A 57,671-nucleotide genomic window follows, 5' to 3' on the forward strand; every position below is an offset into this window, starting at 1 on the left:
AACAGACCTACCAATTGAGCGCTTACAGGATGATTATCCAAATATCTTCTTTAAAAAAAGCCCGAATTCCGTTGTCATTCGAGTACCCTCACGCACCAGGTTCCAATCTCTTGTGACGATCTCTCCGGTATCCAGTACCGTCCAGCGACGACGGCGGATATGTGGCGTAACTTTCTGACCTCGAATGGGAAAGTCTGAAATTTCAGTGGAAGGCATAAACCCCTTTGACTCCAATTTGCTGTTCTCATAACTTGTCGGAGCAATATTAAGCTCATCTAAATAAATATGGAGTTGATTGTCAACTTGATCGACTTCTAAAATCTGAAAATATTCCAAAAGCCCTTCGGGCATCAATAAGGATAGTAATTTACGTTCGGCTTCTTGCAAGGGATATCTGTATTAAGGATACTAAACTAAGAAATTTTTAACACTCCCCCCATGAATTCAGATTGATCCGTTTTTTCATTTTAATATACCTTGTTCATAAAATTATTTCTTTCTAAAGTAAACTCACTTTAGGTGTACGGTTAATCTCTCAACTTAATTTGATATAATCTAAAGTTGTATATCTACTATTATACCTTGCAGATGTCACAACTATATTTCTTTAAAAAAGCTATTTATTTTAATATGTCATTATATAGTTATGTTACGTAAAAATGAAAGTGTTATAGTATTTATTAATTAGTTTTGCAGAAACAACAACTATTTTAAGGGTGACGCATCAACAGAAAACAAATATTATCAAGAAGGAGATTATAGCTTCTTATAAAAGTTTAAGAGCTAAATACCCTGTTTTAAAATATCAGAACTTTATTGGTTTTAGTATATTTATGTCTTGTCTTTTGATTAGTGCTGGACTTGGCTATATGTGGTATGTCGATATCATACCTGCTTGGGTACTGATATTGGGTAATGCGTTTTTATTTGGTGTACTACATGAATTAGAGCATGATCTAATCCATTTTATCTATTTCAAAAATAATAAGCTAGTACATAATTTGATGTTGTTGGTGATATGGTTGGTACGTCCATTAACTTTGAATCCATGGTTTAGACGTGTTTTGCATTATCATCATCACAAATTTTCAGGAACTTTACATGATGTAGAGGAACGGGGGGTGACCAATGGTGAGAAATGGAGTTTGAAGCGCCTTTTGTTTACACCAGATTTAGTTATTGGTAATGCTTTGCGTGTTATCGGTTTATTTAGTGACATGAAGCGTGAAGTGGATAATGGAAATCTGAAATTGCATACTGCAAAAAAATTGAAATTAAGTGGTGTGTTTGGTTTGATTCCTTTTACTATTCTTTCACACGTAATTCTTTATGTGTTTTTTACGGATATTTTATTGGATTTTTTACACAATAAGTATCAATTTACTTGGGTATTGCCAGAAGTAATTAAGGATGTGTTAGCTTGGAGTAAACCAATAATTTATATCGTTTTATTACCAAACTTATTACGTCAATTTTGTTTGCATTTCATCACATCAAATCTTCATTATTTTGGAGATGTGGAGCAAGGTAACGTTATTGAGCAAACACAGGTGTTGACGGTATGGTGGACATATCCGTTTCAATTGTTCTGTTTTTTCTTTGGTTGGACACATGCTATTCATCATTTTGTAGTGAACGAAACATTCTATATTCGTCATATTGCTCGTAAGAAAGCACACGAAGTGATGCGCAAAAATGGTGTTCGCTTTAATGATTTGGGAACTTTCCGTCGTGCTAATAGATATCACGAGGTTTGAAAAAAATTATAAGATACTTTTGAAAACAAAAATGCTTCCCTAATGGAAGCATTTTTTGTTAAATATATTATTCGACTCCTTCTATTAGAAGTTTGGTTTCAACAAATACTTGTCGTAGAATCTAAAGATGTGTTCTACCGCTTCTTCAGCAGTGTCCACAATACGATACAGTTTCAAATCTTCTGGTGAAATGTAGGCATTGGTCAACATTGTTTTTTCTACCCATTCTAACAATCCTCCCCAATAATCAGATCCTACTAATACGATAGGGAAACGTTCAATCTTACCCGTTTGGATCAAAGTGATCGCTTCAAATAATTCATCCATTGTGCCAAAGCCACCAGGCATCACGATATACCCCTGTGAATATTTCATGAACATAACTTTACGTACGAAGAAGTAATTAAACTCTAGTAATTTGTCACGGTCAATATACTTATTGTGAAATTGCTCAAAAGGAAGTTCTATATTTAAACCTACTGATTTACCGCCCACACCGTGTGCGCCTCGATTGGCTGCTTCCATAATACCAGGGCCACCGCCAGAGATAACACCATAGCCCTTTTCGGCAAGTAATCCTGCGATTTTAACGGTCATTTGGTAGCATTTATGGTCTTCTGGAGTTCTTGCAGAGCCGAATATAGATACACATGGGCCTATTTTAGCCAATTTTTCAAATCCATCAACAAACTCAGCCATGATCTTGAAAATCTGCCACGAGTCTTTTACTTTTATTTCTTGCCAAGTCTTATTGGCAAATGAATTTATAATTCTATTTTCTCCCGTCATATTATTTATCTATGTATATGGATAATTGCAATATAATAAATTTAGCTATTTCGAACTAGTGAATTTTTTTTCTTTTATGTGGTGAAACTTTAGTTTAGGATTTACGATCTGAATGGCCTAATTTTTTTTCTGGACAAATGGTATCTCTTACTAATTGTTTGATGACTTTTATGTCTTGGAATCCATCTTCACGTTTGCGGTCAAATATCACTTTTTCTTCAGTGCTAATCTGAAAACGTCCTGCTACTTCAGAGGGAACCAGCATGACACCAAATAGCTCTTCTTGAAATGTGGTTAACAACTCTTGTGCGATGTAGGCTGCTCGCAGAAGCCACCCACATTTGGGGCAATACTCTATTATGATACGTGGTTTCATCGCTATAATGATACAAATTTTGTTCCATATTCTGTTTCGCTTGTTATATATCTTGATGTTTTTCTGACATAAAAATACTTACATTTGTCCTATGAATTTTTCATCTAAATTATTAGAAAATGCTGTAGAGGAGTTTGGTCGTTTGCCTGGAGTAGGGAAGAAGACGGCATTGCGTTTAGTGTTGCATTTATTGAAGCAACAGGATGCAGAAGTAGCTCGTTTTACGCAGTCATTAAATCTATTAAAAGAGAAAATTCAATATTGTAAAGAATGTTATAATATCTCTGACGAGGATATTTGTGAAATATGTTTATCGGTGAAGCGCGATAAATCAACGATTTGTGTCGTGGAAGATACACGCGATGTAATGGCAATAGAGAATACAAATCAATATCAAGGAGTGTATCATGTACTTGGAGGGTTGATTTCTCCAATGGACGGAGTAGGCCCATCTGATTTGAAAATTGATGGTTTGTTACAGCGTGTACGAACTGGAGAAGTCAAGGAAATTATTTTAGCATTATCCGCCACCATGGAAGGGGATACCACAATTTTTTATTTATACCGTAAATTGAAGGAATTCAATTTGCAGGTAAGTACTATTGCTAGAGGTATTGCGTTTGGTGGTGAGCTTGAGTATGTAGATGAGATTACTTTAGGTCGTTCTATTTTGACACGTGTTCCCTATGAACGTAATGTAGGTTAATTAAACCTTCATTTTTGTTGTTATCCAATAAAATCCTATAGCAGCTATGAAGAGAGTTGTTCCTGCAATCGTCCATAGTACATTGTAACCATAATGCTCTGCAATATACGTTCCCAAATAAGGAGAGAAAATATTTGCAGCAGCAAAGGCTAGCGAGTTGAATCCCATGTAAGCACCTTGGTTGCTCAATCCAGCTCTCTTTATCGATATGGTTGCCATAAATGGGAGGGACAGCATTTCTCCAGTTGAGAGTATAAACATAGCCATATATAGCCAAACAATTCCAAAATCCAGATTCAGCATGTAATAAGACATACCTGTAATTGCCGTGCCCCAAAACATAATTTGACGAATGGATAAGCGATGTTCAACGAAATGGACTAAAACCATTTCGAATATCACAATCACAAATCCACTAAAACCTAATAATAGACCTATTTGTCCAGAATCTAAGCTGTACACATCTTTGTAAAATAGGGGTAGGGTACTTAATAATTGTAAGAAGCCCATAGAAAATAGACAGCATAGAATATTAAACACGATAAACATGCCATCGGAGTATGCATTACGTTCTTTTGTTTTTGTGCTTGTGTTTTCTTCTTTTTTTGGAGCTTCATTTTGTGCTCTATTTTTGAAAAAGTATATAAATACAATCACTGCAATAGCAGCAGCAATGGCATTACCATAGAATATCCAATTGTAAGAGATAGTCGCTAAAAAACCACCTAATGCAGGCCCGATAGAAAATCCTAAATTGACAGCCATCCTATTTAAGGAGTAAGCTCTTGTGATATTCTCTGGCTTCGCATACCGTGCTACAGATACTGAATTAGCAGGTCTAAAAATATCGGCCACCATGGTCAATACGAAGATCATAAGCGCCAAAGTCTCAAAAGTCTGAAAGTATGGAAGGATCAGGAATAAAGGGATTACAGCAATTTGGCTAACTGTTTGTACTTTGAAGCTTCCAAATCGATCAGTTAACCATCCACCAAGCCACGAGCCACATACAGAGCCTAGCCCAAAACAACCTAATACAAGTCCAATTTGTGTTTTTGAGAAGCCTAATTCAGAAGACATGTACATCCCCAAAAAGGGAATTACCATAGAGCCAGTCCTATTGATCAGCATTACCAAAGCTAACAACCAGGCTGCGGGAGATAATCCTCTGTAGGAATTTATATATATCTGAAAAAGAGACTTCAATGTTTTTTTTATATTTAAATTAATAAATTATACTAAATCTGAATTAAGCACATAATTGTTGTATGTGATTGTTTTCACTTTTGTAGCGGGATTATAGATGAAGTCTATACGGCCTAAAACAGCTCCACCGCTAGCAGCTTGATTGACCAAAGTGATTTTTCCAGCAGCGTTTTTGACCTCAGTAGGTTTTTCTAGAAAAGTATGCGTATGTCCTCCTATGATCAGATCGATACCTTGTGTGGCAGCCGCTAATCGCAAGTCAGATACTTTATCTTCTTCATACGAATAGCCTAGATGAGAAAGACAGATAACAATATCACATTTGTATTTGTCCTTTAACGTAGGTACAATTCTTTTTGCTACTGCAATAGGGTCTTCATATTGCATTCCTGCATATTGTTTTTTATCTACTAAGCCATCTAAATTTACCCCCAGTCCAAAAACACCTATTTTGACACCATCTTTCTTAAATATTTGATAATGTTTAGTTTTTCCAGCTAAAGCTGTCTGTGAGAAATCATAGTTTGACGTTAAAAATGGAAAACTAGCTTTGTCAAAATGTTTTAAAAGCCCTTCTATACCATTGTCGAATTCATGATTTCCAAAAGTTCCTGCATCATACTTAAGTTTGGACATCAATGTCAATTCAACCTCACCATCAAATAGATTAAAGTAAGGAGTGCCTTGAAAGATATCACCGGCATCAAAAAGTAACACATTCTTCTCTTCCTTGCGAATCTGATTGATTAGAGTACTTCGTCTAGCTACGCCACCTAATCCCTGAAGTCTAGATCCATCCATAGGGAATGGTTCTACGCGACTATGGACATCGTTGGTATGTAAGATGGTTATTTTTATATCTTTGATGGATTGTGCCTGAGCTAATTGTGGAAGTTGACTATAGGCTAAAGCTGTTCCAAGAATACTGAGATTTCTTAGGAAACTTCTTCTATTTAATGTTTTTAACTCTTCCATCTAATTCTGTATTAATAGTTTTTCCAGCCTTTGTTAATTTTTCAATGTAATCGATTAAACCGAAACGTACCAATATCCCGGTATCGTTTCTATGTAATGGATTACTCAATCCTACGACATAATCACCGCCATTTGCTAGATAGTCATATGTGATTATTTTGTATGTTTTTGTGCTATCTATGGATTCTTTATTTATTTTGATGTTCATTGCCTGCCCATCTTTTATTTCCAGCGTTATTCCTGCAATAGGTTGGCCGTTAGTTTTTGCTATATATTGAATCAGAGTAAGGAGATCATTACCTGAGATCTCTAGAATTGTAAAGTAATTTTCAAAAGGCATTAATTCGAAAATATTGCCAACAGTGATGTTGCCTTTTTGAAGATCTGCGCGAATACCGAATTTATTAGCGAAAGCAATTTGAGTATTTGGATCTATTGATTTACCAATTTCCAGCATGGCGTCAACAAAGAAATTACCGGCTAAGCTCTCAGCATCGATACGTGTACGTGTGAGATGGTTATCAGAATAGCCTATTACTCTATTCATTTCACTTTCAAGTTTTTGTTTGAAAGGGATGTAGTAATTTACAATTGAAGTGTCAGCTGTGATACTGTTGTCTATTTTATAATTGTGTGTTTCCTTTTGCCACACTCTCTTAGGTGTATTACAATTTGCGAAAAGCAATATTGTAAGCAATGCTGCAAATATATTTGTATAAGAACGCATAGAATAGAATATTTACTGCGAAGCTAAGAAGAATGTATGGATGTACAAATTAACTTTGTGTAAAATTTTAAAGTTTAGTATAAATCTAAAGTGTAAAAAATACGCTCTAATTTTTTGATACAAACTATAAGTCGTATTTTGGCAGCTCCATTATGGAATGAAGAGAATTCTTTTAAAAAAGCCACCTAAACAATAGGAGATAAATAATATGCCTGTAAAGATACCAGATAATTTGCCAGCGATAGAACTGTTGAAACGTGAGAATATTTTCGTAATGAGTAGTTTGCGTGCTAATGAGCAAGATATTAGACCGTTACGTGTTTTGGTGTTGAATTTAATGCCATTGAAAATTTCAACAGAAACAGATTTTATTAGGTTGTTGTCAAATAATCCTTTGCAGGTAGAAATGGAGTTTTTAAGATTAGAGACACATGTTTCTAAAAATACTCCCCAAGAGCATTTGGAACTTTTCTATAAAAATTTCGATGAGTTATCAGATCAGTTTTACGATGGTTTTATCGTGACAGGCGCTCCGGTAGAAATGCTTTCTTTTGAAGAGGTAACATATTGGGATGAATTAGTTAAGATTTTTGATTGGGCACGCGTACATGTCACATCATCTTTATATATATGTTGGGCATCTCAAGCTGCTCTGTATCATTTCTATGGTGTAGAAAAGGTGCCTTTAGATAGCAAGTTATTTGGAGTATTTAAACATTCCGCATCAGACAAGAAAAATCCGATATTTAGAGGGTTTGATGATGAGTTTTACATTCCACATAGCCGTCACACAACTATAGAACGCGAAGATGTCCTTAAAAAGGAGGGGGTGTGCATATTGTCAGAATCTCCCGATGCAGGAATCGCAATATTAAACTCAAGGGGAGGTAGAGAGTTTTATTTGACAGGTCATTCAGAATATAACCCGTATACATTACATGAAGAATATGTGCGTGATGTAGAAAAAGGTGCAGGTATTAACTTACCTAAAAATTACTATAGAAATGATGACCCCACACAAGAACCTCTTGTGCGATGGACCAGTCATGCAAACTTATTATTCAATAATTGGTTGAATTATTTTGTGTATCAAGAGACTCCATTTGATTTACGTGATTTGCCAAAAATGGGAGATATACAATCTCAAGGAGATTAATAAAAAAACGCATTGAGATATCTCAATGCGTTTTTAGTTCCTATGTCTAGGATTGAAATTAAATAGCTGCTATCTCTTGTTGCATATACTCTTTGACTCTGTGCCAAACATCTTTGAACCAATAGGTAAACTGCTCAGGGTTTGAAGCCATCCAATTTTCTAAATCAGGAGCAGCAATCCATCGGTAATTTTGGACTTCTTCTGGATTCGGAATAGGGATGTCATTATTAATACCGAATAATACACTGTCTAACTCATGTTCAATCAAATTGTTTTCTACATGAGCATGATATATAAATGAAAATATTTCTTCCAATTCAGCTGATAAGTTCATTTCGTAGATTAATCTATCTCGGGCTGCATCAAGCGTAGATTCACCTAACTGTTGATGTGAGCAACATGTGTTTGTCCAAAGATTTGCTCCATGATATTTGTGACTAGCACGTTGTTGTAATAATAATTCACCATTGTCATTGAATATGAAAATGGAAAATGCACGATGCAATGATCCTTGCTTATGTGCTTCATATTTTTCCATTGTCCCCAACTCTCTATTCTCCGTATCGACTAAGACAACTTGGTTTCTATCTCTGTTCATAAGTATTGGGATTTGTGTCTACGTTTTTTGAAAATTTTTTAAAAAAATACAGATTCCATAGAATCATTATGTATCCGTACACAGCATCTTCTATGGGAATAGTGCCGATTCGAAAGTTCATAAATTCTTCACTGTTATAGTTCACGATAGGAGACTCAAGTCCTGTTCCTGTTAGTACCCCATTGACAGGAAGAAAGCCTAACATTAGAATCGTGTAAACAAATGATACTTCACCAATCCATTCTTGTTTGTCAATGAAATGAAAGTATACTATCGATAGAATAGTTACCAATGCGGTGACAAAAGTGTATAGTCTATCCTGAAAAAGTAATGCAATTACAGCGCAGACAATTACAGTCACAAAAACTATAATATTATTGAAACCATTTGCCCAATCTAAATTGAAAAACTTTGTTAAGCAATAGTAGGTAAATACACAGCTAAAAGGTATGCAAATGAAAAATAAGCACTCTTCTAATGGAAGGTTAAATATAGAAATACCCAAAGTGTATGTTGAGTTAAACCACCATACGCCCTGTGATGTAAACCAAATGTCCCAAATAATAAATGGTATAGCTACAAGTATACTAGCCATAATAAAAGGCTGGAAATAGCGGTAAAATTTTATTCGTTTATCGAATGAAAAGATAAAACAGATAATAATGGTTAAGAAATTGATGAGTATATAGGTGAATGCTATCATGAATTCTTAAAATATAATTTGAAATACTTTATTGGAACAAATAGGAAACCAAAACATTCTCCTTCTTCTTTTTGGACATGTTTGTGGTGTTGTTTATGGGCTCTTCGAATAGCAAGTAAATAAGGGGATTGGGTTGCTCTGAATATTTTGATTCGTTGATGTATAAATATATCATGAACAAAGAAATAGGCTATTCCATATAAGGTAATTCCTAATCCTAAATAGAATCTATAGTCTAAACCATTTAAGCTGCCGAAGTAAAATAGTAAGATCGCAGGAATGGAAAATATGAAGAAAAAATAGTCGTTTTTTTCCAATTTACCTTCGTGGCTGTGGTCATGGTGATCCTTATGTAATGACCATAATAATCCATGCATCACATATTTATGAATAAACCATGTTACAGGTTCCATAAATACAAATGTTACCAGTACGATTAGGAAATTCATATTCGTGTTGCTTTTAGTTTAATTAATTTTATAATATCGCTTTGCAAGCTAGGAGCGCAGTAACTTAACTGTTTTTGTAATAATTCTTTGTCTTCGCTAAGATTGTGATTATACCCCAAAAATGAAGGGATAGAACTTTGTATAGCATAGCGTACATATCTCAATTCAACGTCTGTAGGTGACGCTTTAATAGCGTTTTCAAGAATCTTTTTACCTTTATTGAAAGAGCTAAGCTTGTTGATTGGATTCAGTTGATGGTTCGCTTTAATCATTGTATATGCTCCTAAAAATCCAAGTAGCTTTTTGTCCTTACCATGCGCCTCAAGATCTGTAATCATATCGTAGCATAATTTTTTGTTCGTGGGTGCTAATGCTAAATTCTTTCTATACAGATCTGAATCTACAGCAATTGCAATTAAGGAAGATAATACTAGGCATATTAATGTTATCCACCTCATATTCTATCTAGTTTTAGATTTAAGTAAGATTCCATCATCAAGTACATTTTCTCTGTATTTGGCACACTAGTTCTCTTGGTCAGGATATCCCGACTTGACTTTAGTTTTATCTTCTTGAATAGAGACCAGTAATATCTATATGCCAAATAAACGCCAAATTTAGAAGAATTTGGTAGCATTTTGATACCTAATAATGCTTTTTTAAATTCATTTTCTATTTCTTTCTCAATAATACTCTTGGTGTCATCATTAAATCCGACGAAGTCCAAGTTTGGAAAATAGAATCGGCCTAATGTATAATAATCCTCTTTTAAGTCACGCAAAAAGTTAATCTTTTGAAAGGCACTACCCAATTTCATAGCATAGGGCTTTAACTCCGCATATTTATTTAAGTCACCTTCCACAAATACATGTAAACACATGAGTCCAACCACTTCGGCAGAACCTAATATATATTCATCGTAATTTTCTTTAGTATAGACCACTTTGTTCAGGTCCATCGACATACTATGCAAGAACTGGTCTATTAATTCAGGATTGATTTTATATTTATGAACAGTTTCTTGGAAAGATTGTAAAATCGGATTGATTGAAATTTTTCGCTCTAGGGATTCATTCGTCTCTTTGATCAATTGCTCTAATAATACACTTTGGTCGTAGCCATGAAAACTATCAACTATTTCATCAGCTAAACGAACAAATCCGTAGATAGCATAGATTGCAGGACGTAATTTGGGGTCTAAAGCTTTAATACCTAAAGAAAATGAAGTACTGTAAGTTTGCGTAGTGCATTTGCTAATTTTGTACGCTAAATTATCATAAAGTGTTTTCATAACTTGATTAAATTTCGTTTGCAACAATTTTACCCGATATTATAGAAGGAGGAACACCTGGTCCAGGGACCGTAAGTTGTCCTGTGTAGTGTAAATTTTTTAATTTCTTATTCCGTATTGCAGGTTTTAGTATGGCGGTTTGTTTGAGCGTATTGGCCAATCCATAAGCATTTCCTCCATATGCATGATAGTCTTCCTTAAAATCTTCGACACAATAACTACGCTTATAAACTATTCTTTCTAATAGGTTATTTTCTCCAATGTGCTTTTCGAGTCTTGTGAGCATTTTGTTGAAATACACTTCCCTAATTTGCTCATTATCCTCAATGTTATTTGCAATTGGCAATAACAAGAATAAATTTTCGTGATTTTCTGGAGCAACAGTCGGGTCTGTTTTCGATGGACAGCAGACGTAAAATAATGGATTTTCAGGCCACTCTTTATTTACGTAGATATCAGCTATGTGTTCATCTAGTTCATGTTCGAAAAATAGGGTATGATGCTTTAAGTTGGGTATCTCTCCTTTTATACCTATATAAAAAATCAAACATGATGGTGCAAATGTTCTTGTTTCCCAGTATTTATCACTGTAATTTCTTTTGTTTTCAGGCAAAAGTTTTTCTGTATGATGGTAATCAATTGAGCTAATTACTTCATCAAAATTATAATGTTGTTCATCAATCCGAATAGATTTAGCAAATTCGCTTTCGGTTATGATTTCATCCACTTCAGAATTAAAATGAAAGTTTACACCCAGTTCTTCGGCTAATTTTTGCATGGATTTAATAACTTCATAAAAACCTCCCATTGGATACCAAGTCCCCAATGCATAACCTCCATAGTTCATCAAGCTATATAGGGCAGGGATGTTTGAGGGAGCCGCTCCTAAGAAAATGACTGGAAATTCCATAATCATCTTTAAACGAGTATCTGTAAAGAATTTATTTACATAGGTATCGAAGTTGCTTAATAAATCTAGTTTAGTAGCATTTTTTAATATATTAATGGATATGAATTCCGTCCAGGTATGACAGGGTTTGTGAATGAACTGCTTCATCCCAATTTCGTATTTGTGTTGGGCTGAAGTCATGAAAGAATCTAATTTTTTAGCAGCACCAGATTCTATACTTTCAAAAAGGTTTCTTAACTCTTCGTATTTTTCAGGAACGCTAATTTTGGAATCTTTAAAAATAATCTCAAATTGAGGGTTTAAAGATTTTAGCTCATAAAAATCTTTCGTTTGATGACCAAAATCACTAAAGAAGTCATCGAAAACATCTGGCATCCAATACCAACTTGGGCCCATATCAAATGTAAATCCATTTGCTTTGAATTGGCGAGCCCGTCCACCTGCAGTTTCGTGTTTCTCGTAAACATGTACTTCGTGTCCCTTCTTTGCAGCGTAACATGCGGCAGATAATCCAGAAAATCCAGCTCCTAAAATCGCAACTTTTTTATTGTGTTTTTTGGTATTATGCATACTGTATTTTAATATACTAATATTTTTTATAAAAGTATATAATTATACAATTATAAACAAGCTGTTATTTTATAATAACCAGTTTTTGGACAAAAAGTTTTTAGATCTGTGCAATAATATTGTTGAATTTATTGATTTGGATTGTTGGCTATGGTATAGCTGTCGAATGCTTCTTTGAGAAGTTGCTCTGTAGAGAGATTTTTATCATAGATTTTTTGATGAAATTTATCCATTTTACTAAGGATACGAACTAAATCTATTTTTTCTTTGTCTGATAGGTCTGCTGTTACAATTTTTGAGGCTTTGCGTATATCATCCATTTTGTAGGTTAAGTAGTTTTTGCCTACTTCAGTAAGTGCTAATATTTTACTACGTTTATCCTTTTTCGAATCTACTTGTTCAATCCATCCTGATTTGATTAATCTATTTATAATTTGGATTCCAGCAGGTTTGTCCATCTTATTGCGTTTGATCAATTCAGTCTTTCGCATTGAACCAAAAGAATTCAATGTAATGAGGTAAATAAATTCTTCTTGAGTAGAAAATTCAGACTCATGAATGGCAGATTTAGAATAACTTTTTGCATACTTACTCATATGTACAAGTAATGTGCTTATCACGCTTTCGATAGACCTACCTTTTACTTTTCCTTCCCAATCTAAATCAGAGGTATTTGTTTGGGATTTCGTATCAATGATCCATTGAGAAAATCCTTCAACATTTGCGCTGTATTGTTGACTTGAATTTGAGTTTTCGAAAGACTCTAATAAGGAAAGTATGTCTTTAACCAAATTATAATTCATGGAATATTTTGAAATCACAAAGATATATCAATTTAAATTGTTTTTACAATTTATAAAGTTTGAGCTCAAATACTTAAAAATAATTCATGTGTAATAATCAATTATGATAACCATAGATGGTTTTAAAATTGGCCCTATAGAGCATATATTCAGCTCTTCACTGTAAATAAGGGTGTTGATTTATAGAATGTTTAATACAGATATCTTCAATCGAAGCCTATACTATAAATCAGAATTAAACTTATTCTGATAGAGCATTAAGAATGTATAATGCAGTGTATATAGTTTTTTGACATAGGCATTTGCTATGACTAAGTATATAAATCATACTACTTGCAATACCTGGACAGCATTTGAATATTATAATATTTTATTAAATATGGTATAGTTTACTTGGATACAGTATTATTACTTTAATAGATGAGGTATTACTGCTGAAAGACATCGTTTATATATTTACCTTCCTGAATGGTTCCATTTGCAAATTCCATTCTACCATCTCCAGACCGTTTTCCATTTTCAAAATGTCCGATAAATTTATCTCCATCATTCCATGTATAGGTGCCTTTTCCATGAAAATTATCATTCAACCAAGAGCCTTCGTATTTATTTCCAGAACTCCAAGTTTTTGTGCCTTGACCACTTTGTGAATTATTTGACCATTCGCCTTTATAGACGTTTCCATTTGACCAATAGAACGTTCCAAAGCCATTTCTATCGTTATTAGTGAAACTTCCAACGTACTTGTCTCCTGATGAAAACACAAATGTACCTTGACCATGTTGCTCTCCATTTAACCAATAGCCATCATATGTATCTCCATTGGGCCAAGAGTAAATGCCTAATCCTGTTTGTTCTCCATTTATGTATACCCCAGAGTATTTTTCTCCATTTGTCCATTTGTGTGTTCCCTGACCATGCTGAACACCATCTTTCCATTCTCCTTTGTAACTATTTCCATTAGGCCAAGTGAATTCACCTTCACCATTTCTTTTGCTAAATTCAAATTTGCCAATATATTTACTTCCGTTTTTCCATTTAAATGATCCGTAACCATGAAAATCGTTGTCTATCCATTCACCTTCATATTCGCCGTCATATTCAGTTCCTAGATAGAATATAGCTTTTCCTTGTCCATGAGCTTTTCCATTTTTAATACTTCCCTCGTATTCAGCTGTTATTTTTGGATTGGATTTTAATTGAAACTTTATATTGTCGCTAGATTGTACAGCGACAAATGATATGGTTAATATCAATAAAATAATATACTTCATAGGTGGCTGATTATTGAGTTAATCACATTGATTTTTACATGAAATTTATTTAACTATATGAAAAACAAATTCCTTCGTAAAAGTATTAAAATAAATTCTAATTGTAGATAAAATGCTACATTTTTTTTATAAAAATTTACATAAATACATGTTGGTATTGATATTTCGTTGAATTTTCAAGGGTATTTATTCGTTATTGACAATATCTTATGAATAGCCTAAGGGGTGGTTTTTGGTTTTTGGAGGTAATATTTATCCTAATATTATATTTTATTAGTTGCGGTTGCTCGAAAAAAGTACTATTTCGAAGTAATTGAAAGGCTTGATATATGGTTAATGGAATGTGTAGATTATTACCCTGTGACTTATTTTATGGGATTAATAAGTCATTTCTAAAAAGGGAATAAATATTCCATTATTCACAGCATTAGAATAATGGAATATATGTCGGGCTTAATTTCTGTATTGTTGATGAGCAATAATTTCGTATTTGTTTTCATCAATACTACTTTTTATTAGTGCAATAGTATAGTGAATACCTGGCGCTAAGTTAATATCCTTCTCAATAAGAGTTTGATTGGACTCATCTTTAATAATAATCTTATTAAACCCTGATTGTTGAGGTACAAATTTGAAGTGATTCAGATCAGCAGTAGTACCGTCAAAATTTCTATTACTAATTATTGCAGTATTACTTAGAAAAACGTTTATGTTGTGTGTGCCTTCTGCCAAATTTAAGAATCGTAACGCAGAATTAGTCGCTAAATTATTTACTAGTGAATCTACAATTAAGTGTTGGCCTGCTTTATTTCCTAGTGTTCTAAATATGATTGATGTATATAGCGATTCATCTTTTATAGTAAAAGTACTATCTATAATTATGTTGTTTTGTTTGTCAATTGTTTGTATTTTTCGGTTTCCTGGATAAAGGTAGACGAAGTTTATTGCTTTGAATAGCAGTGGATTATTCATAGTCTGTATGAAATTGTTATCTGCCTTATGGATAACAAAATCACTTCCTTCGTAAGCATTTATCATCGTAAAGAATGCTTGAGGAGGGAGGTCGTTGAGTAATTCATCCGAATCCTTCATGCAACCATTTAAAAAAAATAGACCTAAAGTTGCAAAGAGGAATAGCTTTATTGATTTCTTATTCATAGTAATTATTTAAATGCTGTTTGTTTATATAACGATGCATATTTTAAATAGCTACAATGAAATTAATAAGGGGCATATCATATTAATGATATGCCCCTTATTAATGCGCTAAAAGGCGCTTTGTGTGCTATTTGTAAACAGACTCTTTTTTGAATTTTTTGGTCAATAGAGCATATACCAATGCTCTATATTTATTTCTGTTAGATTTACCAATTTTTTCAATAACTTCTTCAATAGCTTTGTCTAATTTTGAATCATCAGCTAATCCTAATTTTCCTATTAAAAAGTTTTTCTTTAATCGATCAAGTTCAGCACTATCCGATGCGGCGATTGTTTCAGCGTCAGCATTGTAAATTGATGGACCTAATCCCTTGGCTACGCTTGCAATTAAACTTTCGTCTAAATCTAAATTTAACTTTTTTGCTTCAGCAACGTAAGTTGCAATTTTTTCTTCTAATTTGCTCATAGTAAACGTTTATATGATTTATTCCAAACAGTGTAATATTTTTAAAATAATTACTATTTAAATATACAGAATAGAAGGAAAAATTACAGCTTCATCTAGAAAATAAATATTGATTGTAGTAGTAATTCTATATAAATAGTTAACTAATTATTTTTCTTACTTAAAGATAGTAAATAGAAGTAACCGAATAGTCCAGCTAAACAAGATGCAACTAAAATGGTAAGTTTTGCTTCTTCAATATGTTGAGCGTCCGAAAAAGAAAGCATAGCTACAAAAATGGACATGGTAAATCCGATACCACCTAACAATCCAACTCCAAACATATGTTTCCATCCAGCTCCTTCAGGTAATGAAGATATTCCAGACTTGACACATAGCCAGCAAGTGAAGAGAATACCGGCTGATTTTCCTATTATTAATCCTGTGATAATGCCTAGTCCCATTGAAGATGTTAATCCACCAATCATATCAGTATTTAATACGATAGCTGTATTGACAAAAGCAAAAATTGGTATAATAATGAAATTTACTGGTTTAGCAAGTATATGCTCTAATTTTTCTAATGGAGATTGTTTATCATCTGTTGTAGTTGGTAGTGACATTGCTGTCAATACACCCGCTATAGTTGCATGTATGCCCGAGTGGTGAATGAAGTACCACATGAAAACACCAGGAATTACGTAAGCAAGTATGTTTTTAACTCCTAGTTTGTTCAGTACTATTTGAAAGGCAAAGATACCTCCTGCATATAATAAATAGGTGTAATGTAATTCGGATGAGTAGAAAATAGCGATTACGATGATGGCTAATAGATCATCTACGATCGCTAAAGCTGCTAGAAACACTTTTAAACTCGCTGGAACTCTTTTATCCAACAATGAAATGACCGCTAATGCGAAAGCAATGTCAGTAGCCATCGGGATCCCCCAGCCGTGATGTGTTTCTGTGTTGTAGTTAAAGATAGCATATATTGCAGCAGGTAACAATGCACCACCAAATGCAGCAAAAATTGGTAGCGCAGCTTTTTTTGGTGAAGCTAATTCTCCTTCGACTAATTCTCTTTTTATCTCAAGTCCAACTAGCAGAAAGAAAATGGCCATTAAGCCGTCGTCAATCCATTGTTTAATTGTGTAGTTCAGATGTATGGATTGATTTTCAAAACCAATTTTAGTTGCTAAAAATGCTAATAAACTATCGCCAGCGGGTGAATTAGCTATGATTAGCGCTAATATCACACATACAAATAATAATATTCCCCCTCCAGTGCTTGATTCGAAAAACTCTTTGAACGTACGTAGATTAATAAGTTTTGACATGATAATTTTAGATGTTTATGATGACAAATGTAATTAACTTTTATATTTAAACCATTTGATTAATTCTTTGTAACTAGCCTTCTTGCCATGCATTAATATTCCAACACGATAAATTCTGGCTGCAAACCAGGTTGTTAGAACAAAGCCTAGTATTAGTAATATAGCTGATACAATAATTTGCCAAGTTGGCACTCCAAATGGTATGCGGACTAACATAGCGATGGGGGATGTAAAGGGAATAAAGCTAAGCCAAGTCGCGACAGTTCCATGTGGATTATTGATTAATACACCGAATGATAGTGCATAAGTCAATAGTAATGGCATAGTAATCGGTAAGGTGAATTGCGAAGCTTCAGTTTCACTATCCACAGCAGACCCTACTGCAGCAAATAGAGCGCTATATATTAGGTATCCACCTAAAAAGAAAATAAAAAAACAGCCTATTATTAAAGGTAAGTTTACAGTTTGAATTAATTGAATTATCTCACTTATTGTTTCTTCAGTTATAACTGTTTCATCTTGGCTTAAGACTTCTGTGTTTTTTGATGAATTTACTTGCTGTGTATTGTTTTTAAGGAGTTGATTCGTGAAATCTTCTTTAGAAACTAGGGTGTTGGATACAATTAAAACTAATGAAATAGAAACGAAAATCCATAATGCAAATTGTGTCAATCCTACTAATCCAATTCCTATGATTTTCCCCATCATTAGTTGAAATGGTTTGACCGAGGAAATTATTACTTCTATGATTCTATTGCTTTTTTCTTCAATTATCCCTCTCATCACCTGTGAGCCATACAAGAATAATGAAATGTATATCAATACAGAAAGGACTAATGCGATGGCCATAGAGATCTCTGTATTAGATTCTATTGTGTTCCCGTTTTCTGAGATTTCTTTGGATTTTATTTTTACATCGGATTTAATCGATCGCCTTATTTCACTTGTAATACCATAAGACTCGTACTTTTTATCTTTTATAATACGATTTAGACTATCACTTATTTCAGATTCTATGGACAGATTAGGTTTGTCATTTGAGAGAAACTCTACTGTTTCGCTTTCATAAAAATCTGTTGGAATGTGTAATATGCTAGTTCTGCCATCTTCTTTATTCAACTTGCCAATTTGATGTTGCAAATCATTGCCTTCTTTAAGATAAGTTACATTTTTAGAAGAATTCAACTTATGAATGACATCTGCAGAATCATCTACTACATAAACATAGGAATGGCTCTCGTCAAAGCTTTTCTTGGTCAAAAATATTACACCAACATACATCCCAATAAAGAATAATGGTACTAAAAATGTCGTAAGTAAAAAAGATTTTTTGCGTACACGTGTTAGATATTCACGTTGAATAATGAGTCTAATTTTGTTCATGAATCGTTGCGTGTGTTTGTGTTACTTTTTCAATGAAAATATCGTGAATTGTTGGTACGATTTCTTTGACTTGATGAATTTCCACTTGTGGTATTAAAAAGTTCAGTACATCATTTAATTGAAATTTAGGATTAATCTTTATGTCGATCTGAACTTGTTCTTCTTGCGCATTCAATTTGATTAAATCATAATATGGATTATCATGATTTAATATTGAACCCTTGCTTACAAAGTCAATGCAATAAGATTGATTTTTATATAGCTTTTTTATGTCTTTGACAGATCCATCTAATATTTTTTTTGATTTATTTATTAGCGCTATATTGTCACAAAGTTCCTCTACTGTCTCCATTCTATGTGTAGAATAGATGATTGTTGCACCATTTTTATTTAATTCTAATATTTCGTCTTGAATTATTTGTGCATTAACTGGGTCAAATCCAGAGAAAGGTTCATCTAGTATAATCAGTTTAGGATCATGTAGTATAGTCGCTATGAACTGAACTTTTTGTTGCATACCTTTACTCAGATCTTCAACCTTCTTATCCCACCAAGAGGTGATGTCGAGCTTTTCAAACCAGTGATTTAGTCGCTGTTTGGCTTCTGATTTATTCAGGCCTTTTAATTGTGCTAAATAAATCATCTGCTCACCAACTTTCATTTTTTTATACAGACCTCTTTCTTCTGGAAGATATCCAATCTGTTCAATATGTTTGGGAGACAACAACTCGTTGTTAAAATATATTTCTCCAGCATCGGGTGCTGTTATTTGATTGATGATGCGTATTAAGGATGTTTTACCCGCACCATTTGGTCCTAAGAGTCCAAATATTTTTCCTTCAGGAATGTCAATAGATACATCATCTAAAGCCCTGTGATTGGCATATTGTTTTACAATGTTTCTTAATGAGAGCATATTCAAAATAAGTAACCACTAAAATAGGAATAATTAACCGATGTTTAATGGCGAAGTCAGGCAGCGTTTATATTTCTTAAAATTAATTCTACCTTTGCTTTATGTTAGTAAAATCCGCAGAATTCGTTTGTAGCAATACACAAGTCGAAAAGTTGCCAGCACAAGATTTGCCAGAATATGCTTTTATCGGTAGGTCTAACGTGGGTAAATCCTCATTAATCAATGCGTTGACAGGTAAAAAGAATTTAGCTAAAACATCTCAGAGACCAGGTAAAACACAATTAATAAACCATTTTATTATTAATGATAATTGGTATTTAGTGGATTTACCAGGGTATGGCTATGCACAAACTTCAAAAAAAAATAGAGAAGAATGGGGGAAGTTTATAAGGTATTATCTAACACGCAGAGAAAATCTACAATGTATTTTTGTGCTCATTGATTCAAGATTAGAGCCTCAAAAAATCGATTTGGATTTTTGTTGTTGGTTGGGGGAAAAAGGTCTTCCATTTATGCTTATTTTCACCAAGGGTGATAAGCAATCGACTGTGAAGTCAGATCAAAATATGGCTAAATTCAAACGTGCTTTATTGAAGTATTTTGAAGAAGTTCCCCAACGTTTTTTGACATCTTCAGAAGAAAAAGTAGGGTTGGATCCTATTTTGCAGACTATTGATGAAATAAATTCTGGATTTGAGCCGCCAATTATTGAAGAAGAAATATGAAAAAATATATGTCTTTAGTGCTTTTTGCACATAGCATATTCGCTCTACCTTTTGCATTCATTGGTTTTTTTTTAGCCATTAGTACAACTGATTTTGAATTTAAATGGTCTTTATTAGGCTTAATGTTATTGTGCATGGTGACAGCACGAAATGCAGCAATGGCTTTTAATAGATATTTGGATCGTGATATAGATGCTCTGAATACGCGGACTGCGGTACGCGATATTCCTGCTGGTCGAATTAGTCCAAGACAAGCTTTAATGTTTACCATAATAAATTGTGTTGTGTTTATTATTGCAACATATTTTATCAATCCTATGTGCTTGGCTTTGTCACCGATAGCACTATTTGTGGTGTTGTTTTATTCCTATATGAAACGGATTTCACCACTTTGTCATCTGGTTTTAGGATTAGGGTTGGGGTTGGCTCCAGTTGGAGCATATATGGTCGTAACTGGACAATTCGGTTTAGTACCTGTACTTTATGGCTTAGCCGTTTTGACTTGGGTCAGTGGTTTTGATATAATATACGCATTGCAAGATGAAGGATTTGATAGAGCAAATGGATTAAATTCTATTCCTGCAAATTTTGGAAGTGTTAAGGCACTGAGGATATCAGAAGTTCTTCATGTTCTATCTTTTATATTAGTTGTACTACCTGTTTTTTTTATTGAAGTAGGAATATTGTATTATATTGGTGTTGTGTGCTATGCTGCCTTATTAATATATCAGCATCGGATAGTGAGCCCAAATGATTTGTCTCGTGTAGATAGAGCATTCATGACTACAAATGGGATAGCATCTGTGGTATTTGCTGTGTTTTATTTATTAGATGTGGTTAGTGGGCATTGGATTTTTTAACATAATTATTTGGTTAATTGACAAAAAATATTGTCATTCCATTTTGAAATAATAATATTTGCAGAAATCTTAAGATATTAAATGGCTAAAAATTTATTAATTGTAGAGTCGCCTGCAAAGGCAAAAACGATAGAGGGTTATCTTGGAAGTGACTTCTTGGTGAAGTCAAGTTATGGGCATATTCGTGATTTGGTGAAAACTGATGATGCAATTGATACCGATAATAAGTTTGAACAAAAATATGAGGTTCCGGCTGATAAGAAGGCTGTAGTCAGTGAATTAAAGAAATTAGCAAAAGCTGCAGAGATGGTTTGGTTAGCGTCCGATGAGGACCGTGAAGGGGAAGCTATTTCTTGGCATTTATATGATACTTTAGGATTGAAAGAAAACAATACTAAACGTATTGTTTTTCACGAAATCACAAAACCAGCGATTCTTAAAGCCATAGAGTCGCCTCGTAAGATTGATTATAATTTGGTATATGCGCAACAAGCGCGTCGCGTGTTAGATAGATTGGTAGGTTTTGAATTATCACCCGTGTTGTGGCGTAAAGTGAAACCTTCTTTGTCGGCAGGACGTGTACAATCCGTAGCTGTTCGTCTTATCGTAGAGCGTGAACGCGATATCAATAAATTTAATGCAGAAGCTTCATTTAAGATTGTTGCGATTTTTAATACGGGCAAAGGGAAGGAATCATTCAAGGCGGAATTGCCACATCGTTTTGCGCAAAAAGAAGAAGCCGACAAGTTCTTGAATGATTGTATCAATGCGGCTTATTCTGTAACGAGCTTAGAAAAGAAGCCTGCAAAACGCAATCCTTCAGCACCGTTTACGACTTCTACTTTGCAACAAGAAGCAAGTAGAAAATTAGGTTTTTCAGTAGCTCGTACTATGCAAGTTGCACAACGATTGTACGAAGCTGGACATATCACCTATATGCGTACCGACTCGGTAAACTTATCAGATACCGCGATCAGAGGTGCACAAGATGAGATATTAAAAGCTTATGGTGAAAAATACCATAAACAAAGACAATATAAAACGAAGTCTAGTGGTGCTCAAGAAGCGCACGAGGCTATTCGTCCTACCTATTTTGCGAATCATTCTATTTCCGCAGAGCCTTCAGAAGTTCGTCTTTATGAACTAATTTGGAAACGTGCTATTGCGTCGCAAATGAGTGAAGCTGAGTTTGAGAAGACTGTTGCAAAAATATCAGTGTCAACGCGTAATGAAGAGCTTACTGCTACTGGCGAAGTCATGAAATTTGATGGTTTCTTGAAAGTATATATGGAGTCTGTTGACGAAGAAAATGATAACTCATTGGATGAAGATTCAGATAATGCGTTGTTGCCAGCTTTAGAGGTGGGTCAGGTATTAAACCTGAATGAAATGACTGCTACTGAGCGTTTTTCAAGACCTCCAGCACGTTTTACAGAAGCTTCTTTAGTGAAGAAGTTGGAAGAACTAGGTATTGGCCGTCCTTCGACATATGCACCTACTATTTCTACTATTCAAAACCGTGGATATGTGGTGAAAGAAGATAGAGATGGAAAGCCAAGAGACTACAAAGTTTTAACATTATCGTCTGGAATAGTTACTGAAGTTAAAAAGACTGAAATAACTGGTGTAGAGCGTAGTAAGATGTTTCCTACTGACATCGGCGTCTTGGTTAATGATTTTCTAGTAGAGCATTTTAAAGGTATTGTTGACTTCAATTTTACTGCGAAAGTCGAACGTGAGTTTGATGAAATCGCACAGGGGAATAAGGAGTGGACAGATATGTTAGAAAGCTTTTATAGACCATTTCACGAAGAGGTTGAAGATACATTAGAAAACGCAGATCGTGCTACACATGAGCGTGAATTGGGAGTGGATCCTGTTTCAGGTAAGCCTGTTACAGTACGTGTAGGTCGTTTTGGCCCTTTAGTACAAATTGGAGCACAGGATGATGAGGAAAAACCTCAATTTGCTTCTTTGCGAAAAGGTCAAATGATTGAAACAATAACTTTTGAGGAAGCAATGGAATTATTCAAACTTCCTAAAAAAGTAGGTGAATTTGAAGAGAAAGAGATGACTGTTGCAATTGGTCGTTTCGGACCATACATTCGTCACAATTCGGCATTTTATTCTTTACCAAAAGGTTTAGACCCTTTGGATGTTACAGTTGATCAAGCGGTAGAGATAATCAAGGAAAAGCGCCAGAAAGATATAGAAAAAGTAATTCGTGTATTCGAGGAAAATCCTGAAGCTCAGATTGAGAAAGGACGTTGGGGACCTTTTGTACGCTTTGGTAAGCAGAATCTGAAAATCCCTAAGGGAATTGAAGTAGACGTAATTACATATGAAGATGTGCTTAAATGGGCTGCTGAAGATCCTAAAGCACCTAAAGTCAAAGCAACAAAAACTTCAGCGAAAGCTAAAACAGCTACAAAAAAGACAGCAGCTAAGAAAGCAACAACAAAAGCAGTGGCGAAAAAGAAATAGGGATGAAGAAGGATTTGCCGATTAATATAGTTGAAGATATATCCATAGCGGTTGTTTTGGAGAATTCTACTCCTGATTCAAAAAGCTGGACGGTATATTTAATTAATGAAAAGAATGTCGATTTAACCAATGTAATAGTGTCTTCACGTGGATATGGTGAAAAAGATGGGCGGGAAGTGAAAACTTCGACTTTACGTCACTTTTTAGGCGATATTTCAGCTAAGAGTTCAGTACAAATTGAAATTATTGATACGCAAGTTTTCGGATTGACTAATGAATATTGGTTGAGCTATTATGTTGATAATACAATATTTGATAAAAAATATATTTTCTTTCCAGAAAGTATTGTTGATGAGAATTTATCCAAAGTTCCATTAGTTAATAAGCCAGGTGTAATCATAGGAGGAAATAATTAGAACATGGTGAGGGAGAATTTTATAATTGCAATTGACGGCTTTTCCTCTTGTGGTAAAAGCACAGTAGCAAAATCGATAGCGAAAAAACTAAACTTTGTTTTTGTGGACAGTGGTGCGATGTATAGAGCCGTAACACTATATTTCTTGCGTAATAAAATTAGCTTTACAGATTCTGAAGCAATTAATTCAGCTTTGGAAAATATTCATATTGATTTTATTCCAAATACAGAGAAAACACAAATCTTGTTGAATGGCGAAGATATTTCAGATGAAATTCGTCAGATGGAGGTTTCGGAAAAGGTGAGTGAAGTGAGTGCAATTAAGGAGGTGCGTAGAGCAATGGTGGCACAGCAACAACAGTTGGGGGCACGACGTGATATTGTCATGGACGGACGTGATATTGGGACTACGGTTTTTCCAGATGCAGATTTGAAATTGTTTATGACAGCCGATCCAATGGTTCGTGCAAATCGTCGTTATACTGAGTTGATGGCGAAGGGTGAGCGAGTGACGTTGGAAGAAATTATTGAAAACTTAGCTCATCGAGATAATATTGATAGTACACGAGAAGAAAGTCCTTTGCGTCAAGCTGAAGATGCTATTGTGCTTGATAATTCGAATCTAACACAACAACAACAGCTAGATTTTGTATTGAATCTGTACAATCAACGCAAATAGCGTTATTGAATCAAAAATATTACTTATTTTAAAAGACTTTTGTTTATTGAGGCAAAAGTCTTTTTTTATTTTAGCTAATTATAAATTTATATCATGAACCGCAAAGATTTTATCCGACGAACATCTACATTATTAGCTTCGACTTTGGTGGTGCCGGCTTTAGCATCTACTTCTAAAGATCGATTTGTGTCTTCACCTACAATCAAACTTAAGAAGGGAATTAGCTATTATATGATTAAGGATGATTTGTCTGTGCTTGATAAATTCAAATTGGTAAAAGATCTGGGTTTTCATGGAATAGAAATAAATTCCCCGGCCGTATTAAATACCAAAGAATTATTGGGTGCGCGGGATGCAACAGGAATAGAAATCTTAGGAACGGTAAATAAGGATCACTGGTCCCAACCTCTTTCTAGTCCAGATGAGCAAATCCGTAAAGGAATTATTGATTCTGTAGCTAAATCATTAGAAGAGACGAAACGATTAGGCGGAGGGACAGTGTTGGTTGTGCCTGCCGTTGTCAATGCTTCTGTTTCTTACGAATCGGCTTACATGAGAGCGCTTGAAAGCATCCGTCAACTTATTCCGTATGCAGAGAAATATCAAGTTAAAATAGCTTTGGAGAACGTTTGGAATAATTTTATTTTGAGTCCTGTGGAGGCTAAAAGATTTATAGATGAAATCAATCACCCATTAGTAGGTTGGTACTTTGATGTTGGCAATGTTTTGCGTTATGGATGGCCAGAACATTGGATTGAGGCTTTAGATCATCGTATATTTAACGTACATATCAAAGAATTTAGTCGCAAAGTGATGAATGAGCAAGGCTTAGGCAAAGGTTTTGGTGTACCACTTACTGAAGGAGATATTGATTGGAAAGTAGTGATGGAAGCTTTGAAAAAAGTGAATTATTCTGGCGAATGGCTTGTGTTGGAGTTGGGAAATGGTGATAGAGCGCAGCTACAAGATTTTTCTACACGCTTGGATAAGATTATTTCCTTTAATAAGTAGATAAAAATATTTGAAATAAAATCTAAATTATACTTTTATTGGGACTCTAATTGTAAAGTGGAGCGAAATATTTTTTCTTAATTTATAAACTCTTTCGTAAATTTCAGTTGCGTTGTGAATGGGTATGTATTGATCAATTTGTAAAACTCTAGTTTAATATTAATTGATTTATCATTTTTCATATAAAACGGCTTTATTCTTTTTTTACTATAAACTTAAATAATATATACAATGAGCTTATTTGATAAATTGCGAAATGAATTTGTTGATATAATTGAATGGATAGATGATTCTCAAGATATCATTGTTTGGAAATTCCCAAGATATCAAAATGAAATAAAAATGGGAGCACAGTTGACTGTACGCGAAGGTCAAGCTGCTATTTTTTTGAATGAGGGCACTATTGCTGATGTTTTCATGGCTGGTCGGTATGAGCTTTCTACACAGAATATGCCTATCATGACTACGTTGCGTGGCTGGAAATATGGATTCAATAGCCCATTCAAAGCAGATGTATTTTTTGTAAGTTTACGTCAATTCACAAATCAAAAGTGGGGGACCAGAAATCCAATTATGTTGCGTGACGCAGAATTTGGCCCTATACGTTTACGTGCTTTTGGAAATTATGCATTCAGTATCAAAGAGCCTGTAGTGTTTTTAAAAGAAATAGCGGCTACTAATCCTGATTTTTCAGTTGATCAGATCAATGAGCAATTGAGAAATTTAGCCGTTTCTCGTGGGATGGATGCAATTGCCGAATCTAAAATTCCGGTACTTGACTTGGCTTCCAATTACGACGAAGTGTCTCAAATAATACAAGGTAAGATAACACCCGAGTTTAACGAAATAGGGTTAAACTTAAATAAGTTTTTAATTGAGAACATCTCTTTACCAGAAGAGGTGGAGAAGATGTTAGATAAACGAAGTGGAATGGGAATTGTAGGGGATTTAGGTGCTTTTGCTCAATTTCAAGCTGCTAATTCCATGGAGAAAGCTGCAGAAAATCCTAATGGAGGAGGAATAATGGGCGCGGGAATGGGTGCTGGTCTAGGTATGGGTATGATGGGACAGATGGGGAATGTTTTTCAAGAACGTAAATTTGAGGGAAACCAGCAGCAACAAGGGATAACTAATCTACCGCCTCCATTGCCTAATCAGGATCAGAAAAGCTATTTCTATGTAGCGCAGGGGCAACAACAGGGGCCTGTGTCGTATGAGCAAGTTAAGTCTTTAGTAAATACTGGCTCTATTCAGAAAGATACTTTGGTGTGGTTTGCTGGTTTGGAGGCTTGGGAGAAAGCAAGTGACAACCAAGATGTCAGTGCATTGTTTGCGAATACACCACCACCTATCCCAGGGGTTTAATTCAGTAGGCTATATGTCTTTTGAAAATAAAACGACTGAGGTTAAGAAGAATCTGAGATGTGCTGAGTGTGGTGCTCCAATGCATTATTTGCCTGGCACATCTTCGCTATTGTGTTCATATTGTGGGACAAAAAATGAAATTCCTCAGTTAGACCAGATTGAGCTGACAGTTGATTTATCACCAATTCCAATTCAAGAGTATACAGATTCTATTTCCAATAAAAGCGAAAGCCTAAATCAATTAGCAGAAGTAGCTAGCTGTACAAACTGTGGAGCGACTACAACAATGGATGCGCATATTGTATCGACAAACTGCCCATTTTGTGCTTCACCTTTGGTCATTGATCATCATATGGAGCATGTCCTACGGCCAAATGCTATTTTACCCTTTGGAATCGATTATAAACAAGCATTATCAAACTTAAAAAAGTGGGGCGACACATTGTGGTTTGCGCCTAATGACCTTAAGCATGTGCTTAATGCCCATTCTGTTAGTGGGTTAAAAGGTATATATATTCCATATTGGAGTTACAATACGTACGCCGTATCTGCCTACGATGGTGAACGTGGAGAGTATTATTATGTGTCGCGTACAGTACGTGATAGTGATGGTAAGACAAGAACTGTTCAGGATCGTAAGACGAGATGGTACGATGTTTCAGGTAGCGTTTCAGGACAGTTAGATAATATTTTGATCAGTGCATCTACATCACTATCACAAGAAAATTCAAATAAAGTAAATTCATGGAATTTGGATAAGTTAGTACCTTTTGATGAGCGATATTTGAGTGGTTTTTTAGCACAGACTTTTCAACTAGATCATCAAAAGGGTTTCGACCTTGCAAAGACTGTAATCGATCAAGAAGTTAGTTCTTGGATTTATCAAGATATAGGCGGTGATGAACAACGTATAAATGACTACAATATTCAATTAAGTGACATTACTTTACGTTATATTCTTTTGCCATTATATATGTCCTCCTATAAATACAAAGGCAAAACATATAATATACTCATAAATGCATTTTCGGGTCGTGTGTATGGTGATCGACCTTATAGCTTCTGGAAGATATTTTTCTTAGTATCAGCTATATTAATTGTTTTGGGATTCTATTTTGCATTTACAAGTTAGATCACGCTGTGGGTTTTGTCAATGTGAAAATTTGGCTTGGTTATTGTAACCTATATATCAAATGAATAAAGGAAAGGTAAAATATGATAAAAAAAGAAAAGAAAACAATCTTAGACAGAAATCCTTACATGTATTATGTTACTAATTGGGGATTTGTAGAACAACCAAACAAAACAAATAAAAAAGAAAATCAGAAACGTTAACAGTAGAGTTAACTTTCTGATGAAAGAAAAAAAATGATGTGCTTTTCGAAACGAAAGCATTTTTTCGTTTATAGACCTTCCTAAAATTAAATTCTTCTTTTCTCTTAACAATTTTTAACTCCTGTCAAATTAAACGTTTTGATGGTTCGAATATCTATTATGGTATAAGTTTTAAAAAGAAAGGAGAAAAAATGAAAAAGTTTCTATCATTAGCTATAGTATTATCGGGAATTGGACTTGGTGCTTTTGCACAAGAAGGTGTAAAAAGACATACTAGCGAAAAAAAATCATATGTACGTAAGGAATATGTTCATAAAGATATGGTGAAGTTATCACCTGAACAAATTGCTGAAAAACGTACTGAAATGTTTGATAAGCAATTGAACTTGACTTCTAAACAACGCAAAGAAGTCTATAAATTACAGTTAGATCAAGCGAAGTATTTAAAAAGGAAACAGGAAATAAAGAAAAAAGAGCGGGAATTGGCTCATAAAGAAAGAGACGAACATCGTAAAAAATTTGAAAAGCTACTTACTGCAGAGCAAAAAAAGCTATTAAAGGACAAAATGGCTAAACGTTCTGATGTTGATTTTAAGAAAGGAAAAGAGGGAGAGGGACGTAAAGATTTTCATAGAGGGGAATCAAAACGTAGATTAGATCGAAAAGTTGGGTAAGACCCATAGAAGATCAATGTAGTGATATTGAAAATGACAAAAGCAACTTATTGGTTGCTTTTGTTTTTTATTTTAAGATAGTCTAGACATCTTACTATATGTTGTGAAAATTTTTTTATTAAAATAGAGTCAAACTTTGCAGTTTGAGTCTGATATCAGATTAATCTTCAATCTGAATGTGGTCATCGCCATCGTAAAGCCATTCTTCGGTGCCGATTAATGCTTCTAAACATGTAATTTCTAAATCTTTAATCATATTCTGTTATTTTATATTTCAAATATAGAATACAATTGTTAGTGTTGTATTAGTTTGGTGTTAAATTTAAGTTAAGTGGGTTTAGCTTAATATACGTCCATCAAGGTAGAACCAGCAGTTTTGTGTACGCTTGAAAGTTGATTGTTCATGATGAACTTTAACATCTAAATTTACGTCTAGATAGTGAGCTTTAAATTCAACTGTGGTGTCTGTAGATTTTAGGACTTCCAAGTGCATCCATTTATTTTCTTTCGCCCAATTTTCAATATCTTTTTTACTTTGAAATCTTCTCGTATTCGGATGAAAGGTGTCGTAAATGAATTCAATATTTAATTTAACAAAAGCGCAGTACCTAGAACGCATAAGTTCTTCTGCAGAATTAGCATTTTTCGGATTAGCATGAATGCTATTACAACACTCTATATAGCTTTTACTACTACCGCAGGGGCAATTTTCTTGTTGAGACATTGTCATAATATTTAGTGCAAACATACATTTTCTCAATTAAAATAAGGATTAAATGAATTATTGGATTTATAATAAAAATGTGACAAACTATTTTGCTAATTATAACGTTGTTGTATATAATTAGAGAATAAATATGAGTGCATTAAAAAATGAAATAATTGGATCATGGAAGTTGTTGTCATATATTGAGGTTCCTGTCGGTGGAGAAGAATATTTATTCCCATTAGGGAATAATCCAAAGGGTCTTTTAATTTATAGTCCAGATGGGTGTATGTCTGTGCAGATATCTGTAAAAGATCCAATACGATACGATTCGGATGATCGATTTTCAGTTGATGATAATAAAATTGCGACTCGTGTAAAGGGATATATTGCTTTTGCGGGTAAATATACTACAGATAATTTTTTGTCTCAAGTAACCTATCATATTGAAACTTCATTAAATCCGAATTGGGAAGGGGCTAAGCAGGTACGTAAACTTGATTTTGAAGGGGATGTCCTTTATCAGAAATCTGTTGAACCAATTCCTTCTGATGGGCAAATGGTTCATGCATATATGACTTGGCAAAGAGTTTCAAAGCTATTGGAAGACGATGAAAAAATAGGAGATCGGGTAGAGGAGTCGTATTAAAGAAGAAAGGGTTAGTTTATTATAAACTAACCCTTTCTTCTTTTATTTTGTAGTGATGAATTTATTCTCACCTTCGACTTTAATATCGATTAAATCTTTCTGACGTAGACTTTTGGTTGTGGTGTCCCACTTTTTCCCAGATAGACCTGATTTGTCTTTTGCTTCTGTTAGAGATTGTTTTTCTTCAGATAGAATTGCTAATACAATTTTCTCATCTTCAGAAAGCTCTACTACAGGCTCTGTTTTTTCAGGGCGCATTTGAGGGAAGAATAACACCTCTTGTATAGAAGCATTGTTCGTTAAGAACATAATTAATCTATCCATACCAATGCCTAGACCAGAAGTAGGGGGCATACCATATTCTAAAGCTCTCAAGAAATCTTGATCGATGAACATTGCTTCATCATCACCTTTTTCCGAAAGTTTTAATTGATCTTCGAAACGTTCACGTTGATCTATAGGATCATTCAACTCTGAATATGCATTTGCAATTTCTTTTCCGCATACCATTAATTCAAAGCGCTCAGTCAATTCTGGATTGTCTCTGTGTTTTTTTGTCAATGGAGACATTTCAACTGGGTAATCTGTGATGAATGTAGGTTGAATGAAGTTACCTTCACATTTCTCACCAAAAATTTCATCTATTAATTTGCCTTTGCCCATCGTATCATTCACGTCGATACCCATTCCTTTGGCTGCTACACGTATTTCATCTTCTGATTTGCCAGTGATATCAAATCCTGTAAATTGTTTGATTGCATCAGCCATCGTTACACGTGGGTAAGGTGCTTTGAAATCAATTTCATGTTGACCAAAAGTAGCTTTTGAGGTACCATTTACTTCTGTAGCGCAGTGCTCTAGTAAGCGTTCTGTGAAATCCATCATCCAATTGTAGTCTTTGTAAGCTACATAGATTTCCATGGCTGTAAATTCTGGATTGTGTGTACGATCCATACCTTCGTTACGGAAGTTTTTGGAAAATTCGTAAACACCGTCGAAACCACCTACGATCAAACGTTTTAAATATAATTCGTTTGCGATACGTAAATATAATGGAATGTCTAAAGCGTTGTGATGGGTGATAAAAGGACGTGCTGTAGCACCACCAGGTATCGCTTGTAATACAGGAGTCTCAACTTCCATATAGCCTGCTTCATTAAAGAAATTACGCATTGCAGTAAATAACTTCGTACGTTTTACGAAGATTTCACGATTTTGTGCATTGACAATCAAATCTACATAACGCATTCTGTAGCGTTGCTCTGGATCTGTAAATGCATCAAAAGTTTTTCCTTCCGCTTCTTTTACAATAGGCAGTGGACGTAATGATTTTGTTAAAACAGTAAGTTTTTCTGTATGAATAGAGATTTCACCCGTCTGAGTTGTAAAAACATACCCCTCAATACCTACAATATCACCTATATCTAATAATTTCTTGAATACTGTATTATAAAAAGTTTTGTCTTCTGCTGGACACAAGTCATCACGTTTGACATAAGCTTGAATACGACCTGTTGAATCCTGTAGCTCAATAAATGAAGCATTACCCATGATTCTACGGCTCATAATACGCCCTGCTATACGGATGCTTTTATAATTGATTTTATCTCTTTCGTAGTTTTCTAGTATATCGGCTGCACTGACATTTACCTTGTATTCATCAGCTGGATAAGGGTTTATACCTAGATCGATGATGCCTTGTAGGTTTTGTCTACGTTGTAGTTCCTGTTCGGATAGTGAAATACTCATGTTTTTATCAATTTTCAAATAATGAGCAAAAGTAAGAAAAAGTGAAGATAAAATTGATTTTATATATTATTATATGCTGAAATAATGTAATTTTGTATTCAATTCGGAATTCATAGTTAGAGTCAATAAAAATAACGAAGTGTTGATAAATATTATTTTGGAATTCATTTTAAAATAAGTTATCTTTGCACCTCAAATGTTAGCATATATAGTAATCATAAGATAAAATGAAAAAAGATTTACATCCATCAAACTACAGATTAGTTGTATTCAAAGATATGTCAAATGACTATGCTTTCTTAACTAAATCATGCGTAGATACAAAAGAGACAATTACTTGGGAAGATGGTAACGAATATCCAGTTGTGAAATTAGAGATTTCACACACTTCACACCCTTTCTATACTGGTAAAATGAAATTGGTTGATACTGCAGGTCGTATCGATAAATTCCGTAGCCGTTACAACAAGAAATAATTATAATTTAACGATTATATATTCAAAAATCCCGATATGTATTTATCGGGATTTTTGTATTTTTAACCCATGAGTATTTCCCTTGTTTTATACGATCGATTTGAGGGTAGAAACGATTTATTGCCATTGGTAGCAACTCGTCCTATTGGTAACTTACGTTTAGGTGCGTTTACATTAGATCAAAAGTGGGGATTTATATTCGATACGGTTTCGTCTTATTTGACAGAAGAATATCTTTCCAAAAAATTCCCTTTAAAGACAGTTTCAGAAAAAGTTTTAGTAATTAATGCAGCGGCTTTACCAAATAAAAATTTGGTAAAGAAATTGAAGAACCTTAGCCTAAATGAGAGATTAATAGACTCTAATGGTGATTGGATTGCTTTTGTTTCAACTGTAAATTCTAGTGAAGAGATCATTCAGCTGTTGGAAAGTGATGAATTTGATAATATTGTTTTTGAAGAGGAATACAGTAGGTTAAAGTATCTAGAAGATATTTTTACATATAATGCTACGCAAATTGAATTTGATGTAGAACTGTTGAATGGTTTGGACTATGAATCAATTTCTTCTGGAGTCTATTCTGCAGCATCTGCGGTCATTTGTGAAAATGTTACTTTGGACTCTACTAAAGGATCTATACTTATATTTGATGATGCCATCATAGAGTCTGGAAGTGTAATTCATGGTCCAGCTGTGATAGGCAAACAATCTCGTGTAAAATCTGGGACTGTAATATATTCAAATGTGACGGTTGGTGACAAGACTACAGTAGGTGGTGAGTTGAATAATACGGTGATTTGGGGTAATTCGGCAAAAGGACATTATGGTTATTTGGGGTGTGCAGTAATTGGAGAAGGTTGTAATCTGGGAGCGGGGACTTCCAATTCCAATTTGAAAAATGACTGGAATTCAGTGAAACTTTACTCTTACCAATACAATAATTTTCGAAATACGGGGTTATTAAAATGTGGAGTCTTTATTGGTGATCATAGCATGATTGCGATTTCTTCAAAAATTAATACTGGGACAGTTATTGGTATAGGTTCACAGATTGCGATGTCGAATTTTATTCCGAAATTTGTGCCTGATTATTCGTGGTTGTCCGACAGTAAGTTCGATAGCTATGATATCGTTAAGTTTTTGGATATGATGAGACGTAAATCGGATGTAAAAAAGGAAAGCTTTACAGCGGATGATATAGCCATATTAGAATATATATATAAGAAAACAACAGGTTTAAGAAATTATTAATCAACCTTAAATAAATTAAATATGCGTAAGAAAATCGTTGCAGGAAACTGGAAAATGAACTTGAATTATGAAGAAGGTGTAAGTCTTTTTTCGGAGATTGTTAACATGGTAAAAGATGAGGTCGTAGGAACACAAGAAGTAATTGTTTGTTCACCTTTTATTCATTTACCTACTGTAGCTAAATTGTCAGAAAATGTTAAAAATGTAAATATTGGATCACAAAATATTCATCAAGCTGAGTCGGGAGCATTTACAGGAGAGATTTCAGCTTCTCAAGTGAAGTCTGTCGGTGTTGAGTATGTTATCTTGGGACACTCGGAGCGTAGAGCATATTTTGCGGAGTCAGATGCTTTGTTAGCAGAAAAAACTAATGCAGCATTAAAACACGATTTAAAGCCTATTTTTTGCATTGGAGAAACTAAAGAAGAACGCGAGTCGGGTAAGTTTTTTGATGTTATCAAAACGCAATTAACCAATGGTGTTTTTCACTTAAGTAAAGAAGAGTTTGCTAAAGTTGTATTAGCTTATGAGCCAGTATGGGCTATTGGTACAGGTTTGACTGCTAGTCCAGAGCAAGCGCAAGAGGTACATGCTTTCATTCGTGAGACTGTTGAAAATCAGTATGATGCAGAAATTGCAGAAAACACAACTATTCTGTATGGTGGTAGCTGTAATCCATCTAATGCATCTACATTATTCTCGCAGAAAGATATCGATGGTGGATTGATCGGTGGAGCTTCTTTGAAATCAAGAGATTTCTTAGATATTGTTAAAGTTTTTAATGCATAATAATGAAATATACTGCGGTTAACTTTGTGAGTACGGATATTCAAGATTGGCAGAAGGACTTGTTAATAGCTGAATTAGCCGACATCGGCTTTGATACCTTTGAAGACGCTGAAAATGGATTCTCGGGATATATCCCTAGTTCTAATTTGGATTTGCAAGCTTTAGAGACGCTGCTGTTAGGTAAAGTTGTTGATTATCATCTTGATTATACTGTTGCGGATATTAAAGAGGAGAATTGGAATGCCTTATGGGAAAGCAATTTCAATCCCATTATTGTCGATGGTATGTGCTATGTTCGTGCTACTTTTCACGAAAGTAAACCAGAGTATAACTATGAGATTATTATAGATCCAAAGATGTCGTTTGGAACGGGACACCATCAAACGACGTCTATGATGCTGTCTTATATCTTGGAAAATGAATTCAAAGATAAGAAAGTGTTGGATATGGGTTGTGGTACAGGTATTTTAGCAATCTTTGCATCTAAGAAAGACGCTAACACTGTGTTAGCTGTTGATTATGACGATATTTGTGTAGAGAGTGTAAAAGAGAATTCAGAGCTTAATAATATTGAAAATATAGAAGCTATGTTAGGTTCAAAAGAGGTGATAGCTGACAAAAAATTCAATACAATTTTAGCTAATATTAATAGAAATATTTTATTAGATCAGTTGTCTACTTATGCAGCTTGTTTAGAGCAAAAGGGAGAGTTGTATATCAGTGGGTTTTATGAAATTGAGGATCTTCCAATTTTAAAAGCTGCTTGTGCTAATAACGACCTAACTTTCGTTAGCCACAAAACATTGGATAAATGGTGTGCTGCTAAATTTGTTAAGGAATAGCATATGCGTATTCACTTTATAGCAATAGGTGGAAGTGTTATGCATAATCTTGCAATTAGTTTAGCAAGATTGGGGCATCAAATTACGGGGTCTGATGATCAGATCGTTGAGCCTTCTAAGTCAAACCTTTTGGAAGCAGGGTTATACCCTAAAGAAATTGGTTGGAATACGGATAAAATTTCAGAAGATTTGGATGCTATAATTTTGGGTAAACATGCGGAAGCTGATAATCCAGAGTTACTAAAGGCTCAAGAATTAGGCGTCAAAATATATTCTTTTCCCGAGTTTATATACGAACAGTCTATAAATAAAATTAGGGTCGTCATAGCTGGTACATTTGGTAAGACAACGATAGTAAGCATGATCATGCATGTGCTTAAAAGGTTAGGTAGGGATTTTGATTATGTAGTTGGTGCGCAATTAGAAGGCTTTAATTCATTGATTAAGTTAACTTCCCAAGCTCCGATTATCTTAATAGAAGGGGATGAGTACTATGCATCGTCTATTGATGATCATTCAAAATTTCATTATTATCATCCAAATATTGCCTTGATAAGTAATGTACATTGGGATAGTTATAAAATGGAGGTTCCAGAAGATGTATATTTTCAGCAATTTGAAGATTTTATAGATACTATTGTTCCAAAAGGGACATTAGTCTACAACAAGGAGGATGCTGATGTTTTAAAAATCGTCGGAGAGACCAAAGATTGTAAGATAAATAGGCATGGATACAAAATGCCTACTTATACTATTAATAAAGGAATTACCTATTTGGAGGTAGGAGAAGAGCAAATTCCTTTAAAGGTAATTGGTAAGCAAAACCTTTCAAATATTGCTGGTGCCTATACTGTATGTGAATGGTTAGGTATCAAAAGGTCTGATTTTTATGAACATATACGAGATTTCAAAAGTTCCATTCGTTATTTAGAGTTCTTAAAGAGTAATGGTGAATCTGTTGTTTATCAGGATTTTGCGCATACTGCTTCTAAGCTTTTAACAAGTATTCATGCGGTAAAGGAGCAATTTGAGAATTATAAATTGTTAACTGTGATCGAATTAAATGCATACGATATATTGAATGAAGATAAACTGGAGTTGTATCGAGGGAGTATGGATGAGTCTGATGAGTCTGTGATTTTTTTTAATAAAAATAGTATTAAGGAAAAAAATATAATTCTAAGTAATATTATAGAAAGGTTGTTTTCGACATTTAGTCATAGAAAAATGACTGTAGTGACAGATTTGGATGAGTTGTATTCTTTCTTGGAAGATTTTGATTCACAAGGTTTTAATATGTTGTTTATGAGCTCTGATAGTAATGCTCGGGTAAATGTGTTAACTTTTGCAGATAAATTTTTGTCTTATTAAATCAAAAAAAAGCAATAAAATTTTTTTAATCTACTATTTTTTTTTTAAATTGCACGTTAATTAATAAAACATTTACCAAATGAATACTTTAGGGAAAAAAATTAGATTACTAAGACACCAAAAGGGGTGGAGTCAAGAAGATGTAGCAAAGAGATTAGATATTTCTATTCCAGCATTTTCTAAAATTGAAACAGGAATTACAGATGTTAATCTTTCGAGATTAAATCAAATTGCTAAGCTTTTCAATTTATCATTAGTTCAATTGTTATCTACATCAGATGCAAATGAAGAAAAAGAAAAATTTGAAGAGATTAATGAATTGAATCAAAAATTACAAGTTCGTGAATCAGAGGTTATCGACTTACAAAAGAAAGTAATCGATCTGTACGAGCAGCTACACAAGAAATAAAATGATAAGGGCAATTTGTAAAAATTGCCCTTATTTTTTGCTAGACTAGTAATCGTTTCTATATACTAGAAATCTTCATCTTCGTCATCAAAGTCATCGTACCCTCCAATAGAATCGATTTCGACATTAAAGTCATCATCATCGAAATCATCTTCATCATCTTCAGGACCGTTAAAATTGATTAAATTTTCATCAATTTCTAACTTTTCGATAGTTTCGTTCATCATAGCACTTCTTACTTTCAATTGATTATTATAACGTAAAAATATACAACAAAACCTAAACTAAAAATTTTTTTTCAAAAATATCTATTTGATAATCAGCTTTTTATTTTTCAAAAAAAAGTAGATTAATGGAAAATTATTCTATGATTTCTCCTATACTATTTTCCTCATTGATGATATCCTTCAGTTGAGGTAAGTCCTTTACAGAGTTTATTCCAAAATGATTCATAAACGTATCGCTTGTTGCGTATAATAATGGTTTACCAATACTATCTGCTTTTCCAATTATTTTAATCAAATCTTTCTCTAATAATCGCTGGATGGAATAGTCACAGTTTACACCGCGGATCTGCTCTACCTCAAGTTTAGTGATGGGTTGTCTGTAGGCGATAATAGCTAGGGTCTCTAATCCTGATTGACTAAGTTTCTTTTTGTCACGATGTGCTTGAAGTTGGTTGATAACATCGTGATAAGATTCTTTTGTCAAAAAAAGATATTTATTATTGAATGTTTTTAAAGAGAAGACTTGGTCTTCATTTTCATATTTTAATTTTATTTGATCAAGCAACTTAAGTACTTCATCCTTATTAATGGTGATCATTAAGCCTTCTTGAAGGATATGCTTAATGTCATTTGCAGATAAGCCATCTTCAGATGCGAAGAGTAAAGCTTCAATATTTAGAAGAATATCTTTCACTTAGTAATTTATTACTTGTTCAACCATAGACTCTGGTAATTCTCTAAATTCGTATTTCTGTGTACGAAGTTGGGGTTCAAATCCTGCCTCCATTATAGCGTCTTGAATAGATTTTGAAGTAAAACGATGTGGTGCGCCTGCTGCTGAAACTACATTTTCTTCAATCATGATGGAACCAAAATCATTTGCGCCACTATGTAAGCACAATTGTGCTACAGATTTACCTACGGTAAGCCATGATGCTTGAATATTTTTGATATTTGGCAACATGATACGGCTTAATGCTATCATACGAATATATTCGTCCCCTGTTACATTATTTGATATACCACGTAGGCGTTTTAATAGTGTGCCATCATCTTGAAATGGCCAAGGAATAAAAGCAACAAATCCGTGATTTCCTTCTGGCTTTTCAGCTTGAACTTCTCTAATCCATACTAAATGTTCGAAACGCTCTTCGATTGTCTCAATGTGTCCAAACATCATTGTAGCCGAAGTAGGAAGATTGATTTTATGCGCCGCACGCATTACGTCCAACCATTCTTGACCTCCACATTTACCTTTTGATATTAATCGTCTTACACGATCATTCAAAATTTCAGCACCTGCACCAGGAAGAGAGTCTAATCCAGCTTCTTTGAGTTTTGTCAGTACCTCTAGATGAGATAATCCTTCTAATTTGGAAACGTGAGCTATCTCAGGTGGGCCTAACGAATGCAGTTTCAAAGAAGGGTACAGTTCTTTCAATTGACGAAATAAATTTGCATAAAACTCGAGGCCTAAATCTGGGTGATGACCACCTTGCAATAAGAGTTGATCTCCTCCATATTTGAAAGTTTCTTCTATCTTTTGTTTATAAGTTTCAATGTCTGTGATATAGCTGTCTTCGTGCCCAGGTCTTCGGAAGAAATTGCAAAATTTACAGTTGGCTATACATACATTTGTAGTGTTAACATTTCTGTCAATTTGCCAAGTAACTTTTCCGTGTGGAACTTGAATTCTTCGCAGTTCATTGGCTACGTATGCTAACTCCGTTGTAGAAGCATTTTGATATAAAAATATACCCTCTTCTTTGGTTAGAAACTCAAAGTTTAATGCTCTTTCTAATAAATTATCTACATTCATTACTAGCAAAGATACTGATGATTTTTATGAAGTAAAAGCAATAATGTTCTTATAATATTAACTTGTTTTTATCTGGTGAAAGCGTAATATATTACGTAAAACCAACCTAAGATGCCATGTAAAATTGACCAAAGTATAGATTGGTTTCGATCCCATGATGCTACAACGGTTATAGCTGCTCCAAGTCCAATCCTATTATTTTTAACAGTGTTAGTTACTTGGGTAACTGTTTCAGAATCTTTTGCAAAACATAAAGTTGTCAACGCTATTAAAAAAGATAGTACTGTTTTTTTATCTTTTAATGAGTTAGTACTAACAAAAAAGAGGTTTTCATTGAAAACCTCTTTAAATATAGTTAATATATTAATTTATATAGTTCTACCTGGGTAAACTTGTAATGCTTTATCTAAACAAATAATAGCTTTTTTCAAGTCTTCTTGGTTAAGTACATATGCTAATCTTACTTCGTTTTTTCCTGCTCCTGGCGTGCTGTAAAATCCTGTAGCAGGAGCCATCATGACTGTTTCATTTTCATGGGTAAATGATTCTAATATCCATTGGCAAAACTTGTCAGCATTATCAATTGGTAATTTAGCTACGACATAGAAAGCTCCACCTGGATTTGGACAAAATACACCTTCGATAGCATTTAAGCCATTAACAAGTGTGTCGCGTCTTGCTGTGTATTCCTTTGAAACTGCTTCAAAATATGAATCCGGTGTATCAACAGCAGCTTCTCCTGCAATTTGTCCCTCTAGTGAAGGGGATAATCTTGCTTGAGCAAATTTTAGAGCTGTAAGATATAATTCTTTGTTTTTTGTGATTAAACATCCAATACGCGCGCCACAAGCTGAATATCTTTTCGAAACTGTATCAAAAACTACAACATTATTTTCTAATCCTTCTAAGTGCATTGGGGAGATAAATTCTTTTCCGTCGTAACAGAACTCGCGGTATGCTTCATCTGAAAATAAGAACAAATCATATTTCAAACAAAGCTCTTTCAAAGCTTCCATTTCCTGACGAGAATACAAATATCCAGTAGGGTTGTTTGGATTACAAATAGCAATAGCTCTAGTTTTAGGCGTAATTACTTTTTCGAATTCAGCTATTGATGGTAATGCAAAACCATTGTCTATGTATGACATGATTGGCTTAACTATGATGTCAGAAGAACAAGCAAAACCATTGTAATTTGCATAAAATGGTTCTGGGATAATAACTTCTTCTCCAGGATTAAGACAAGCCTGCATAGCAATGGTAATGGCTTCTGAGCCACCATTAGTTACTAAAATATCAGTTGGTTGTATGTTATAGTTGATCTTATTATAATATTCTGCCAATTTGTTTCGGTAAGATGCAGTACCTTCTGATGGAGTATATGCCCAAACTTTGAAGTCAATGTTTTTGAGTGCATTTAGCATGACTTCAGGAGTTTCGATGTCTGGTTGACCAATATTCAGGTGGTATATTTTTTTTCCATCCTTCTTTGCTTGGTCAGCATATGGTGTTAATTTTCTAATTGGCGATGCGGGCATATCAACGCCTTTTTGCGAAATCTTTGGCATATTATTGATTTATTATTTCGGCTACAAATATAGTTGAAATAACAAGCCCTATCAAATGATTTTTGATAGGGCTTGTTATTTAGTTGTAATGCGTATTATTATTCTACATTACCTTTTATTGTAAGTGTTTTTACAGGTGTTTTTGTGTTAGACTTTACGATAAAAGACTTCGTAAAAGGACCTTTTGCTGCTGCGTTATAAGTAACTTTGATTTTGCCTGAATCGCCTGGTTTTACAGGAGTTTTAGAAAAGTCTGCTACTGAACAACCACACGAAGGCGCTACTTCTGAAATAATAATAGGAGCTTTTCCCGCATTTGTAAAAGTGAATTCATACGTTGCTGGTTTATTGAAAGCAATTGTGCCAAAATCATGCGATTCCGTTTCAAATTTAAATTCACCTACTTGCATCATAGAAGTCAGCGTGATGAATGCGATTACTGTAGTAGCTATACTTAATATTTTTTTCATATTTTCTCTCTAATCTTAACTGTCCGTTTTTGTTTAATAATCAAGTTTAATCAATTATTTTGCCAAATTTAAAATTTTGACGATTTAAAAATTGATAACCACAATAATTTTACATTAGACAGTTTCGAGTTTTTATTTAAATAATACCTTCTTTTAGTAAATCTTGAATGTGTATTATACCTGCATAATCACCATTTGAAGTGACTACAAGTTGTGATATATTGTTGTCTTTCATTTGATGAAATGCGTTTATCGCAAGTTCACTATCTTCTATTTGTCTTGGATTAGAACTCATGATATCATTCGCTGTCAGTTTGGATGTATCGGTGTGGTTTTCTAACATTCTGCGTATGTCACCATCTGTAATTATTCCAATTATTTGATTGTTATCAGTCACTACGGTTGCGCCTAACCTGAATTTGGTAATCGTTATTATAGTTGTTCGGATGCTATCTGACGATAATACAGTAGGTTTACCGTGATTTGTAGAAAGATCACTAACTTTTAAATACAACTGTTTGCCTAAAGCTCCTCCAGGATGATATTTGGCAAAGTCTCTATCTGTAAATTGTCTTAATGTCTGTAAGCAAACTGCTAAAGCATCACCCATTGCTAATTGTGCAGTCGTACTGGTGGTTGGGGCTAAATTATTAGGACACGCCTCACGTTCAACAGTGGTGTCTAATACATAATCTGCCTGTTGAGCTAAAAACGAATTAAGGTTTCCCACGATACCTACTAAATTGTTTTTGGCTTGTTTCAAAAAGGGGATAAGAACTTTGATTTCTGGCGTGTTCCCGCTTTTTGAGATAACAATCACTAAATCATCTTCTTGTATGATGCCTAAGTCACCGTGGATTGCATCGGCGGCATGCATGAAAATAGAAGGTGTGCCTGTCGAATTGAGTGTTGCTACAATTTTCTGTGCAATAATCGCACTTTTTCCAATACCTGATACAATTACACGTCCTTTTAAATTCAATATAATATTGACAACTTCAGCGAAGTCATCTGTAATTTTTTTCGTCAAGGCTTCTAGTGCTTTAGCTTCTAAATGCAGTACCTTAATAGCCTCTTTTTTTATTTCTGAATTGCTTTTCACGGAAAATCTCCTTATTTTTATTCTATAATTGACAAAAATAAAGTATTTAATTTTTAGATGGGTCAATAGTCTACTTATATTTTTGTAATGGCGCTGATGGAAATAGAAAAATCATTGTACGATAATCTTCAGGAATTCTTTGGTTTTGATGCATTTAAGGGGGATCAAGAAGCGATAATCACTAACATACTTAATAAGAAAGATACTTTTGTAATAATGCCAACAGGAGGCGGTAAATCGATTTGTTATCAATTACCGGCAATGATGAGTGCAGGAACAGCAATAGTAATTTCACCATTGATTGCTTTGATGAAAAATCAAGTTGATCAATTACGGGCATTTGGAGGAAGAGATAGTATTGCTCACTTTTTGAATTCATCTTTGACAAAAGGAGAAATCACTCGAGTGAAAGCAGATGTTTCTTCAGGACAAACTAAACTTTTGTATGTAGCTCCAGAGTCGCTTACTAAAGAGGAAAATATTTTATTCTTGCAGTCTATCCAAGTTTCATTTGTTGCTGTAGATGAGGCTCACTGTATTTCGGAGTGGGGGCACGATTTTAGGCCTGAATATCGAAAAATTAGAACCATTCTTAACGAAATAGGTGACAATATTCCCATTATTGCTTTGACTGCTACTGCAACTCCTAAAGTGCAGTCTGATATTCGCAAAAATTTGCAAATGACGGATGCTACGTTATTCAAATCATCGTTTAATCGTTCGAATTTGTACTATGAAGTGCGACCAAAAAAGAATATAGTAAAAGAAATTGTCAAGTTTATCCGTAATAATGCGGGTAAAACGGGTATTATTTATTGTTTAAGTCGTAAAAAAGTAGAAGAGATAGCTGAGGTTCTTAATATCAATGGAATTAAGGCTTTACCTTATCACGCAGGGTTGGATGCTAAGACTCGAGCAGATACACAAGATAAATTCTTGATGGAGGATGTTCAGGTGATTGTGGCAACTATCGCTTTCGGTATGGGGATTGATAAGCCGGATGTGCGTTATGTCATTCACCACGATATCCCAAAATCAATGGAGGGCTATTACCAAGAAACAGGTCGTGCTGGGCGAGATGGTGGCGAAGGGTATTGTCTATCTTTTTATTCTAAAAAAGATGTTGATAAGCTTATCAAATTTATGAAAGATAAACCTGTTTCAGAACGTGAAATAGGTACACAGATATTAAAGGAGGTAATTGATTATTCAGAGTCTTCCGTGTGTCGGCGTAAGCAGATTCTTCATTATTTCGGAGAGAAGTTTGATGAGACAGGGTGCAATAGTATGTGTGATAATTGTCGAACGACAAAGACTTATTTTGATGCTGAAGGAGATTTGATTAAAGTCTTGAACTTTATAAAGGAAGAAGGGGATAGATTTGACGATCAACATATAATTAATGTTTTCATTGGTCAAAATAATCAACCCGTATCCGCTTATAAACATGATGACCATGTATTATTTGGCTATGGTAAGGACAAAGGTGTCAATTATTGGAATTCTTTAATACGCCAAGGTGAGTTGGCTGATTTTGTAAAGAAAGATATTGATCACTACGGATTATTGGTTTTAACGGATGAAGGTAGGAAATACTTAAGTAATCCATACAACTTGAAGTTTATCTTAAATAAAGAGATGGAAGCTGCTGATGATGAGGATGGCGAAGATTCAGCACAAACCTCAGGCGCTTTAGATACAGAGTTGTTGAAGATGCTAAAGGATTTGCGTAAAAAAATTGCGAAGCAAAAGGCATTGCCTCCATTTGTAATCTTTCAGGATCCATCTTTGGATGAGATGTGTACACACTATCCCGTTAGCACAGAGGAATTGAAACAAATACATGGGGTTGGGGCTGGTAAAGCATTAAAATTTGGAGGTCCTTTCGTCGAATTGATCAAAAAATATGTCGAGGACAACGGTATTGAACGCGCGCAAGATCTTGTTGTAAAAAGTACAGCAAATAAATCTGCACTTAAAGTCAGTATTATTCAAAATATAGATCGTAAAATTGGATTGGAGGATATCGCGGGCTCAAAAGGTATTAGTTATGAAAATCTGTTGAAAGAGGTTGAATCTATTGTCTACTCAGGTACGAAGCTTAATATTGGCTATTTTGTAGACGAGATGATTGATCAAGACAGACAAGACGAAGTCTTTGATTACTTTAGAGCAGCTGAAGAAGATTCGATCAAAACGGCATTAAACGAACTTGGGGAGGAAGATTACTCTTACGAGGATATTCAATTAATGCGTATTAAATTTATCTCAGAATTAGGAAATTAAAATAACAATGATAAATAATTTTTTACCTGGTATCAAGAATGGTTCATCAAACCAATTCTTTCTGATGGCAGGACCATGTGCTATTGAAGGTGAGGAGATAGCGTTGCGTATAGCAGAAAAAATCGTAACAATCACGGATAAATTAAACATTCCTTATATTTTCAAAGGCTCTTACCGTAAAGCAAATCGTTCGCGTGTAGACTCGTTTACAGGTATCGGTGATGAGAAGGCTCTTAAGATATTAGAGAAAGTTGGGAGAGAGTTTGGTGTACCAACAGTTACGGATATTCACGAGAGTCATGAGGCTGCTTTAGCAGCTGCATATGTAGATGTATTACAAATTCCAGCATTTTTATGTAGACAAACCGAACTTTTGGTTGCTGCTGCGAACACTGGTAAAGTTGTAAACATTAAGAAAGGACAATTTTTGTCAGCTGAATCGATGAAGTTTGCTGTTGATAAGGTAAAAGATTCAGGAAATGCTAAAGTTTTTTTAACAGATAGAGGTAATACGTTTGGCTATCAAGACCTAATCGTAGATTTTAGAGGTCTACCGGTAATGCGTTCTTTTGATGTGCCTACGGTGATGGATTGTACGCACTCGCTACAACAGCCAAATCAAACGACAGGTGTAACTGGAGGTAAGCCTGAGCTTATCGAGACTATCGCTAAAGCTGCTATTGCAGTGGGAGCAGATGGTTTGTTTATCGAAACGCACCCAGATCCTGCGAATGCCAAATCAGATGGGGCGAATATGTTGCATTTAGATTTATTGGAAGATTTATTAACAAAATTGACGCGTGTGCGTCAGGCTATATTATAAAAAGTCATAAAAAAAGAGTTGTAACAAATTATTACAACTCTTTTTTTATGTTAATTTTCTCTATTATCATTTGTGAATTTGTATGATTTTATCCAAAAGTTAGAATCTGTTGCAATTGAATCTTTTGTTTTTTTGAAAAAACTTACTTCGTGTTTTGCTAAAAAAATACGTTACTTAGACATAATTTAAAATTATTAACACCTTTTCAATGGAAAATATTATATCAACTATCTCCAGTTATGTCTGGAGTGAGTTTTTTATTTACTTCTGCTTAATCGTAGGACTTTATTTCTCAATTAGAACCGGATTTCTGCAAGTTAGGTATGTAAAGGATATGGTTCGCTTGTTGTTTAGTAAGAAGCAATCAGAAGAAGGTATTTCATCGTTTCAGGCTTTTGCATTAGCGATATCAGGTCGCGTAGGGACAGGAAATATTGTGGGGGTGGCTACGGCTATTTACATGGGGGGACCAGGAGCTGTATTTTGGATGTGGGCGATCGCATTTTTAGGTTCCGCATCCGCATTTATTGAATCTGCATTGGCACAGGTCTACAAACAACGTGAAGGAAGCGATTTTCGCGGTGGACCAGCGTATTATATAGAAAAGGGATTAGGTGTAAAATGGTATGCTTTATTATTCGCTATAATCACAATTTTAAGTACGGGATTTCTATTGCCAGGAGTACAGAGTAATGCAATTAATGGTACAATTGCCAATGCATTTAATTATTCAAATGAAGTACTACAAATTGCTGGAATAGAGATGACTATTAGTTGGGTAGGGATAGGTATAGTTGCTTTATTGTCTATCATTATAATTGGCGGTGTAAAACGTCTAGGTCAAGCGTCAGAATATATAGTTCCTTTTATGGCTGGTGCTTACATTTTGATGGCTGTTGTGATTATTGGTTTGAATTTCACTAAAATTCCAGAAGTATTCGCACTTATATTTTCTTCTGCTTTCAGTTTTGATGCGACTTTTGGTGGAGTAGTGGGAATGGCTATAGCTTGGGGAGTAAAACGTGGTATTTATTCCAATGAAGCTGGACAAGGTACTGGAGCACATGCTGCTGCAGCAGCACATGTGAAGCATCCTGCACAACAAGGACTTGTTCAAGCCTTTTCTGTTTATGTGGATACATTATTTGTATGTACAGCGACTGCATTGATGATTTTATTTACCAATCAATTTAATGTTGTTGGTTCTTTCGATGAGAAAGGGCAAGCAGTTTCATTTTTAGCTAATAATCTTCCTAATGTTGGTGCTGATGGTTTTACACAAGCTGCTGTTTCTTCACATTTTCCAGCGATAGGTAATCAATTTGTCGCTATAGCTTTGTTCTTTTTTGCTTTTACAACGATTATGGCCTACTATTATTATGCAGAGACGAATATTGCCTATGTTTTTAAAGGAAAGAATATAAAACCTATAATTTGGATATTACGAATTGTATTTTTGTTCTCTGTATATTTTGGAACTATTAAAACTGCAGAATTGGCTTGGGATTTGGGAGATATTGGTGTAGGCTTGATGGCTTGGGTGAATTTAATTGCGATTTTGCTATTGAGTAAAACAGGTATGAAAGTATGGAAGGATTACGAGACACAGCGTAAGCAAGGTATTGAGGATCCTACTTTCGATCCAAAAAAATTAGGTATCAAAAATGCAGATTTTTGGGAAGAAAATAAATAAAGGAAATTCGGTTAAGTTATTGGTTTAATAGCTCTCATGCCATGCAGGCAATTACTTTTTAAATCAAAAAGTAATCAAAAACTCGTCACTTTGCTGAGTTGCGATAAAGCTTCGGCATTCCTGCAATTGGCAACTCGCTACTGCTATGCAGGAATCAGGGAAAGAGTTGGGGGATGAAGGGCTGATTCAACATTGGCGACATTTGCAGTGAAACAAAGGGAATTACAACAATTTCAATTTTCTTATTTAGAATAGAGATTAGGTAAGTTAAATTAAAGAATAAAATAGTAAGTATGAGTCAGGAAAATAGAAAAGGTAATTTTTGGGCTTTATTGCCATTAATCGTTTTTATTATTATTTATTTTTGTGGCTCTCTTTATTTGGGTGATTTCTATGCGCTACCCGTATTAGTAGTTTTTGTGATCTCACTTTTTGTTGCTTTTTTTCAATATCCAAAACATAGTTTTGAAGAGAAGTTGAAGAGCTTTGCCAAAGGTTCTGGCGATGAGAATATTCTCATCATGATATTGATATTTTTACTAGCTGGTGCCTTTAGTGAGCTGTCAAAATCAATAGGCGCGTTATCATCTACTGTTAATTTTGCAATGACCTATGTTTCTCCTCAATTTATTGTTGCAGGAGTTTTCTTGATCGCTTGTTTCATTTCAGTCTCTCTAGGGACTTCTGTAGGTACTATTGTCGCTTTAGCACCGTTAGCTGTTGGATTCGAGACTTACATTCCAGGTATTACAGCTATTGCTTTAGCAGCGGTAGTCGGAGGAGCAATGTTTGGGGATAATCTTTCCTTTATTTCGGATACGACCATAGCTGCTACACGTACCCAAAATGTTGGTATGCGTGATAAATTTAAAGTCAACTTCAAGATTGTCTTTCCTGTAGCTGTACTTGTGTTTATTATTTATTGCTTTCAAGGAGCATCCTTTGTGGAGGATGTAAAGGATTTGGCTGTTCAAGAATATCAAATCATAAAAGTTGTTCCTTATATTTTGGTTTTTGTATTAGCACTTGTGGGTGTACAGGTGATTTGGACATTAGGAATAGGTATTGTCGCGACACTTTTAATAGGACTATTTACGAATTCAATTACTTTGTTAGATTCTATCAAAAGTGTAAATGCAGGTTTTGCTGGGATGTTTGAATTGAGTTTGTTGTGTTTGATTATTGGTGGTGTTGTAGGAATCATTCGTTACAACGGCGGTATATATTTTTTACTTAATTCTGTTTTGAAAAGGATCAAAACGAAAAGAGGGGCAGAATTTGGTATAGCATCTTTGACGGCATTAGTGAACTTTGCGCTGGCTAATAATACCATTACAATTGTAATTGTAGGACCGTTGGCTAAAGAAATATCTGATAAGTTTGATTTAGCACCTAAACGTGTAGCAAGTATATTGGATACCATATCTTGCTTTATTCAAGGTATTATTCCTTACGGCGCACAAATATTGGCTGCATTAGCTGCGTCTTCTATTGTTTTGGCGGGTACCAATCAGCCTACAGTTTCACCTCTTGAGTTGATTTCTTATTTATATTATCCATTTTTAACGGGAATAGCGACATTGGGTTTTATTTTGTTTAGTAAAACAAAATAAGGACAAAGGATATTTTGGTGAAGGATTATGTTATAAAATGCAGGATAAAATATGCCATAACAATGGAGTATTGTAGGATGATGAGAAATATGTTGTTTTTATACTTCTGTTTTCTATTTTTTTCATGTCATACTACTTTGAAATACCAATCAGAAGATATGATTCATAAAAAACATCCAGAAAGAATTATAAAATTTTCAGGTTTCGAGTGGGTTATTCGTGATTCTTATCCTTCCAGAGAAGGGCCTGGCAATAATTTGTTTTCAAGTTCAAAAAAAAATGTTTGGATTGATACTGAGGGGAGATTACATTTGAAAATCACCCATGATAGAGGTAAATGGTATTGCTCTGGTATTCGATTAAAAAAGCCTCTAGGGTATGGTACTTATACTTTTTATGTAGATTCAGATGTTTCAAAAATAGATGTGAATGTCGTTGCTGGAATGTTTACATACTTAAATGACCGAGAAGAGATCGATATAGAGTTCTCAAAATGGTCAGATGAAAGTTCTTATAACGCTCAGTATGTGGTCCAACCGGCTGATGTTGTGGGGAATAAGCATCAGTTTGATGTAGCGTCAGGTGTTAAACCTTCAATACATTCTTTTGAGTGGCGAGAGAATTTTATTTTTTTCGAAAGTCTTGGGGTAAAGGATGGCGATGATACAGTCCTTAGTAAATGGAAGTATACAGGTGATTATATACCGAAGGTAAATAATGAAAAACTCGAAATAAATCTATGGTTATATAAAGGCCTGCCTCCTTCGGATCTGAAAGAAGTTGAAATTATACTAAATAGTGTTTCTTTTTCGCCTTAATGTTTAAAGTATATTTTATTATAAAATATATTTTGTCTCAGCATGAAGGTGTTTTTCGAAACTGAAATATTTTATAATTTGAATTTATTATGTTGTTTATTGGTTTCAAATTCACTTTTTCGAGCTATTGAAATTTTTATCATATTCATTTCTCTATATATTCTAAAAAATACCGTCTTTTTTCTATTTTTACGGTAAAGAGCTGTCTTTATCATCTACATATGAAATTTATTATTTTCACTTTCTTAATAAGTGTGTCTTTTTGTGCGAATTGTTTTTCGCAACAAAACACATATTCTTCTGATGAACTTTTTTCTCAAGCTCGTGGATTAGCTTTCGACCAGAAAGATTATCAAAAAGCGATTTTATTAACTAAAATGGCTTTATCCCAATCTCCTGATTATACAGATTTGAGTGTTTTTTTGGGACGTTTGTATACTTGGACAGATAAAATAGATTCTGCACAATTTGTATTTGAAAATCTACAAAAGAAGGGTATTGCAGATGAAGATTACTTTATAGCATATGGATCATTACTATATTGGAATGATATAACTGCAAAAGCTAATGAAATAGTTGGGGAGGGGCTTGTACATCATCCACAATCAGAGGGTTTATTGATTTTAAAGGCGAAAATAGAATACGTTAAAAAGGACTACCTATCTGCAAATAAGACCTTAGTAACGTTGATAAATCTGAATCCTGGACATACTGAAGGACGGGTGTTGTCAAATAAAATAAAAGATTATGTTGCAAAAAATGCCATAGGATTGAGCTACTCATTTACACATTTTGATAAACAATTTGCTGATAATTGGCACATAGCGAGCTTGAGTTATAAAAGGATGACAAGTTTAGGTTCCCTTATATTTCGGACTAATTTCGCTAATAAATTTGCTTCTAACGGATTGCAATTCGAGATGGAAGCCTACCCGCGTATAAATGACATCTTTTATTTATATGTAGGCGCAGGTTATTCAGAGGATGTCGGTATATTTCCTAAATACCGTACAGGAGCATCACTATATGCCAATTTACCACAAAGCTTCGAAGGAGAAGTTGGATTTCGTCAATTGTATTTTTCTAGTAATATTTGGATGTACACTGCCTCTATAGGTAAATATTATAAAAACTTCTGGTTTAACCTACGAACTTATCTTACCCCTAACCAAGAAGCTGTCTCACATTCTTATACAGGGACACTTCGTTATTATACCAAGGGGGCTAATGACTATATCGGATTTCAATTAGGGACAGGTATTAGTCCCGAAGAAAACAGAAACAATCTTTTAGTATTGGATGAATACAAATTAAAAACATTTAAAGTAGGTGGCGATTATAATTTTAGTATTGGTCGTACTAATTTATTTGGTATATCAATGACTTATTTCAATCAGGAATACCGTCTTGATGAAAAGGGAAATCAGTTTGATATAAGTTTGAGTTATAGTAAGATTTTCTAAATGTTATAATTGGTATGGCAAGTAATTTTAATTCAAAACCTTATCCTTTGCAAAGCAATGAAAGAGATCGTTTGCAACGTTTGCGAAAATACGATCTAATGGGTCTTGGAAAAGACTCAGACTTTGAAATTTTCGCATTATCGGCTACTAGTATCACAAATTGTGCTGCGGCTCTAGTGGCGGTGATGGAAGAGGATATACAGCGTATTCAAAGTTGTATAGGATTGGATATGGATAGTGTAGCACGTAAAGATACAGTATGTCAGTATACCATGATGAGTCGGGAGGCTTTAGTTATTGAAGATACTACTTTGGATGAAAGAACTTCCTCTAATGCATTAATAAAAGCTGGTGGTATTCGATTTTATGCAGGTGTACCTATTATAGATGATGATGGCTATGTATTAGGTACAATATGTGTTATTGACTATACACCAAAGCAACTAACTGCAGACCAAGTAAAATCTCTTCATTCATTGGCCACCGCGGTAAAGCAAACTTATCTTCATAAAAAGAAAAATGCGGAATCGAATTACTTTACTAATGTCTTTAAGTTGACACAAAACATTATTTGTGTAATGGATAGTGATCTTAATATTAAGGAGCTAAATTCTTCATTTTCCAATTTACTTAATGTAGAAGAGTCTGAAGTAATTAATAGATATTTTCCTGAGATAATAGGCGGCTATGTAGATAAATTGCAAGATTCGTTAATGAACTCTAAATTGAATGGCAAGAGTTCATTATTGACTCACACTCCTCTTTCTTGGGGGGGAGAAGTAATTATTCAATGGCATTTTATATATGAGGAAAAGTATAATGAATATTTTGCTTTTGGACAAGATATCACGCAAGAATCAGAGGAGCGTACCAAGTTAGAAATCTCAGAGCGTAAGTTTCGCAATTTTTTCGAAAATTCAATTGGTTTGATGAGTATGCACGATTTAGAGGGCAATATTATTAAAGTCAATGAAAAGGGACGCGAAATGTTAGGGTACAGTATAGATGAATTAAGTCATCTTAATTTACGGGACTTAGTTCCTTCTGATAATATTAATCTAATCCAAAAATACTTAGACAATGTAGAAAGTGAAGCGGAAATGTCCGGGATGATGACTTTGCTGACAAAATCTGGTGAAGAGATGTATTTTCTGTATCATAATGTTTTGGAGCACGATGTCAATGCTAAACCTTATGTTGTAAGTACAGCACTTAATATGACAGAGCGAAGGAAGTTAGAAATGGACTTGCTACATACTAAGCAGATTTTAGAGCAAACGAATACGGTAGCACAAGTCGGTGGATGGGAAGTCAATTTGAGTAATGGTACAGTGTTCTTGTCTCCACATGCTAAAGAAATTTTAGAAGAAGAACATTTGGATAACCTTAAATTAGATAGTGTTTTATCCTTTTTTGACTCGGTATCCGCTAAAACTCTTAGTGAAGCGTATAGTAGAGCGATTTCCGAAGGTGAGGCGTTTGATTTAGAACTAAAAATCCGTCGTCCAAATGAAGATGTTTTATGGGTAAGGGTCAAGGGAATTCCAGAAACCATAGATGACTCTTGTATACGAATATTTGGTATTATACAGGATATACACCGAAGTAAAACGTTATATCTAGAAATAGAGAAGAAGGAAGCCATGCTAGAGGCTTTTGTACGATATGTACCCGCGTCTGTCTCTATGTTTGATCAGAATTTTGATTATATATCTGTTAGTGAACAATGGATAGAAGAATTTGGGATTACACAAGATCAACTCAAGTTTAAAAGTTTGTTTAAATTATTCCCTAATATTCCCGCACATAGGGTAGAAATATACAAAAACGCTCTCAAAGGTATTCCTTATAAAAATACCAACGAAAAAATGCAATTCAATAATCATAGTGAAATGCAGCATTTCAATTGGCAGGTACGCCCTTGGCATATTTCGGATGGATCAATTGGGGGGATCATCATATTTGCGCAGAATATTACAGAAGAAGTAAAAATAAATGAAGAGCTACAAACGGCTAAAAAACAAGCAGATTCTGCTAATCAAGCGAAGTCTGAATTTTTGGCTAATATGAGTCATGAAATCCGAACGCCACTTAATGGAGTAATAGGGTTTTCCGATTTATTGTTGCGTACTCCACTGGATGAATTGCAACAACAATACTTAAAATACATTAACGAGTCAGGTAATAGCTTACTTAATATCATTAATGATATTCTTGATTTTTCTAAAATTGAATCTGGAAAATTAGAACTATTTATTGATCAATGTAACTTATATGAAATCACTAGTCAAGTGGTTAATGTAGTGTTATTTCAAGCACAGCGTAAGAAATTAGAATTACTGCTCAATATAGACCAGGGATTGCCACTATATATTTGGGTAGATGATTCTAGACTTAAACAGGTACTAATCAATCTTGTTGGAAATGCTGTCAAATTTACGGAGGAAGGAGAAATAGAGTTAAAAGTAGAATTAATAGAAAAGTCTGATGATAATATTAAATTACGTTTCTCTGTTCGGGATACAGGAATTGGTATAGCTCCTGAACGTCAGGATCGCATTTTTAAAGCTTTTACCCAAGAAGACAGTTCAGTCAGTAAGCGATATGGAGGAACAGGTTTAGGGTTAACCATATCCAATAACCTTCTAAAATATATGGATAGTGAATTGCAACTTAAAAGTGAGCTAGGAAGAGGAACTACTTTCTATTTTGATTTAGAGGCCAAATATGAAGATGCCGTTCGTGATGAAACAGACTTTGTAACTATAAAAAAAGCTTTAATAGTTGACGATAATACAAACAACTTGATGATATTGGAGCACATGCTTCAATTTAAAGATATTGATGTCATAAGTGTGAAAAATGGGATGGAGGCTTTGCAGTTGCTCTTAGATGGTGAAGAGTATGATCTTATTGTCGTCGATTATCATATGCCTGTACTGTCAGGTATTGAGACTATTGCAAAGATGAAGTCTATTTTGCAAGATAAAAATATGCAAATTCCTCTTATCATCTTGCATACTTCTTCAGAAGAACAAGATGTATTAGCGCACTTAAGGCAAGACAATTCTGTCGTTAGTTTAATGAAACCTATTAAATCGGACGAGTTATATTCCGCTATAAATAAGTCAATTAGAAAAACAGATATTCAAGATTTAAGCGAAGATATACCAAATGATAATTTAGCCGAATTTTATACAAATTTATCTGTATTAGTGGCAGATGATAATCCTGTCAACATGGTTCTCAATCAGCGAATTTTAGCTGATTTGTTGCCACAAGCACAAATAGTAGAAGTTATTGACGGGGATCAAGCTGTAGATATGAGCCGAACATATAAGTTTGATTTGATCATCATGGATGTACAGATGCCTAATATGGACGGACTAGAAGCTACTCGGCAGATTAGACAATTGGATGGTTATGAAAACATACCCATTATAGGAATTACAGCAAGTAATACATTGATGGAAAAGGAAAGGTGTAGGAATGCAGGTATGTCGTATTTCTTAGCAAAACCAATTCGTATGAAGGATTTACAGGTTGCATTAAATAGTTTCCTGACTGAAAAATCAGAAAAGCTTAAGGAAAATGAGCTAAATAATAATGTTGACTTGGATACGTCTGTTTTGACTTCACATTATGGAGACGATGAAGATTTTAAAGTCTATTTTTTAAATCTCATTTTACAGCAGCTTAATGATGTACAAGATAATCTTGAAAGATATAAATGCAGTTTGGATAAATATTTACTGCAATCCATTTTACATAAGTTAAAGGGGACATCATCCACTGTTGGTCTCAATCGTTTAGCTTCATTAGTAACTGTTATGGAGGAAGAAGTGATTGAAGGTATTGATAAGGAGACGGATTTGAAGGTTCTAAATCAGGAAATTGAAAATTCTAAATTTTTAATTATTAATAAATTAAGTGAAAAGTAATATGTTGGTTTTAATTGCGGAAGATGACGAATTAATCTTAAAAACGATAGAGCACAAATTGTTAAAAGAAGAATTTGAAGTTATACTTACTCGTAATGGTAAAGAGGCTATAGAGATGATTATTCAAAAAGAGCCTGATTTAGTAATTACTGATATTATGATGCCATTTGCATCTGGGATCGAAATATTATCTGCTGTACAACAAATGGATAGACCACCTCAGATTATGGTTTTATCGAGTTTAGGTCAGGAGGATGTCGTAGTCGAAGCATTTGACTTGGGAGCTTCTGATTTTATGGTCAAACCTTTTAGCCCAAATGAATTAATTATTCGGGTGAAAAGATTAATTCGTAAATAATGAACTTACTATTTGGCAGCATCAATGAGTTAACTTTAGTATTTCTGACTTTATTAATAATCGTATTCATTTTGATCCTCTTGGTAATGGGATATGGATATAGAAATTATCAATTGTTAAGTAGTAGGAGAAAATGGACTACACTTATTGAAACAAAGATTTTATTAGCTATTTTAAATGGAAGTCATCATATTCAAGATGATGTTGAATTGAAAGATTTGTTGCCAAATAAGAACTTTAGAGATACTTTTCTTTCCGTATTAATTGAGTCAGAAAAAAAGTTTAGTGGTGATGCTTATAGGGTTTTGATAGAAATATTTCATACTTTAAACCTTAAGGATTTTGCATGGGCATATTTGAATCATAAAGACAGTTTCAAAAAAGTGCAAGGTATAGAAGCATTAACAACTATGCGGGTAGAGGATGCACTTGGTGATATTCAATTATTACTCAATAATCCCAACCCTTTTGTCGTGGCTGAAGCTCAATACGCCATGGTACGGTTTAAAGATTTTAAAGGTCTTGAATTTTTAAACTTATTGCACACACCTATCTCTGAGTGGCAACAACTCAGATTATTAAATTCTATTTCTGAAGTTCCTGCTACGTCATATAGTTTTATAAGTTCACTTCTTTCTCATAGCAATATTTCAGTAATATCATTTGTGTTATCCTTAATAAGAAAATTTCGTATTGTTGCTTTTCATGACGAGGTAGCGACATTGTTAGAGCACCCCAATAGTATTGTTCGAATATTGGCAGTTCGAACATTGCATGATATTGAGACCGAAAGGACTTTTCCTCTGTTTACCCAAATTTATGGCCAACAGATTCTTAATGTTAAGAAAGCTATTCTACATGCGATAAGGAAATCGAAAAATAAGAATAGTATTGATTTTTTGAAGATTGAATTAATTGAAGGGAAACCATCATTGCAAATTATTGCCGCAGAGACCTTAATAGAATTCAAAGAAAAGAAATACCTACAAGATTTAATGAATGAGGAGGTAAGTAATGAACATATTCACTCAATAATTAAACATGCACTAGCTGTAAGGATATGATTGAAAATTTGCATTTGATATATGAAATTATTGTATGGATATTCTTGCTTTATTCGGCTTTTATATTCATTATATATTGTTGGGTAGGAATATATGCTTTTGGTGCATTAAAAAGGTACGGATCTGAAAATCAACACACTGATTATAATCTTATAGCGACTAATAGCAATACACCCAGTTTTAGTGTCATTGCTCCAGCTTACAATGAGGGGATGACTATAGTCGATAATGTTCGCTCTCTACTATCCTTATATTATCCTAATTTGGAGATTATCATTGTAAATGATGGAAGTAAAGATGACTCAATAGAAAAATTAATTGAGGCCTATGATTTGAAAGGAATAGCTTATCATGTGGAAGAAGTTATTTCTACGAAGTCTATTCGCGGAGTTTATAAGAGTGAGAACCGTGCTTTTCGTCGATTGACAGTCGTAGATAAAGTTAATGGAGGAAAAGCGGATGCACTGAACGTAGGTATCAATATTTCAAAAGGACAGTATATTGTTTGTATTGATGTAGATTGTATTCTCGAACAAGATGCCCTCTTGAAACTGGCAAAACCATTCTTGGAGCAGACTGAAGAGCGTCTGATTGCATGTGGGGGGGTGATACGTTTGGCAAATAATTGTCGTGTAGAAAATGGAAAGGTTGTCGATGTCAATTTACCAAAAACGTGGATTGGTCGATTTCAAGCGCTAGAATACATAAGAGCATTTGTGTTGGGGAGAATGGCTTGGTCTCGTGCTTCTGGATTGATATTAATATCAGGAGCATTTGGTGCCTTTGATAAAGAAATTGTTTTGGCTTGCGGTGGATATGACAGTAATACCGTAGGCGAAGATATGGAGCTAGTGGTACGTATGCGTCGGTATATGGAAGACCAAAACGAAAAATATAAAGTCATTAATATTCCCGATCCATTATGTTGGACTGAAGTGCCAGAGTCTAAGGCCATACTAAAAAAACAGCGCAATCGCTGGATGAGAGGTACGATAGAGATGCTTTGGAAACATCGTAAATTGATGTTTAACCCTAAATATGGAAAATTGGGTATGGTAAGTCTTCCTTATTGGTTCTTTTTTGAACTTTTGGGGTCTGTGGTTGAAT

The 57,671-nt window shown here is 34.3% G+C and carries 56 protein-coding genes (1 of these 56 running past the window's edge); 29 read left to right on the plus strand and 27 right to left on the minus strand.

Annotated features, from left to right (window positions below; genetic code table 11):
* Positions 1-33: 33 nt before the first annotated feature.
* Positions 34-387: an ISAon1 family transposase N-terminal region protein gene (locus IPZ78_RS11350; protein WP_225553766.1), complete on the minus strand. Its 354-nt coding sequence runs from the start codon at positions 385-387 to the stop codon at positions 34-36.
* 329 nt (positions 388-716) lie between these two features.
* On the opposite strand from IPZ78_RS11350, the gene IPZ78_RS11355 reads away from it, so the two are divergent.
* Positions 717-1,757, plus strand: a complete 1,041-nt coding sequence (locus tag IPZ78_RS11355) for a fatty acid desaturase (RefSeq protein WP_225553768.1) — start codon at positions 717-719, stop codon at positions 1,755-1,757.
* 84 nt (positions 1,758-1,841) lie between these two features.
* Here IPZ78_RS11355 and IPZ78_RS11360 read toward each other — a convergent pair whose 3' ends face one another.
* A complete protein-coding gene (locus tag IPZ78_RS11360; protein WP_225553770.1) occupies positions 1,842-2,546 on the minus strand; it encodes an LOG family protein in 705 nt (234 codons plus the stop codon).
* A gap of 94 nt (positions 2,547-2,640) precedes the next feature.
* Entirely contained in the window at positions 2,641-2,922 is a 282-nt protein-coding gene (locus IPZ78_RS11365) for a SelT/SelW/SelH family protein (protein ID WP_225553772.1), read from the minus strand.
* 91 nt (positions 2,923-3,013) lie between these two features.
* Here IPZ78_RS11365 and recR point away from each other — a divergent pair, with 91 nt between their 5' ends.
* A complete protein-coding gene (gene recR / locus IPZ78_RS11370) occupies positions 3,014-3,628 on the plus strand; it encodes a recombination mediator RecR (protein ID WP_225553774.1) in 615 nt (204 codons plus the stop codon).
* On the opposite strand, the gene IPZ78_RS11375 is transcribed toward recR, so the two are convergent.
* Genes IPZ78_RS11375 through IPZ78_RS11385 form a run of 3 tightly spaced genes read right to left on the minus strand, consistent with a single transcriptional unit; the run spans position 3,629 to position 6,536 of the window.
* The gene (locus IPZ78_RS11375) at positions 3,629-4,834 is read right to left on the minus strand and encodes an MFS transporter (RefSeq protein ID WP_225553777.1); all 1,206 of its coding nucleotides are present in this window, start codon (positions 4,832-4,834) and stop codon (positions 3,629-3,631) included.
* 27 nt (positions 4,835-4,861) lie between these two features.
* The gene (locus tag IPZ78_RS11380) at positions 4,862-5,809 is read right to left on the minus strand and encodes a bifunctional metallophosphatase/5'-nucleotidase (RefSeq protein WP_225553779.1); all 948 of its coding nucleotides are present in this window, start codon (positions 5,807-5,809) and stop codon (positions 4,862-4,864) included.
* Positions 5,784-6,536 carry a 5'-nucleotidase C-terminal domain-containing protein gene (locus tag IPZ78_RS11385; protein ID WP_225553781.1) on the minus strand — a complete coding sequence of 251 codons (753 nt, stop codon included), beginning with the start codon at positions 6,534-6,536 and terminating at the stop codon, positions 5,784-5,786. The genes IPZ78_RS11380 and IPZ78_RS11385 overlap by 26 nt, the downstream gene beginning before the upstream one ends.
* Before the next feature lie 208 nt (positions 6,537-6,744).
* Here IPZ78_RS11385 and metA point away from each other — a divergent pair, with 208 nt between their 5' ends.
* Positions 6,745-7,692 (plus strand): homoserine O-acetyltransferase MetA, encoded by a 948-nt coding sequence (gene metA / locus IPZ78_RS11390; protein WP_225553784.1) that lies wholly within the window; start codon positions 6,745-6,747, stop codon positions 7,690-7,692.
* Between the two features lie 58 nt (positions 7,693-7,750).
* Here the strand turns inward: metA and idi are convergent, their stop codons facing one another.
* From idi to IPZ78_RS11455, 13 genes are all read right to left on the minus strand, one after another.
* Positions 7,751-8,290, minus strand: a complete 540-nt coding sequence (gene idi, locus IPZ78_RS11395) for an isopentenyl-diphosphate Delta-isomerase (protein ID WP_225553785.1) — start codon at positions 8,288-8,290, stop codon at positions 7,751-7,753.
* The gene (locus IPZ78_RS11400) at positions 8,277-8,993 is read right to left on the minus strand and encodes a lycopene cyclase domain-containing protein (RefSeq protein ID WP_225553787.1); all 717 of its coding nucleotides are present in this window, start codon (positions 8,991-8,993) and stop codon (positions 8,277-8,279) included. Before IPZ78_RS11400 ends, idi begins: the two co-directional genes overlap by 14 nt.
* Positions 8,990-9,442 carry a sterol desaturase family protein gene (locus tag IPZ78_RS11405; protein ID WP_225553789.1) on the minus strand — a complete coding sequence of 151 codons (453 nt, stop codon included), beginning with the start codon at positions 9,440-9,442 and terminating at the stop codon, positions 8,990-8,992. Before IPZ78_RS11405 ends, IPZ78_RS11400 begins: the two co-directional genes overlap by 4 nt.
* Positions 9,439-9,900, minus strand: a complete 462-nt coding sequence (locus IPZ78_RS11410; RefSeq protein WP_225553792.1) for a hypothetical protein — start codon at positions 9,898-9,900, stop codon at positions 9,439-9,441. Before IPZ78_RS11410 ends, IPZ78_RS11405 begins: the two co-directional genes overlap by 4 nt.
* Positions 9,897-10,733 (minus strand): phytoene/squalene synthase family protein, encoded by an 837-nt coding sequence (locus IPZ78_RS11415; protein WP_225553795.1) that lies wholly within the window; start codon positions 10,731-10,733, stop codon positions 9,897-9,899. Before IPZ78_RS11415 ends, IPZ78_RS11410 begins: the two co-directional genes overlap by 4 nt.
* 7 nt (positions 10,734-10,740) lie before the next feature.
* On the minus strand, positions 10,741-12,213 hold the full coding sequence (locus tag IPZ78_RS11420) for a phytoene desaturase family protein (protein WP_225553797.1): 1,473 nt from the start codon (positions 12,211-12,213) through the stop codon (positions 10,741-10,743).
* Positions 12,214-12,341: 128 nt separating this feature from the next.
* Positions 12,342-13,016: a MarR family winged helix-turn-helix transcriptional regulator gene (locus IPZ78_RS11425; RefSeq protein ID WP_225553800.1), complete on the minus strand. Its 675-nt coding sequence runs from the start codon at positions 13,014-13,016 to the stop codon at positions 12,342-12,344.
* Between the two features lie 428 nt (positions 13,017-13,444).
* A complete protein-coding gene (locus tag IPZ78_RS11430; RefSeq protein WP_225553804.1) occupies positions 13,445-14,290 on the minus strand; it encodes an MORN repeat-containing protein in 846 nt (281 codons plus the stop codon).
* A 453-nt stretch (positions 14,291-14,743) separates the two neighbouring features.
* A complete protein-coding gene (locus tag IPZ78_RS11435) occupies positions 14,744-15,448 on the minus strand; it encodes a DUF4397 domain-containing protein (RefSeq protein WP_225553806.1) in 705 nt (234 codons plus the stop codon).
* Between the two features lie 127 nt (positions 15,449-15,575).
* Complete coding sequence (locus IPZ78_RS11440) at positions 15,576-15,914, minus strand: DUF2853 family protein (protein WP_225553808.1); 339 nt, start codon at positions 15,912-15,914, stop codon at positions 15,576-15,578.
* A gap of 143 nt (positions 15,915-16,057) precedes the next feature.
* Positions 16,058-17,230 carry a Na+/H+ antiporter NhaA gene (gene nhaA, locus IPZ78_RS11445; protein ID WP_225553810.1) on the minus strand — a complete coding sequence of 391 codons (1,173 nt, stop codon included), beginning with the start codon at positions 17,228-17,230 and terminating at the stop codon, positions 16,058-16,060.
* A 33-nt stretch (positions 17,231-17,263) separates the two neighbouring features.
* The gene (locus IPZ78_RS11450) at positions 17,264-18,613 is read right to left on the minus strand and encodes an ABC transporter permease (protein WP_225553812.1); all 1,350 of its coding nucleotides are present in this window, start codon (positions 18,611-18,613) and stop codon (positions 17,264-17,266) included.
* Positions 18,600-19,529 carry an ABC transporter ATP-binding protein gene (locus IPZ78_RS11455; protein WP_225553815.1) on the minus strand — a complete coding sequence of 310 codons (930 nt, stop codon included), beginning with the start codon at positions 19,527-19,529 and terminating at the stop codon, positions 18,600-18,602. Before IPZ78_RS11455 ends, IPZ78_RS11450 begins: the two co-directional genes overlap by 14 nt.
* 101 nt (positions 19,530-19,630) lie before the next feature.
* Here IPZ78_RS11455 and yihA point away from each other — a divergent pair, with 101 nt between their 5' ends.
* The 9 genes from yihA to IPZ78_RS11500 all read left to right on the plus strand — a co-directional run bounded on the left by yihA (position 19,631) and on the right by IPZ78_RS11500 (position 29,077).
* Entirely contained in the window at positions 19,631-20,254 is a 624-nt protein-coding gene (gene yihA / locus IPZ78_RS11460) for a ribosome biogenesis GTP-binding protein YihA/YsxC (protein ID WP_225553817.1), read from the plus strand.
* Positions 20,251-21,114, plus strand: a complete 864-nt coding sequence (locus IPZ78_RS11465; protein ID WP_225553820.1) for a UbiA-like polyprenyltransferase — start codon at positions 20,251-20,253, stop codon at positions 21,112-21,114. Before yihA ends, IPZ78_RS11465 begins: the two co-directional genes overlap by 4 nt.
* Positions 21,115-21,195: 81 nt before the next feature.
* The gene (gene topA, locus IPZ78_RS11470; protein ID WP_225553823.1) at positions 21,196-23,598 is read left to right on the plus strand and encodes a type I DNA topoisomerase; all 2,403 of its coding nucleotides are present in this window, start codon (positions 21,196-21,198) and stop codon (positions 23,596-23,598) included.
* 2 nt (positions 23,599-23,600) lie between these two features.
* Complete coding sequence (locus IPZ78_RS11475; protein WP_225553825.1) at positions 23,601-24,014, plus strand: hypothetical protein; 414 nt, start codon at positions 23,601-23,603, stop codon at positions 24,012-24,014.
* A 3-nt stretch (positions 24,015-24,017) separates the two neighbouring features.
* Positions 24,018-24,692 (plus strand): (d)CMP kinase, encoded by a 675-nt coding sequence (gene cmk / locus IPZ78_RS11480; protein WP_225553827.1) that lies wholly within the window; start codon positions 24,018-24,020, stop codon positions 24,690-24,692.
* A 93-nt stretch (positions 24,693-24,785) separates the two neighbouring features.
* Complete coding sequence (locus IPZ78_RS11485) at positions 24,786-25,703, plus strand: sugar phosphate isomerase/epimerase family protein (protein WP_225553829.1); 918 nt, start codon at positions 24,786-24,788, stop codon at positions 25,701-25,703.
* 231 nt (positions 25,704-25,934) lie between these two features.
* Positions 25,935-27,068 carry an SPFH domain-containing protein gene (locus tag IPZ78_RS11490; RefSeq protein ID WP_225553831.1) on the plus strand — a complete coding sequence of 378 codons (1,134 nt, stop codon included), beginning with the start codon at positions 25,935-25,937 and terminating at the stop codon, positions 27,066-27,068.
* Between the two features lie 13 nt (positions 27,069-27,081).
* Positions 27,082-28,200: a zinc finger domain-containing protein gene (locus IPZ78_RS11495; RefSeq protein ID WP_225553833.1), complete on the plus strand. Its 1,119-nt coding sequence runs from the start codon at positions 27,082-27,084 to the stop codon at positions 28,198-28,200.
* Between the two features lie 394 nt (positions 28,201-28,594).
* Positions 28,595-29,077 carry a hypothetical protein gene (locus IPZ78_RS11500; protein ID WP_225553835.1) on the plus strand — a complete coding sequence of 161 codons (483 nt, stop codon included), beginning with the start codon at positions 28,595-28,597 and terminating at the stop codon, positions 29,075-29,077.
* A gap of 337 nt (positions 29,078-29,414) precedes the next feature.
* On the opposite strand, the gene IPZ78_RS11505 is transcribed toward IPZ78_RS11500, so the two are convergent.
* Positions 29,415-29,807 (minus strand): YchJ family protein, encoded by a 393-nt coding sequence (locus tag IPZ78_RS11505; RefSeq protein WP_225553837.1) that lies wholly within the window; start codon positions 29,805-29,807, stop codon positions 29,415-29,417.
* A 127-nt stretch (positions 29,808-29,934) separates the two neighbouring features.
* Here IPZ78_RS11505 and IPZ78_RS11510 point away from each other — a divergent pair, with 127 nt between their 5' ends.
* Positions 29,935-30,432, plus strand: coding sequence for a lipocalin-like domain-containing protein (locus IPZ78_RS11510; protein WP_225553839.1), 498 nt, complete (start codon positions 29,935-29,937; stop codon positions 30,430-30,432).
* A 42-nt stretch (positions 30,433-30,474) separates the two neighbouring features.
* Here the strand turns inward: IPZ78_RS11510 and lysS are convergent, their stop codons facing one another.
* Positions 30,475-32,181 carry a lysine--tRNA ligase gene (gene lysS, locus IPZ78_RS11515; protein ID WP_225553841.1) on the minus strand — a complete coding sequence of 569 codons (1,707 nt, stop codon included), beginning with the start codon at positions 32,179-32,181 and terminating at the stop codon, positions 30,475-30,477.
* A 227-nt stretch (positions 32,182-32,408) separates the two neighbouring features.
* On the opposite strand from lysS, the gene IPZ78_RS11520 reads away from it, so the two are divergent.
* From IPZ78_RS11520 to IPZ78_RS11545, 6 genes are all read left to right on the plus strand, one after another.
* Complete coding sequence (locus IPZ78_RS11520) at positions 32,409-32,657, plus strand: type B 50S ribosomal protein L31 (RefSeq protein ID WP_225553842.1); 249 nt, start codon at positions 32,409-32,411, stop codon at positions 32,655-32,657.
* Between the two features lie 69 nt (positions 32,658-32,726).
* Positions 32,727-33,908 (plus strand): putative sugar nucleotidyl transferase, encoded by a 1,182-nt coding sequence (locus IPZ78_RS11525; RefSeq protein WP_225553844.1) that lies wholly within the window; start codon positions 32,727-32,729, stop codon positions 33,906-33,908.
* A gap of 21 nt (positions 33,909-33,929) precedes the next feature.
* A complete protein-coding gene (gene tpiA / locus IPZ78_RS11530; RefSeq protein ID WP_225553846.1) occupies positions 33,930-34,697 on the plus strand; it encodes a triose-phosphate isomerase in 768 nt (255 codons plus the stop codon).
* A 2-nt stretch (positions 34,698-34,699) separates the two neighbouring features.
* Positions 34,700-35,539 carry a 50S ribosomal protein L11 methyltransferase gene (gene prmA / locus IPZ78_RS11535; RefSeq protein ID WP_225553849.1) on the plus strand — a complete coding sequence of 280 codons (840 nt, stop codon included), beginning with the start codon at positions 34,700-34,702 and terminating at the stop codon, positions 35,537-35,539.
* Between the two features lie 3 nt (positions 35,540-35,542).
* On the plus strand, positions 35,543-36,910 hold the full coding sequence (locus IPZ78_RS11540) for a Mur ligase family protein (RefSeq protein WP_225553851.1): 1,368 nt from the start codon (positions 35,543-35,545) through the stop codon (positions 36,908-36,910).
* A gap of 79 nt (positions 36,911-36,989) precedes the next feature.
* Positions 36,990-37,319 carry a helix-turn-helix domain-containing protein gene (locus tag IPZ78_RS11545; protein WP_225553852.1) on the plus strand — a complete coding sequence of 110 codons (330 nt, stop codon included), beginning with the start codon at positions 36,990-36,992 and terminating at the stop codon, positions 37,317-37,319.
* Positions 37,320-37,384: 65 nt separating this feature from the next.
* Here IPZ78_RS11545 and IPZ78_RS11550 read toward each other — a convergent pair whose 3' ends face one another.
* The 6 genes from IPZ78_RS11550 to IPZ78_RS11575 all read right to left on the minus strand — a co-directional run bounded on the left by IPZ78_RS11550 (position 37,385) and on the right by IPZ78_RS11575 (position 42,505).
* Positions 37,385-37,546, minus strand: coding sequence for a hypothetical protein (locus tag IPZ78_RS11550; protein WP_225553854.1), 162 nt, complete (start codon positions 37,544-37,546; stop codon positions 37,385-37,387).
* A 133-nt stretch (positions 37,547-37,679) separates the two neighbouring features.
* Positions 37,680-38,240, minus strand: a complete 561-nt coding sequence (gene scpB, locus IPZ78_RS11555; RefSeq protein WP_225553857.1) for an SMC-Scp complex subunit ScpB — start codon at positions 38,238-38,240, stop codon at positions 37,680-37,682.
* Positions 38,241-39,365 (minus strand): cyclic dehypoxanthinyl futalosine synthase, encoded by a 1,125-nt coding sequence (gene mqnC / locus IPZ78_RS11560; RefSeq protein ID WP_225553858.1) that lies wholly within the window; start codon positions 39,363-39,365, stop codon positions 38,241-38,243.
* A gap of 368 nt (positions 39,366-39,733) precedes the next feature.
* Positions 39,734-40,933, minus strand: coding sequence for a pyridoxal phosphate-dependent aminotransferase (locus IPZ78_RS11565; RefSeq protein WP_225553860.1), 1,200 nt, complete (start codon positions 40,931-40,933; stop codon positions 39,734-39,736).
* A gap of 98 nt (positions 40,934-41,031) precedes the next feature.
* Positions 41,032-41,403 carry a DUF1573 domain-containing protein gene (locus IPZ78_RS11570; RefSeq protein WP_225553862.1) on the minus strand — a complete coding sequence of 124 codons (372 nt, stop codon included), beginning with the start codon at positions 41,401-41,403 and terminating at the stop codon, positions 41,032-41,034.
* Positions 41,404-41,539: 136 nt separating this feature from the next.
* Complete coding sequence (locus IPZ78_RS11575; protein WP_225553864.1) at positions 41,540-42,505, minus strand: KpsF/GutQ family sugar-phosphate isomerase; 966 nt, start codon at positions 42,503-42,505, stop codon at positions 41,540-41,542.
* A 96-nt stretch (positions 42,506-42,601) separates the two neighbouring features.
* Between IPZ78_RS11575 and recQ the strand changes: the two genes are divergently transcribed.
* The 10 genes from recQ to IPZ78_RS11625 form a co-directional block, all read left to right on the plus strand.
* Complete coding sequence (recQ, locus tag IPZ78_RS11580) at positions 42,602-44,791, plus strand: DNA helicase RecQ (RefSeq protein WP_225553865.1); 2,190 nt, start codon at positions 42,602-42,604, stop codon at positions 44,789-44,791.
* 7 nt (positions 44,792-44,798) lie between these two features.
* Positions 44,799-45,614, plus strand: a complete 816-nt coding sequence (gene kdsA, locus IPZ78_RS11585; RefSeq protein ID WP_225553867.1) for a 3-deoxy-8-phosphooctulonate synthase — start codon at positions 44,799-44,801, stop codon at positions 45,612-45,614.
* A gap of 208 nt (positions 45,615-45,822) precedes the next feature.
* Entirely contained in the window at positions 45,823-47,307 is a 1,485-nt protein-coding gene (locus IPZ78_RS11590) for an alanine/glycine:cation symporter family protein (protein ID WP_225553870.1), read from the plus strand.
* Positions 47,308-47,600: 293 nt separating this feature from the next.
* Positions 47,601-48,920, plus strand: a complete 1,320-nt coding sequence (locus tag IPZ78_RS11595; RefSeq protein ID WP_225553873.1) for a Na+/H+ antiporter NhaC family protein — start codon at positions 47,601-47,603, stop codon at positions 48,918-48,920.
* Between the two features lie 158 nt (positions 48,921-49,078).
* Entirely contained in the window at positions 49,079-49,738 is a 660-nt protein-coding gene (locus IPZ78_RS11600; protein ID WP_225553875.1) for a glycoside hydrolase family 16 protein, read from the plus strand.
* Positions 49,739-49,959: 221 nt separating this feature from the next.
* A complete protein-coding gene (locus IPZ78_RS11605) occupies positions 49,960-51,201 on the plus strand; it encodes a YaiO family outer membrane beta-barrel protein (protein ID WP_225553877.1) in 1,242 nt (413 codons plus the stop codon).
* 14 nt (positions 51,202-51,215) lie between these two features.
* Positions 51,216-55,142 carry a response regulator gene (locus IPZ78_RS11610; RefSeq protein ID WP_225553879.1) on the plus strand — a complete coding sequence of 1,309 codons (3,927 nt, stop codon included), beginning with the start codon at positions 51,216-51,218 and terminating at the stop codon, positions 55,140-55,142.
* 1 nt (position 55,143) lies between these two features.
* Entirely contained in the window at positions 55,144-55,500 is a 357-nt protein-coding gene (locus IPZ78_RS11615; RefSeq protein WP_225553881.1) for a response regulator transcription factor, read from the plus strand.
* On the plus strand, positions 55,500-56,564 hold the full coding sequence (locus IPZ78_RS11620) for a HEAT repeat domain-containing protein (RefSeq protein ID WP_225553883.1): 1,065 nt from the start codon (positions 55,500-55,502) through the stop codon (positions 56,562-56,564). The genes IPZ78_RS11615 and IPZ78_RS11620 overlap by 1 nt, the downstream gene beginning before the upstream one ends.
* Positions 56,561-57,671 carry the 5' portion of a sulfatase-like hydrolase/transferase gene (locus IPZ78_RS11625; protein ID WP_225553885.1) on the plus strand. It continues 2,306 nt past the right edge of the window, so the window shows 1,111 of its 3,417 coding nt (coding positions 1-1,111); its start codon is at positions 56,561-56,563; its stop codon lies beyond the right edge, outside the window. The genes IPZ78_RS11620 and IPZ78_RS11625 overlap by 4 nt, the downstream gene beginning before the upstream one ends.

It is taken from the genome of Sphingobacterium bovistauri (assembly GCF_020295405.1).
GTDB lineage: Bacteria > Bacteroidota > Bacteroidia > Sphingobacteriales > Sphingobacteriaceae > Sphingobacterium > Sphingobacterium bovistauri.

Excerpts from the sequence above, each read along its gene's own strand:
- IPZ78_RS11365 (WP_225553772.1), bottom strand. The coding sequence starts at position 2,922 with ATGAAACCACGTATCATAATAGAGTATTGCCCCAAATGTGGGTGGCTT.
- IPZ78_RS11550 (WP_225553854.1), bottom strand. The coding sequence starts at position 37,546 with ATGATGAACGAAACTATCGAAAAGTTAGAAATTGATGAAAATTTAATC.
- IPZ78_RS11405 (WP_225553789.1), bottom strand. The coding sequence starts at position 9,442 with ATGAATTTCCTAATCGTACTGGTAACATTTGTATTTATGGAACCTGTA.
- IPZ78_RS11415 (WP_225553795.1), bottom strand. The coding sequence starts at position 10,733 with ATGAAAACACTTTATGATAATTTAGCGTACAAAATTAGCAAATGCACT.
- IPZ78_RS11590 (WP_225553870.1), top strand. The coding sequence starts at position 45,823 with ATGGAAAATATTATATCAACTATCTCCAGTTATGTCTGGAGTGAGTTT.
- IPZ78_RS11430 (WP_225553804.1), bottom strand. The coding sequence starts at position 14,290 with ATGAAGTATATTATTTTATTGATATTAACCATATCATTTGTCGCTGTA.
- IPZ78_RS11525 (WP_225553844.1), top strand. The coding sequence starts at position 32,727 with ATGAGTATTTCCCTTGTTTTATACGATCGATTTGAGGGTAGAAACGAT.
- IPZ78_RS11490 (WP_225553831.1), top strand. The coding sequence starts at position 25,935 with ATGAGCTTATTTGATAAATTGCGAAATGAATTTGTTGATATAATTGAA.
- IPZ78_RS11455 (WP_225553815.1), bottom strand. The coding sequence starts at position 19,529 with ATGCTCTCATTAAGAAACATTGTAAAACAATATGCCAATCACAGGGCT.
- IPZ78_RS11520 (WP_225553842.1), top strand. The coding sequence starts at position 32,409 with ATGAAAAAAGATTTACATCCATCAAACTACAGATTAGTTGTATTCAAA.
- IPZ78_RS11510 (WP_225553839.1), top strand. The coding sequence starts at position 29,935 with ATGAGTGCATTAAAAAATGAAATAATTGGATCATGGAAGTTGTTGTCA.
- mqnC (WP_225553858.1), bottom strand. The coding sequence starts at position 39,365 with ATGAATGTAGATAATTTATTAGAAAGAGCATTAAACTTTGAGTTTCTA.
- IPZ78_RS11545 (WP_225553852.1), top strand. The coding sequence starts at position 36,990 with ATGAATACTTTAGGGAAAAAAATTAGATTACTAAGACACCAAAAGGGG.
- kdsA (WP_225553867.1), top strand. The coding sequence starts at position 44,799 with ATGATAAATAATTTTTTACCTGGTATCAAGAATGGTTCATCAAACCAA.
- IPZ78_RS11505 (WP_225553837.1), bottom strand. The coding sequence starts at position 29,807 with ATGACAATGTCTCAACAAGAAAATTGCCCCTGCGGTAGTAGTAAAAGC.
- yihA (WP_225553817.1), top strand. The coding sequence starts at position 19,631 with ATGTTAGTAAAATCCGCAGAATTCGTTTGTAGCAATACACAAGTCGAA.
- IPZ78_RS11450 (WP_225553812.1), bottom strand. The coding sequence starts at position 18,613 with ATGAACAAAATTAGACTCATTATTCAACGTGAATATCTAACACGTGTA.
- IPZ78_RS11435 (WP_225553806.1), bottom strand. The coding sequence starts at position 15,448 with ATGAATAAGAAATCAATAAAGCTATTCCTCTTTGCAACTTTAGGTCTA.
- topA (WP_225553823.1), top strand. The coding sequence starts at position 21,196 with ATGGCTAAAAATTTATTAATTGTAGAGTCGCCTGCAAAGGCAAAAACG.
- IPZ78_RS11380 (WP_225553779.1), bottom strand. The coding sequence starts at position 5,809 with ATGGAAGAGTTAAAAACATTAAATAGAAGAAGTTTCCTAAGAAATCTC.
- nhaA (WP_225553810.1), bottom strand. The coding sequence starts at position 17,230 with ATGTCAAAACTTATTAATCTACGTACGTTCAAAGAGTTTTTCGAATCA.
- prmA (WP_225553849.1), top strand. The coding sequence starts at position 34,700 with ATGAAATATACTGCGGTTAACTTTGTGAGTACGGATATTCAAGATTGG.
- IPZ78_RS11500 (WP_225553835.1), top strand. The coding sequence starts at position 28,595 with ATGAAAAAGTTTCTATCATTAGCTATAGTATTATCGGGAATTGGACTT.
- IPZ78_RS11360 (WP_225553770.1), bottom strand. The coding sequence starts at position 2,546 with ATGACGGGAGAAAATAGAATTATAAATTCATTTGCCAATAAGACTTGG.
- lysS (WP_225553841.1), bottom strand. The coding sequence starts at position 32,181 with ATGAGTATTTCACTATCCGAACAGGAACTACAACGTAGACAAAACCTA.
- IPZ78_RS11425 (WP_225553800.1), bottom strand. The coding sequence starts at position 13,016 with ATGAATTATAATTTGGTTAAAGACATACTTTCCTTATTAGAGTCTTTC.
- IPZ78_RS11615 (WP_225553881.1), top strand. The coding sequence starts at position 55,144 with ATGTTGGTTTTAATTGCGGAAGATGACGAATTAATCTTAAAAACGATA.
- recQ (WP_225553865.1), top strand. The coding sequence starts at position 42,602 with ATGGAAATAGAAAAATCATTGTACGATAATCTTCAGGAATTCTTTGGT.
- idi (WP_225553785.1), bottom strand. The coding sequence starts at position 8,290 with ATGAACAGAGATAGAAACCAAGTTGTCTTAGTCGATACGGAGAATAGA.
- IPZ78_RS11600 (WP_225553875.1), top strand. The coding sequence starts at position 49,079 with ATGATTCATAAAAAACATCCAGAAAGAATTATAAAATTTTCAGGTTTC.
- IPZ78_RS11540 (WP_225553851.1), top strand. The coding sequence starts at position 35,543 with ATGCGTATTCACTTTATAGCAATAGGTGGAAGTGTTATGCATAATCTT.
- IPZ78_RS11565 (WP_225553860.1), bottom strand. The coding sequence starts at position 40,933 with ATGCCAAAGATTTCGCAAAAAGGCGTTGATATGCCCGCATCGCCAATT.
- recR (WP_225553774.1), top strand. The coding sequence starts at position 3,014 with ATGAATTTTTCATCTAAATTATTAGAAAATGCTGTAGAGGAGTTTGGT.
- IPZ78_RS11620 (WP_225553883.1), top strand. The coding sequence starts at position 55,500 with ATGAACTTACTATTTGGCAGCATCAATGAGTTAACTTTAGTATTTCTG.
- IPZ78_RS11400 (WP_225553787.1), bottom strand. The coding sequence starts at position 8,993 with ATGATAGCATTCACCTATATACTCATCAATTTCTTAACCATTATTATC.
- IPZ78_RS11610 (WP_225553879.1), top strand. The coding sequence starts at position 51,216 with ATGGCAAGTAATTTTAATTCAAAACCTTATCCTTTGCAAAGCAATGAA.
- IPZ78_RS11410 (WP_225553792.1), bottom strand. The coding sequence starts at position 9,900 with ATGAGGTGGATAACATTAATATGCCTAGTATTATCTTCCTTAATTGCA.
- IPZ78_RS11595 (WP_225553873.1), top strand. The coding sequence starts at position 47,601 with ATGAGTCAGGAAAATAGAAAAGGTAATTTTTGGGCTTTATTGCCATTA.
- IPZ78_RS11495 (WP_225553833.1), top strand. The coding sequence starts at position 27,082 with ATGTCTTTTGAAAATAAAACGACTGAGGTTAAGAAGAATCTGAGATGT.
- IPZ78_RS11385 (WP_225553781.1), bottom strand. The coding sequence starts at position 6,536 with ATGCGTTCTTATACAAATATATTTGCAGCATTGCTTACAATATTGCTT.
- cmk (WP_225553827.1), top strand. The coding sequence starts at position 24,018 with ATGGTGAGGGAGAATTTTATAATTGCAATTGACGGCTTTTCCTCTTGT.
- IPZ78_RS11440 (WP_225553808.1), bottom strand. The coding sequence starts at position 15,914 with ATGAGCAAATTAGAAGAAAAAATTGCAACTTACGTTGCTGAAGCAAAA.
- IPZ78_RS11465 (WP_225553820.1), top strand. The coding sequence starts at position 20,251 with ATGAAAAAATATATGTCTTTAGTGCTTTTTGCACATAGCATATTCGCT.
- tpiA (WP_225553846.1), top strand. The coding sequence starts at position 33,930 with ATGCGTAAGAAAATCGTTGCAGGAAACTGGAAAATGAACTTGAATTAT.
- metA (WP_225553784.1), top strand. The coding sequence starts at position 6,745 with ATGCCTGTAAAGATACCAGATAATTTGCCAGCGATAGAACTGTTGAAA.
- IPZ78_RS11475 (WP_225553825.1), top strand. The coding sequence starts at position 23,601 with ATGAAGAAGGATTTGCCGATTAATATAGTTGAAGATATATCCATAGCG.
- IPZ78_RS11485 (WP_225553829.1), top strand. The coding sequence starts at position 24,786 with ATGAACCGCAAAGATTTTATCCGACGAACATCTACATTATTAGCTTCG.
- IPZ78_RS11605 (WP_225553877.1), top strand. The coding sequence starts at position 49,960 with ATGAAATTTATTATTTTCACTTTCTTAATAAGTGTGTCTTTTTGTGCG.
- IPZ78_RS11570 (WP_225553862.1), bottom strand. The coding sequence starts at position 41,403 with ATGAAAAAAATATTAAGTATAGCTACTACAGTAATCGCATTCATCACG.
- IPZ78_RS11420 (WP_225553797.1), bottom strand. The coding sequence starts at position 12,213 with ATGCATAATACCAAAAAACACAATAAAAAAGTTGCGATTTTAGGAGCT.